Source organism: Pseudomonas sp. GM48 (genome assembly GCF_000282335.1).
In the GTDB taxonomy this organism is placed as follows: Bacteria; Pseudomonadota; Gammaproteobacteria; order Pseudomonadales; family Pseudomonadaceae; genus Aquipseudomonas.
Window position 1 is genome coordinate 1 of sequence record NZ_AKJM01000038.1, and the last position, 55,934, is coordinate 55,934.

General features: G+C 60.8%; 61 protein-coding genes (1 of these 61 running past the window's edge). 12 read left to right on the forward strand and 49 right to left on the reverse strand.

Going from position 1 to position 55,934, the window contains the following annotated elements; translation table 11 throughout:
• Positions 1-41 precede the first annotated feature (41 nt).
• From hyi to PMI28_RS23495, 7 genes are all read left to right on the forward strand, one after another.
• Entirely contained in the window at positions 42-824 is a 783-nt protein-coding gene (gene hyi, locus PMI28_RS23525; RefSeq protein WP_007983276.1) for a hydroxypyruvate isomerase, read from the forward strand.
• A gap of 212 nt (positions 825-1,036) precedes the next feature.
• Positions 1,037-1,930: a 2-hydroxy-3-oxopropionate reductase gene (locus PMI28_RS23520; protein WP_007983278.1), complete on the forward strand. Its 894-nt coding sequence runs from the start codon at positions 1,037-1,039 to the stop codon at positions 1,928-1,930.
• 161 nt (positions 1,931-2,091) lie between these two features.
• Entirely contained in the window at positions 2,092-3,372 is a 1,281-nt protein-coding gene (locus tag PMI28_RS23515) for a glycerate kinase type-2 family protein (RefSeq protein WP_007983280.1), read from the forward strand.
• Positions 3,362-4,777 (forward strand): pyruvate kinase, encoded by a 1,416-nt coding sequence (gene pyk / locus PMI28_RS23510; protein ID WP_007983282.1) that lies wholly within the window; start codon positions 3,362-3,364, stop codon positions 4,775-4,777. Before PMI28_RS23515 ends, pyk begins: the two co-directional genes overlap by 11 nt.
• A gap of 146 nt (positions 4,778-4,923) precedes the next feature.
• Positions 4,924-5,838 (forward strand): urea transporter, encoded by a 915-nt coding sequence (locus PMI28_RS23505; protein ID WP_007983285.1) that lies wholly within the window; start codon positions 4,924-4,926, stop codon positions 5,836-5,838.
• A gap of 21 nt (positions 5,839-5,859) precedes the next feature.
• On the forward strand, positions 5,860-6,684 hold the full coding sequence (locus tag PMI28_RS23500; protein WP_007983287.1) for an ion transporter: 825 nt from the start codon (positions 5,860-5,862) through the stop codon (positions 6,682-6,684).
• Between the two features lie 92 nt (positions 6,685-6,776).
• The gene (locus PMI28_RS23495; protein WP_007983289.1) at positions 6,777-7,775 is read left to right on the forward strand and encodes a sulfate ABC transporter substrate-binding protein; all 999 of its coding nucleotides are present in this window, start codon (positions 6,777-6,779) and stop codon (positions 7,773-7,775) included.
• A gap of 186 nt (positions 7,776-7,961) precedes the next feature.
• Here the strand turns inward: PMI28_RS23495 and PMI28_RS23490 are convergent, their stop codons facing one another.
• Complete coding sequence (locus PMI28_RS23490) at positions 7,962-8,405, reverse strand: hypothetical protein (RefSeq protein ID WP_007983291.1); 444 nt, start codon at positions 8,403-8,405, stop codon at positions 7,962-7,964.
• A 106-nt stretch (positions 8,406-8,511) separates the two neighbouring features.
• Positions 8,512-9,141, reverse strand: coding sequence for a hypothetical protein (locus PMI28_RS23485; protein WP_007983293.1), 630 nt, complete (start codon positions 9,139-9,141; stop codon positions 8,512-8,514).
• Positions 9,142-9,375: 234 nt separating this feature from the next.
• Between PMI28_RS23485 and PMI28_RS23480 the strand changes: the two genes are divergently transcribed.
• Positions 9,376-10,581: an MFS transporter gene (locus PMI28_RS23480; protein ID WP_007983295.1), complete on the forward strand. Its 1,206-nt coding sequence runs from the start codon at positions 9,376-9,378 to the stop codon at positions 10,579-10,581.
• A 90-nt stretch (positions 10,582-10,671) separates the two neighbouring features.
• Here PMI28_RS23480 and PMI28_RS23475 read toward each other — a convergent pair whose 3' ends face one another.
• Positions 10,672-11,076 (reverse strand): type II toxin-antitoxin system HicB family antitoxin, encoded by a 405-nt coding sequence (locus tag PMI28_RS23475; protein WP_007983297.1) that lies wholly within the window; start codon positions 11,074-11,076, stop codon positions 10,672-10,674.
• Positions 11,076-11,288, reverse strand: coding sequence for a type II toxin-antitoxin system HicA family toxin (locus tag PMI28_RS23470; RefSeq protein ID WP_007983300.1), 213 nt, complete (start codon positions 11,286-11,288; stop codon positions 11,076-11,078). The genes PMI28_RS23475 and PMI28_RS23470 overlap by 1 nt, the downstream gene beginning before the upstream one ends.
• 225 nt (positions 11,289-11,513) lie before the next feature.
• On the opposite strand from PMI28_RS23470, the gene PMI28_RS23465 reads away from it, so the two are divergent.
• Together PMI28_RS23465 and PMI28_RS23460 are read left to right on the forward strand one after the other, a co-directional pair.
• Positions 11,514-12,170: a peroxiredoxin-like family protein gene (locus tag PMI28_RS23465; RefSeq protein ID WP_007983302.1), complete on the forward strand. Its 657-nt coding sequence runs from the start codon at positions 11,514-11,516 to the stop codon at positions 12,168-12,170.
• Positions 12,171-12,355: 185 nt separating this feature from the next.
• The gene (locus tag PMI28_RS23460; protein WP_007983305.1) at positions 12,356-13,243 is read left to right on the forward strand and encodes a LysR family transcriptional regulator; all 888 of its coding nucleotides are present in this window, start codon (positions 12,356-12,358) and stop codon (positions 13,241-13,243) included.
• 111 nt (positions 13,244-13,354) lie between these two features.
• On the opposite strand, the gene phnN is transcribed toward PMI28_RS23460, so the two are convergent.
• The 11 genes from phnN to ccmA all read right to left on the reverse strand — a co-directional run bounded on the left by phnN (position 13,355) and on the right by ccmA (position 21,723).
• Complete coding sequence (phnN, locus tag PMI28_RS23455) at positions 13,355-13,906, reverse strand: phosphonate metabolism protein/1,5-bisphosphokinase (PRPP-forming) PhnN (RefSeq protein WP_007983306.1); 552 nt, start codon at positions 13,904-13,906, stop codon at positions 13,355-13,357.
• Positions 13,907-14,355: 449 nt separating this feature from the next.
• Positions 14,356-14,763 carry a hypothetical protein gene (locus tag PMI28_RS23450; protein WP_007983309.1) on the reverse strand — a complete coding sequence of 136 codons (408 nt, stop codon included), beginning with the start codon at positions 14,761-14,763 and terminating at the stop codon, positions 14,356-14,358.
• Positions 14,764-14,778: 15 nt separating this feature from the next.
• On the reverse strand, positions 14,779-15,981 hold the full coding sequence (gene ccmI / locus PMI28_RS23445) for a c-type cytochrome biogenesis protein CcmI (protein WP_007983311.1): 1,203 nt from the start codon (positions 15,979-15,981) through the stop codon (positions 14,779-14,781).
• A complete protein-coding gene (locus PMI28_RS23440) occupies positions 15,974-16,447 on the reverse strand; it encodes a cytochrome c-type biogenesis protein (protein WP_007983313.1) in 474 nt (157 codons plus the stop codon). Before PMI28_RS23440 ends, ccmI begins: the two co-directional genes overlap by 8 nt.
• Positions 16,444-16,980, reverse strand: coding sequence for a DsbE family thiol:disulfide interchange protein (locus PMI28_RS23435; RefSeq protein WP_007983315.1), 537 nt, complete (start codon positions 16,978-16,980; stop codon positions 16,444-16,446). Before PMI28_RS23435 ends, PMI28_RS23440 begins: the two co-directional genes overlap by 4 nt.
• Positions 16,977-18,965, reverse strand: coding sequence for a heme lyase CcmF/NrfE family subunit (locus PMI28_RS23430; RefSeq protein WP_007983317.1), 1,989 nt, complete (start codon positions 18,963-18,965; stop codon positions 16,977-16,979). The genes PMI28_RS23435 and PMI28_RS23430 overlap by 4 nt, the downstream gene beginning before the upstream one ends.
• 3 nt (positions 18,966-18,968) lie before the next feature.
• Positions 18,969-19,424 carry a cytochrome c maturation protein CcmE gene (gene ccmE, locus PMI28_RS23425; protein ID WP_007983319.1) on the reverse strand — a complete coding sequence of 152 codons (456 nt, stop codon included), beginning with the start codon at positions 19,422-19,424 and terminating at the stop codon, positions 18,969-18,971.
• On the reverse strand, positions 19,421-19,597 hold the full coding sequence (ccmD, locus tag PMI28_RS23420; RefSeq protein WP_007983322.1) for a heme exporter protein CcmD: 177 nt from the start codon (positions 19,595-19,597) through the stop codon (positions 19,421-19,423). Before ccmD ends, ccmE begins: the two co-directional genes overlap by 4 nt.
• On the reverse strand, positions 19,594-20,349 hold the full coding sequence (locus PMI28_RS23415) for a heme ABC transporter permease (RefSeq protein WP_007983324.1): 756 nt from the start codon (positions 20,347-20,349) through the stop codon (positions 19,594-19,596). The genes ccmD and PMI28_RS23415 overlap by 4 nt, the downstream gene beginning before the upstream one ends.
• Positions 20,350-20,422: 73 nt before the next feature.
• Positions 20,423-21,091, reverse strand: a complete 669-nt coding sequence (gene ccmB, locus PMI28_RS23410; RefSeq protein ID WP_007983326.1) for a heme exporter protein CcmB — start codon at positions 21,089-21,091, stop codon at positions 20,423-20,425.
• A complete protein-coding gene (gene ccmA / locus PMI28_RS23405; RefSeq protein WP_007983328.1) occupies positions 21,088-21,723 on the reverse strand; it encodes a cytochrome c biogenesis heme-transporting ATPase CcmA in 636 nt (211 codons plus the stop codon). Before ccmA ends, ccmB begins: the two co-directional genes overlap by 4 nt.
• 199 nt (positions 21,724-21,922) lie before the next feature.
• On the opposite strand from ccmA, the gene fliK reads away from it, so the two are divergent.
• Both fliK and PMI28_RS23395 read left to right on the forward strand, forming a co-directional pair.
• On the forward strand, positions 21,923-23,497 hold the full coding sequence (gene fliK, locus PMI28_RS23400; protein ID WP_007983330.1) for a flagellar hook-length control protein FliK: 1,575 nt from the start codon (positions 21,923-21,925) through the stop codon (positions 23,495-23,497).
• The gene (locus PMI28_RS23395) at positions 23,494-23,823 is read left to right on the forward strand and encodes an EscU/YscU/HrcU family type III secretion system export apparatus switch protein (protein WP_007983332.1); all 330 of its coding nucleotides are present in this window, start codon (positions 23,494-23,496) and stop codon (positions 23,821-23,823) included. Before fliK ends, PMI28_RS23395 begins: the two co-directional genes overlap by 4 nt.
• Positions 23,824-23,956: 133 nt before the next feature.
• Here PMI28_RS23395 and PMI28_RS23390 read toward each other — a convergent pair whose 3' ends face one another.
• From PMI28_RS23390 to PMI28_RS23225, 34 genes are all read right to left on the reverse strand, one after another.
• The gene (locus tag PMI28_RS23390; protein ID WP_007983335.1) at positions 23,957-24,349 is read right to left on the reverse strand and encodes a DUF2802 domain-containing protein; all 393 of its coding nucleotides are present in this window, start codon (positions 24,347-24,349) and stop codon (positions 23,957-23,959) included.
• A complete protein-coding gene (locus tag PMI28_RS23385; protein ID WP_007980742.1) occupies positions 24,350-24,835 on the reverse strand; it encodes a chemotaxis protein CheW in 486 nt (161 codons plus the stop codon).
• A 73-nt stretch (positions 24,836-24,908) separates the two neighbouring features.
• Positions 24,909-25,868, reverse strand: coding sequence for a CheW domain-containing protein (locus tag PMI28_RS23380; RefSeq protein ID WP_007983337.1), 960 nt, complete (start codon positions 25,866-25,868; stop codon positions 24,909-24,911).
• 126 nt (positions 25,869-25,994) lie between these two features.
• Complete coding sequence (locus PMI28_RS23375; protein ID WP_007983338.1) at positions 25,995-26,783, reverse strand: ParA family protein; 789 nt, start codon at positions 26,781-26,783, stop codon at positions 25,995-25,997.
• Positions 26,784-26,826: 43 nt separating this feature from the next.
• Positions 26,827-27,717, reverse strand: coding sequence for a flagellar motor protein MotD (motD, locus tag PMI28_RS23370; protein ID WP_007983341.1), 891 nt, complete (start codon positions 27,715-27,717; stop codon positions 26,827-26,829).
• Positions 27,718-27,732: 15 nt separating this feature from the next.
• A complete protein-coding gene (locus PMI28_RS23365) occupies positions 27,733-28,473 on the reverse strand; it encodes a flagellar motor protein (RefSeq protein ID WP_007983343.1) in 741 nt (246 codons plus the stop codon).
• Complete coding sequence (locus PMI28_RS23360) at positions 28,473-29,597, reverse strand: protein-glutamate methylesterase/protein-glutamine glutaminase (protein WP_007983346.1); 1,125 nt, start codon at positions 29,595-29,597, stop codon at positions 28,473-28,475. The genes PMI28_RS23365 and PMI28_RS23360 overlap by 1 nt, the downstream gene beginning before the upstream one ends.
• 48 nt (positions 29,598-29,645) lie before the next feature.
• Positions 29,646-31,922, reverse strand: coding sequence for a chemotaxis protein CheA (locus tag PMI28_RS23355; protein WP_007983348.1), 2,277 nt, complete (start codon positions 31,920-31,922; stop codon positions 29,646-29,648).
• Positions 31,923-31,969: 47 nt separating this feature from the next.
• On the reverse strand, positions 31,970-32,758 hold the full coding sequence (locus PMI28_RS23350) for a protein phosphatase CheZ (RefSeq protein WP_007983349.1): 789 nt from the start codon (positions 32,756-32,758) through the stop codon (positions 31,970-31,972).
• A gap of 21 nt (positions 32,759-32,779) precedes the next feature.
• Complete coding sequence (locus PMI28_RS23345) at positions 32,780-33,151, reverse strand: chemotaxis response regulator CheY (protein ID WP_003183998.1); 372 nt, start codon at positions 33,149-33,151, stop codon at positions 32,780-32,782.
• A 167-nt stretch (positions 33,152-33,318) separates the two neighbouring features.
• Positions 33,319-34,059: an RNA polymerase sigma factor FliA gene (gene fliA, locus PMI28_RS23340; RefSeq protein ID WP_007983352.1), complete on the reverse strand. Its 741-nt coding sequence runs from the start codon at positions 34,057-34,059 to the stop codon at positions 33,319-33,321.
• Complete coding sequence (gene fleN / locus PMI28_RS23335) at positions 34,056-34,886, reverse strand: flagellar synthesis regulator FleN (protein WP_007983353.1); 831 nt, start codon at positions 34,884-34,886, stop codon at positions 34,056-34,058. The genes fliA and fleN overlap by 4 nt, the downstream gene beginning before the upstream one ends.
• A 116-nt stretch (positions 34,887-35,002) precedes the next feature.
• On the reverse strand, positions 35,003-36,328 hold the full coding sequence (gene flhF, locus PMI28_RS23330; RefSeq protein WP_007983355.1) for a flagellar biosynthesis protein FlhF: 1,326 nt from the start codon (positions 36,326-36,328) through the stop codon (positions 35,003-35,005).
• An 11-nt stretch (positions 36,329-36,339) separates the two neighbouring features.
• A complete protein-coding gene (gene flhA / locus PMI28_RS23325) occupies positions 36,340-38,469 on the reverse strand; it encodes a flagellar biosynthesis protein FlhA (RefSeq protein ID WP_007983357.1) in 2,130 nt (709 codons plus the stop codon).
• A gap of 246 nt (positions 38,470-38,715) precedes the next feature.
• The gene (gene flhB / locus PMI28_RS23320; RefSeq protein ID WP_007983359.1) at positions 38,716-39,855 is read right to left on the reverse strand and encodes a flagellar biosynthesis protein FlhB; all 1,140 of its coding nucleotides are present in this window, start codon (positions 39,853-39,855) and stop codon (positions 38,716-38,718) included.
• A gap of 3 nt (positions 39,856-39,858) precedes the next feature.
• Complete coding sequence (fliR, locus tag PMI28_RS23315) at positions 39,859-40,641, reverse strand: flagellar biosynthetic protein FliR (RefSeq protein ID WP_007983361.1); 783 nt, start codon at positions 40,639-40,641, stop codon at positions 39,859-39,861.
• A 3-nt stretch (positions 40,642-40,644) separates the two neighbouring features.
• A complete protein-coding gene (gene fliQ / locus PMI28_RS23310) occupies positions 40,645-40,914 on the reverse strand; it encodes a flagellar biosynthesis protein FliQ (protein WP_007983364.1) in 270 nt (89 codons plus the stop codon).
• Positions 40,911-41,669 (reverse strand): flagellar type III secretion system pore protein FliP, encoded by a 759-nt coding sequence (fliP, locus tag PMI28_RS23305; protein ID WP_007983366.1) that lies wholly within the window; start codon positions 41,667-41,669, stop codon positions 40,911-40,913. Before fliP ends, fliQ begins: the two co-directional genes overlap by 4 nt.
• Positions 41,669-42,115 carry a flagellar biosynthetic protein FliO gene (gene fliO, locus PMI28_RS23300; protein WP_007983368.1) on the reverse strand — a complete coding sequence of 149 codons (447 nt, stop codon included), beginning with the start codon at positions 42,113-42,115 and terminating at the stop codon, positions 41,669-41,671. The genes fliP and fliO overlap by 1 nt, the downstream gene beginning before the upstream one ends.
• Entirely contained in the window at positions 42,116-42,562 is a 447-nt protein-coding gene (gene fliN / locus PMI28_RS23295) for a flagellar motor switch protein FliN (protein ID WP_007983370.1), read from the reverse strand. It abuts the gene before it with no gap.
• Between the two features lie 66 nt (positions 42,563-42,628).
• Complete coding sequence (gene fliM, locus PMI28_RS23290) at positions 42,629-43,597, reverse strand: flagellar motor switch protein FliM (RefSeq protein WP_007983373.1); 969 nt, start codon at positions 43,595-43,597, stop codon at positions 42,629-42,631.
• A 9-nt stretch (positions 43,598-43,606) separates the two neighbouring features.
• Complete coding sequence (gene fliL / locus PMI28_RS23285; protein WP_007983375.1) at positions 43,607-44,110, reverse strand: flagellar basal body-associated protein FliL; 504 nt, start codon at positions 44,108-44,110, stop codon at positions 43,607-43,609.
• 182 nt (positions 44,111-44,292) lie between these two features.
• Entirely contained in the window at positions 44,293-45,669 is a 1,377-nt protein-coding gene (locus tag PMI28_RS23280; protein ID WP_007983377.1) for a flagellar hook-length control protein FliK, read from the reverse strand.
• A 100-nt stretch (positions 45,670-45,769) separates the two neighbouring features.
• The gene (locus PMI28_RS23275) at positions 45,770-46,132 is read right to left on the reverse strand and encodes an Hpt domain-containing protein (protein WP_007983379.1); all 363 of its coding nucleotides are present in this window, start codon (positions 46,130-46,132) and stop codon (positions 45,770-45,772) included.
• 15 nt (positions 46,133-46,147) lie between these two features.
• A complete protein-coding gene (locus PMI28_RS23270) occupies positions 46,148-47,869 on the reverse strand; it encodes a fused response regulator/phosphatase (protein ID WP_007983381.1) in 1,722 nt (573 codons plus the stop codon).
• 5 nt (positions 47,870-47,874) lie between these two features.
• The gene (locus tag PMI28_RS23265) at positions 47,875-48,183 is read right to left on the reverse strand and encodes an STAS domain-containing protein (RefSeq protein WP_007983384.1); all 309 of its coding nucleotides are present in this window, start codon (positions 48,181-48,183) and stop codon (positions 47,875-47,877) included.
• Positions 48,184-48,395: 212 nt separating this feature from the next.
• Positions 48,396-48,845, reverse strand: coding sequence for a flagellar export protein FliJ (gene fliJ / locus PMI28_RS23260; RefSeq protein ID WP_007983386.1), 450 nt, complete (start codon positions 48,843-48,845; stop codon positions 48,396-48,398).
• 6 nt (positions 48,846-48,851) lie between these two features.
• Positions 48,852-50,210: a flagellar protein export ATPase FliI gene (fliI, locus tag PMI28_RS23255; RefSeq protein WP_007975340.1), complete on the reverse strand. Its 1,359-nt coding sequence runs from the start codon at positions 50,208-50,210 to the stop codon at positions 48,852-48,854.
• Complete coding sequence (gene fliH / locus PMI28_RS23250; protein ID WP_007983389.1) at positions 50,200-50,997, reverse strand: flagellar assembly protein FliH; 798 nt, start codon at positions 50,995-50,997, stop codon at positions 50,200-50,202. The genes fliI and fliH overlap by 11 nt, the downstream gene beginning before the upstream one ends.
• A gap of 4 nt (positions 50,998-51,001) precedes the next feature.
• The gene (gene fliG, locus PMI28_RS23245) at positions 51,002-52,021 is read right to left on the reverse strand and encodes a flagellar motor switch protein FliG (RefSeq protein WP_007983391.1); all 1,020 of its coding nucleotides are present in this window, start codon (positions 52,019-52,021) and stop codon (positions 51,002-51,004) included.
• Complete coding sequence (gene fliF / locus PMI28_RS23240) at positions 52,014-53,801, reverse strand: flagellar basal-body MS-ring/collar protein FliF (protein ID WP_007983393.1); 1,788 nt, start codon at positions 53,799-53,801, stop codon at positions 52,014-52,016. Before fliF ends, fliG begins: the two co-directional genes overlap by 8 nt.
• A gap of 16 nt (positions 53,802-53,817) precedes the next feature.
• The gene (gene fliE / locus PMI28_RS23235) at positions 53,818-54,144 is read right to left on the reverse strand and encodes a flagellar hook-basal body complex protein FliE (protein ID WP_007983394.1); all 327 of its coding nucleotides are present in this window, start codon (positions 54,142-54,144) and stop codon (positions 53,818-53,820) included.
• 239 nt (positions 54,145-54,383) lie between these two features.
• Positions 54,384-55,769, reverse strand: a complete 1,386-nt coding sequence (locus tag PMI28_RS23230) for a sigma-54-dependent transcriptional regulator (RefSeq protein ID WP_007983396.1) — start codon at positions 55,767-55,769, stop codon at positions 54,384-54,386.
• 5 nt (positions 55,770-55,774) lie between these two features.
• A protein-coding gene (locus tag PMI28_RS23225) for a sensor histidine kinase (RefSeq protein ID WP_007983398.1) crosses the window boundary here: on the reverse strand, positions 55,775-55,934 show its 3' end. Its footprint extends 1,037 nt past the window's final position; the window shows 160 of its 1,197 coding nt (coding positions 1,038-1,197); its start codon lies off the right edge, out of view — the gene reads right to left on this strand; the stop codon is at positions 55,775-55,777.

A 55,934-nucleotide genomic window follows, 5' to 3' on the forward strand; every position in this document is an offset into this window, starting at 1 on the left:
CCGCTCCCACAAGGGACCTCATACATATACGGGAGACCACCATGCCGCGTTTCGCAGCCAACCTGTCCATGCTGTTCACCGAACAGGACTTTCTCGCCCGTTTCGAAGCGGCCGCCAAGGCCGGCTTCAGTGGTGTCGAGTACCTGTTCCCGTACGACTTCAGCTCCGCCGAAATCAAGGCCCAGCTCGACGCCAACGGTCTGACTCAAGTGCTGTTCAACCTGCCGGCCGGTGACTGGGGCAAGGGCGAGCGCGGTATCGCGTGCCTGCCGGATCGGGTTGAGGAGTTCCGTGCCGGTGTCGATCTGGCCATCGCCTACGCGCAAGTGCTGGGCAACACCCAGGTCAACTGCCTGGCCGGTATTCGTCCGCAGGGCTTTGACGATGCCACCGTGGAGAAAACCTTCGTCGCCAACCTCAAGTACGCGGCCGACAAGCTGCAAGCGGCGGGTATCAAACTGGTGATGGAAGCGATCAACACCCGTGACATCCCGGGCTTCTACCTGAACAACACGGCGCAAGCCCTGTCGATTCGCGAGCAGGTCGGCAGCGCCAACCTGTTCCTGCAATACGACATCTACCACATGCAAATCATGGAAGGCGACCTGGCCCGCACCCTGCAATCGCACCTGGGCGAGATCAACCATGTGCAGCTCGCGGACAACCCGGGGCGCAACGAACCAGGTACCGGTGAAATCAACTACCGCTTCCTGTTCGAACACCTGGACCGCATCGGTTATCAGGGCTGGGTCGGTTGCGAATACAAGCCGTTGACCACCACTGAAGCGGGCCTGGGCTGGCTCAAGACCCATAACGCAATCTGAGTTTAAACCGGGCCTCTGTGGCGAGGGAGCTTGCTCCCGCTGGGGTGCGAAGCGCCCCCAACAGCCATTCAGTGTGGTGATTCAGGCAGAACCGGTTCTCAGGATCTACGACTGCTTCGCAGCCGAGCGGGAGCAAGCTCCCTCGCCACAGGGTGTGGTCGCTTCAGCTGCGTGCACATTAATTGGCAAGACAAAAACAAGAGGATTTTCTCATGGCTAAAATCGGATTTATCGGCACCGGCATCATGGGCCACCCAATGGCGGCGAACCTGCAGAAAGCCGGTCACAGCCTGTTCCTGTCGGCGCACCACGACCCTGCTCCTGCCGACCTGGTCGCCGCTGGCGCCATCGCTCTGGCGACCCCGAAAGAAGTCGCCCAGGAAGCTGAATTCATCATCGTCATGGTGCCGGATACCCCGCAGGTCGATGACGTACTGTTCCGCGCCGACGGCGTTGCTGCCGGTGTTGGCAAAGGCAAAGTGGTGATCGACATGAGTTCGATCTCGCCGACCGCCACCAAGGCTTTCGCGGCCAAAATCAACGAAAAAGGCGCGCAGTACCTCGACGCCCCGGTATCCGGTGGTGAAGTCGGCGCCAAGGCTGCGACCCTGAGCATCATGGTCGGCGGCGATGCCGACGCCTTCGAACGTGCCCTGCCGCTGTTCCAGGCCATGGGCAAGAACATCACCCTGGTCGGTGGCAACGGCGACGGTCAAACCGCCAAAGTGGCCAACCAGATCATCGTGGCCCTGAACATTCAGGCCGTGGCCGAAGCCCTGCTGTTCGCTTCGAAAAACGGTGCGGATCCGGCCAAGGTACGTGAAGCGCTGATGGGCGGTTTCGCTTCGTCGAAGATCCTCGAAGTGCACGGCGAGCGCATGATCAAAGGCACCTTCGATCCAGGCTTCCGCATCAGCCTGCACCAGAAGGACCTGAACCTGGCCCTGCAAGGCGCCAAGGAGCTGAACATCAACCTACCGAACACCGCTAACACCCAGCAAGTGTTCAGCACCTGCGCGGCCATCGGTGGCAGCAACTGGGATCACTCGGCGCTGATCAAGGGCCTGGAACACATGGCGAACTTCTCGATTCGCGACAAGAAGTAAGCCCTGCCCCACCCTGCATCAAACCTGTGGGAGCGGGCTTGCTCGCGAAAGCGGTCTGACATTCAACATTGATGTCGACTGACACTCCGCCTTCGCGAGCAAGCCCGCTCCCACAGTGACCCGAGTTGCCCTTCAAATAACAAGAATTCCGGGAGCCCGCCATGTCGGTCGATCCGCAACAATTGCTGCGCGAGCTGTTTGCCACAGCCATCGACGCGGCGCATCCGCAACAAGTCCTCGAAGCCCATCTGCCTGCCGACCGCAGCGGTCGCGTGATCGTCATCGGCGCTGGCAAAGCCGCAGCCGCCATGGCCCAGGTGGTCGAGCGCTGCTGGCAGGGCGAAGTCTCCGGCCTGGTGGTGACCCGTTACGGTCACGGCGCCCCTTGCGAAAAAATCGAAGTGGTCGAAGCCGCGCACCCGGTACCGGACGCCGCCGGCCTGGCCGTGGCCAAGCGTGTACTGGAACTGGTCAGCGACCTCAGCGAAAACGACCGTGTGATCTTCCTGCTCTCCGGCGGTGGCTCTGCCCTGCTGGCACTGCCGGCCGAAGGCATCACCCTGGCCGACAAGCAGTCGATCAACAAAGCCCTGCTCAAATCCGGCGCGACCATCGGCGAGATGAACTGCGTGCGCAAGCACCTCTCGGCGATCAAGGGCGGCCGCCTGGGCAAAGCCTGCTGGCCTGCCACGGTTTACACTTACGCGATTTCCGATGTACCGGGCGACCTCGCCACGGTCATCGCCTCCGGCCCTACCGTGGCCGACCCGAGTACCTCGGCCGAAGCCCTGGCGATCCTCAAACGTTACGCCATCGAGGTTCCGGCCTCGGTGCGCACCTGGCTGCAAAGCCCCGAATCGGAAACCGTCAAACCCGGCGACCCGAGCCTGGCCCGCAGTCATTTCCAGTTGATCGCCCGCCCGCAACAATCCCTTGAAGCGGCGGCGGTGAAATGCCGTCAGGCCGGGTTCAGTCCGCTGATCCTCGGTGACCTGGAAGGCGAATCCCGCGAAGTGGCGAAAGTCCACGCCGGTATCGCGCGACAAATCGTACTGCATGGCCAGCCACTGGCGGCGCCCTGCGTGATTCTCTCGGGTGGCGAAACCACCGTCACCGTGCGCGGCAACGGCCGCGGCGGGCGCAATGCCGAGTTCCTGCTGAGCCTGACCGACAGCCTCAAGGGCCTGCCCGGCGTCTACGCGCTGGCCGGCGACACCGATGGCATCGACGGTTCCGAAGACAACGCCGGCGCGATCATGACTCCGGACAGCTACGCCCGCGCCGCAGCAATGGGCCTGAGCGCCAGCGACGAGTTGGACAACAACAATGGCTACGGCTATTTCGAGGCTCTCGACGCTCTGATCGTTACCGAGCCGACCCGCACCAACGTCAACGACTTCCGCGCCATCCTGATCCTCGAGAGCACTAAACATGACGCCTGACAAAAAGGTCAAAATCCTCGCCACGCTCGGCCCGGCCATCGACGGGATCGACGACATCCGCGAACTGGTGCTGGCCGGGGTCAACATCTTCCGCCTGAACTTCAGCCATGGTGATCACGCCGACCACGCCCAGCGTTTTCAGTGGATTCGTGAAGTCGAGCGCCAGCTGAATTATCCATTGGGCATTCTGATGGACCTGCAAGGCCCGAAACTGCGGGTCGGCAAGTTCGCCGAAGGCAAGGTGCAACTGGTGCGCGGCCAGGCCTTGCGCCTGGACCTCGATGCCACGCCGGGCGATGAGCGCCGGGTCAACCTGCCGCACCCGGAAATCATCGCGGCCCTGGAGCCGGGCATGGACCTGCTGCTGGACGACGGCAAGTTGCGTCTGCGGGTCGTGACCAAGTACGCCGATGCCATCGACACCACCGTGCTCAATGGCGGCGAACTCTCGGACCGCAAAGGCGTGAACGTGCCGCAAGCGGTGCTCGACCTGAGCCCGCTGACCGCCAAGGATCGCCGCGACTTGACCTTCGGTCTGGAGCTGGGAGTGGATTGGGTGGCGCTGTCGTTCGTGCAACGTCCGGACGACATCCGCGAAGCCCGCACCTTGATCGGCGACAAAGCCTTCCTGATGGCCAAGATCGAGAAACCCTCGGCCGTTGAACAACTGCGCGAGATCGCCGAGCTGAGCGACGCGATCATGGTCGCCCGGGGTGACCTGGGTGTGGAAGTGCCAGCCGAAAGCGTGCCGCAGATTCAGAAGAACATCATCAGCACCTGCCGCCAGCTCGGCAAACCGGTGGTGGTGGCAACGCAGATGCTGGAGTCGATGCGCTTCTCGCCGGCGCCAACCCGCGCCGAGGTCACCGATGTCGCCAACGCCGTGGCCGAAGGGGCGGACGCGGTGATGCTGTCGGCGGAAACCGCGTCCGGCGAATACCCGCTCGAAGCCGTGCAGATGATGAGCAAGATCATCCGTCAGGTGGAAAACGGTCCGGACTATCAGACTCAACTCGATGTCAGCCGACCGAAAGCCGAGGCGACTGTTTCCGACGCGATCAGCTGCGCCATCCGCCGTATCAGCAACGTGCTGCCGGTGGCGGTGCTGGTGAACTACAGCGAGTCCGGCGCATCGAGCCTGCGTGCAGCGCGGGAGCGGCCGACGGTGCCGATCCTCAACCTGACACCGAACCTGCAAACCGCCCGTCGCCTGAGTGTGGCGTGGGGCGTGCACTCTGTGGTCAATGACCGCCTGCGACAGGTCGATGAAGTCTGCTCGACAGCGCTGGAGATCGCCCAGGCCCAGGGCATGGCACAGCGTGGCGACACATTATTGATCACCGCCGGTGTGCCCTTTGGGCAGCCGGGATCGACTAACTCTCTGCGTATCGAGACATTGATCTAGCGCTTGAACTGGCCTCTTCGCGAGCAAGCCCGCTCCCACAGTTGATCTGTGTGCACCACAGAATCAATGACTGAACAAAGATTCAATGTGGGAGCGGGCTTGCTCGCGAAGCAGGCAACTCGGTTTCATTGACTTTCAGAACTGCCATGCCTGCCAACCATTTCAACACCCACTGCCCCGACTGGGCCGAAGCATTGCTCAACGGCTTCAGCCAGATCTTCCTCCAGCGCAATCCGCTGTGCGGCCTGCTGTGCCTCCTGGCCATTTTATTCACTGCGCCCGCCTTGCTCGGTGGCGCATTGCTCGGCGGTGTCGCCGGGCTGCTCACCGCGCAACGCCGCAACTATGCCAAGGCTGATCGCCAGGCCGGGTTGTACAGCTACAACGGCGTCCTGCTCGGACTGTTGCTGAGCCTGTACTTCCCCTGGTCGGCGATGATGCCGCTACTGATTCTGGCCGCCGGTGGCCTGAGCGCGATGATCACTCAACAATGGCTCAAACGTGCCCGCGTCAGCCAATGCCTGCCCGCCTACACCGCACCCTTCGTCGGGCTGAGCTGGTTGCTGCTGTGCTTCGCCACGCCCTCTACAGAGGCGCATTTGATCGAAATCAACACGCTGAACATGCTCGCCGCACCGCTCAAAGGCATCGGCCAGGTGATGTTCCTCGGTCATCCGCTGGCCGGTGCGATGATTGCCGCCGGTTTGCTGATCGCCGATCGCCGCGCATTCTGCTGGGCGTTGTTGGCGTCTGTCGCGGGCATGGGCTGGAGCCTGCTGCACCACGACTTCTACACCGCATTGCTCGGCCTCGGTGGCTATAACGCCGTGCTGGCCGCCCTCGCCTTCAGCTCGCGGCGTCGCCAACCGTGGCTGCCGCTGGTTGGCATTGGCCTGGCGCTGTTGCTGACGCCGGTGTTTGCCGCCATCGGTCTGCCTACGCTGACTGCGCCGTTCATTCTTGCCTGCTGGCTGATCCGCTGCGTTGTGCAAATGCTCGGCAAAGCCACGGTCGAAAGCGCACCTTGCGCTCCCGGGGAGAATCAACCTAGGCTGCGTTGATTTGCGGCCAAGGCGATGTGCATGATCAGCAACGACACGTGGCGTAATCGCCTGTACGTGATTATTTTCCAGACCGACACAGTCGCCGGGCGACGTTTCGACACCACCCTGCTGCTGATCATCCTCGCCAGCCTGGTGGTGGTGATTCTCGACAGCATCGATGACGTCCACCAGAACTACGCCAGCCTGCTGGCGTACATCGAGTGGGGCTTCACGATCATTTTCCTCGGCGAGTACATCCTGCGCCTGTACTGCTCGCCCAAACCGCTGCACTACGCGTTCAGTTTCTATGGGCTGGTGGATCTGCTGGCCATCGTGCCCGGCATCCTCGCGCTGTACTACAGTGATGCCCAGTACCTGCTGATCATCCGGATCATCCGGATGCTGCGGATCTTCCGCGTGCTCAAGCTCGGTCCCTACCTCAAACAAGCCCATTACCTGCTCGATGCCTTGCGCGGCAGCAAGCAGAAAATCCTCGTGTTCCTGCTCAGCGTCTGCACTCTGGTCATCGTGTTCGGCACGTTGATGTACGTGGTCGAAGGTCCGCAACATGGCTTCACCAGTATTCCCAAGGGCATCTACTGGGCGATCGTCACCCTGACCACCGTCGGTTACGGCGACATCGTGCCCAAGACCGCCCTGGGCCAGGTCATCTCGTCGATGGTGATGATCACCGGTTACTCAATCATTGCCGTGCCCACCGGGATCTTCACCGCCGAACTGGCCACCGCCATGCGCGGTGGTCAGTTGCAGCACAATTGCCCGGTGTGTGCGAAAAACAGCCACGAACAGGAAGCGTCGTTCTGTTCCCGTTGTGGCAATGCGTTGTTCAAAAAGCTGGAATAAGTAAAGAGCTTTTTAATCTTTAAGGGACTATGCGAGCCCAGTTATAGTCGCCGGCAAATTGCCCCACTTTTAAATAGAACAAGGACTTCGCAGTGAAAAAACTCTTTGGCGCCTCTCTTCTCGCCGCTGGCCTGGCATTGACCAGCGTGGCTCATGCCGCACCAACCCTGCTCAACGTTTCCTACGACGTGATGCGCGATTTCTACAAGGACTACAACTCTGCGTTCCAGAAACACTGGCAAGCCGAGCACAACGAAAACATCACCCTGCAAATGTCCTTCGGCGGCTCCAGCAAACAGGCGCGCTCGGTGATCGACGGCCTGCCGGCGGATGTCATCACCATGAACATGGCCACCGACATCAACGCCCTGGCGGACAACGGCAAACTGGTGCCGGACAACTGGGTCACACGCCTGCCGAACAACAGTGCGCCGTTCACTTCGGCCACCGTGTTCATCGTGCGCAAGGGCAACCCGAAAGCCCTGAAAGACTGGCCGGACCTGCTCAAGGATGGCGTTCAGGTTATCGTGCCGAACCCGAAAACTTCCGGTAATGGTCGCTACACCTACCTCTCGGCCTGGGGCTACGTGCTGAAAAACGGCGGCGACGAAAACAAGGCCAAAGACTTCGTCGGCAAACTGTTCAAGCAAGCGCCGGTACTGGATACCGGTGGCCGAGCCGCCACCACCACCTTCATGACCAACCAGATCGGCGACGTATTGGTGACGTTCGAAAACGAAGCGGAAATGATCGCCCGCGAGTTCGGCCGTGATCAGTTCGAAGTCATCTACCCAAGCGTTTCCGCCGAAGCAGAGCCACCGGTGTCGGTGGTCGACAAAACCGTCGACAAGAAAGGCACCCGTGCGGCAGCCGAGGAATACCTGAAGTACCTGTGGTCACCGGAAGGTCAGGAGATTGCCGCAGCAAACTACCTGCGCCCGCGTGACCCGGCTGTTTTGGCCAAGTACACCGACCGCTTCCCGAAAGTGGACTTCCTGTCGGTCGAGAAGACCTTCGGCGACTGGCGCACCGTGCAGAAAACCCACTTCAATGATGGCGGGGTTTTCGACCAGATCTACAGCGGTAAGTGATCACTGAACGGCAATGAAAAAGGCGACCTGCACAGGTCGCCTTTTTTGTGGGTACAACACCAACCCACTGTAGGAGCGAGCTTGCTCGCGAAAAGACCAAGGACTCCGCTGGGCATCAGGCTTTACGCGTTATCGTTCACGACCTTCGCGAGCAAGCTCGCTCCCACAGGTTTTGTGCCTGCTGTTTCAGCTCAGGTTGCCGCAGAAAATAGCCTGATGACCATCGGCCGGGCTTTCACGCACCACCAAGGCGTAGCCACCGGCTCGAAGGGTCTCGACGGCGACCGGTGCGCTTTTCCAGAAACGCTGGTTTGACGCTTGCGAATAGAACCGGGCATTTGGACCGTCATTCATGTCATAGGCTGGTTTCGAACCCAGGTTCCCACAGCTTCCCGGATAGATGTAGGCCGTCAACCGACCCGGCAATGTGCTGCCGATGCTCTCGCCGCTGACCTCAACCCAGAACGTTGTTGCGTTATCACTGGGCATCATGACCAACCGGGCAATATTCCCGGGATTATTGGATGTAGCATTCAGGGGAACGCTGGTGACCTGACTGTCAGGCACTGTCGAGCACCCAGAGATCCAACCGACCGCTACCACTAACGCCAGCGAAGTTACGATTTTCATCGTGATACTCCCGCTTGCAAGGACACATTAAAGTGATCCCCCCTGTAGATTCTAGCTGCCGGGGCTGTGCGGGCTTTTCTTCAGATGGCCGGTTGCCACGTGCAGGCTACATCGGCGGCGTCACTCCATCCTTGCCCGCCGAAATGGATTGAGCAGTGAGCGTGCCGTCAGCGCCCTGCGTGACAAAGGTCACGATCTTCACGCCCACCTTCAACAGACTGCGATCGGCCGGCATCAGGTTGACGATGGGGACGTCTTCGGGCACCAGGATCTTCTGTTGGCCACCCTTGTAGTTGACGGTCAGCACCCGGCCATTGCTCACCACCAGGTCGCCGACGCTGCCGTTGGTCATGCTGCTGCCCTTGACCAGATCAAACGGCCGATGACCGTCGCCACTGCCGGCCAGTTCCGGCGGGAAAACATGGACCTCCAGGGCCTTGAGGGTGCCATCCTCCTGGGGAATGGCTGCGGAGCCGATGTAGCTGCCAGGCTTGATGTCTTCGATGTTGGCCAGGGTCACGGCTCGGACCTTGGTGTCCTGGGTCAGATTGATCACCACGTTTTCGCCGCTGTTGGCATGGACTTTCAGAACGTCCGGGCTGACGCCGGTGATCTCGCCGCGCACACCGATGCGCGTGCCCGGCGCATCCCCAGCCTGGGCCGGGCCCACAGCACACAAACCGATCAAAGTACCGGCGCAAACGCCGCGAAACAGGTAACGGAACATCGCATTCATGGAACGGCCTTCCGATGACGGGACGTGGAAAGAGAACATAAGCACGCTATCGAACAATATGTAAGTGAATGTATCATCCACCCTCGATGTTCTGACGCAAGGCACAACGGCGGACGACACACGCGTCCGTCAGTCATTCCGCAATGGAATGATTGCTATCACTCCAATCCCACTTCCGCCGTTTCCGCCAGCCCATTAGCCTGCGCGCATTCCTTTCCGTACAGCGAGACCGTTATGAACCCAGCGACCCAGGTGCCCCACCGCACCGCGACAATGACCCGAGGCATGGTGCTGCTGTTCGCCTTCTGCTGCGGCGCCATTGTTGCCAACATCTACTACGCCCAACCAATCATCGGCCTGATCGCCCCGGACATTGGCCTGACCAGCACCATGGCCAGCCTGATCGTTTCCCTGACTCAGATCGGCTATGCGCTGGGGCTGTTTTTCCTGGTGCCGCTGGGGGATTTGCTGGAAAACCGCCGGTTGATGATCATCACCACGGTGGTGGCGATTATTAGCCTGCTGGGTGCGGCGTTCACCGATCAGCCAAACGTGTTTTTGCTGATTTCGCTGTTGGTGGGGTTCAGTTCGGTTTCGGTGCAGATCCTGATTCCATTGGCTGCGCACCTGGCGCCGGAAGAAACTCGTGGCCGTGTGGTGGGCGGGATCATGGGTGGTTTGTTGCTGGGTATTCTGCTGGCCCGGCCGGTGTCCAGTGTGGTGGCCGACCACTTCGGCTGGCGGGCGATGTTTGTGATTGCCGCGGTGTTGATGGCGGCCATCAGCATCGTGCTGGCAGTGACCATTCCCAAGCGCGAGCCTGATCACAGTGCATCCTATGGCCAGTTGCTGGGCTCGCTGTGGACGCTGTTGCGCACACAACCGGTCCTGCGCCAGCGTGCGTTTTACCAGGGTTGCATGTTTGCCACCTTCAGCCTGTTCTGGACCGCCGTGCCGCTGGAACTGGCGCGCAATCACGGTTTGTCGCAAAGCGAGATCGCGATTTTCGCGCTGGTGGGGGCCATCGGTGCCATTGCCGCCCCCATCGCCGGACGCCTGGCCGATGCCGGTCACACCCGCATTGCGTCATTGCTGGCCCTGCTGTTCGCCAGCCTGAGCTTTCTGCCGGCGTTCATCCATCCGGCCTACAGCGTCATCGGCCTGGCCGTGACCGGCGTGGTACTCGACTTCTGCGTGCAGATGAACATGGTCCTCGGCCAGCGTGCGGTCTACGCCCTCGACGGCAAAAGCCGCAGCCGCCTGAACGCGCTGTACATGACCAGCATCTTCATCGGCGGCGCATTCGGCTCTTCGGTAGCCAGTGCGGTGTACGAACACGGCGGCTGGTTGTGGATCGTGATGGTCGGCAGCGCGTTTCCGTTGCTGGCGTTGTTGCGGTTCTTGAGTGTTTCACAGAAGGTCTCGCTGGCGACGGCGTAAGCCCTCAATAGCATCGCGAGCAGGCTCGCTCCTACAGGTTTTCCATTAACCCTGTTGAATCGAACTTGCTTGCGATGTGATTGGCCTCACTCATTGCCGAACCAGCTTTTCCATCGCCGCATCCGCCAGAAAGGAGGAGCGGCTTTTGACATTGTGCTCGCGCACATAGCGGTCAATGCGCTGGATCACATAGCCGGGTAACGTGACATTGACCTTCTCGGTCTTGCCCATGTACGGCGAAATGTCCAGTTCCAGCATGCCCCAACCCATGTCGGCGAATTCCGGATTGCCGCGGTGCAATGCCGCCGAAGTCGGCATCGGAATCGTATCGCCGTCTGCCGCCATCTCCTGCAGCATGATGTGGGCAATTTCGACAGCTGCGTTGTAGGCCTCTTCAAAGGTATCCCCGGCGGTCACCGCACCTGGAATATCGGGAATCTGGATACCGATGGCGGTGTTCTCATCGCCCCATTCGATACAAATTGGATATTGCATTATGGATCTCCTGCGTAACTGGCTGGCGGGCAATACAGCCCGGCTCGCCGCCTGATGCTCTTGACCGTCCCGATCGGTAAGTCCTTTTTGGGATGAGGAACGGGAATGGTGTACGGGTTGTAACGGTGCGTGAAGATATGATGACTGCCAGTGACCCGGTCCAGGGCCCAACCCGCTTCCACCAACTCCTTGATCAATAGCCTGCTCTGCACCACCAGCCTCCTTGCTTGGCAAAAACAAAAATAACCCTAGAGTTATCTTTACTCAAGCACAAAAATCCGCAGTGCGACGTCCGGTTGTTTTACAGAGTGTGAGATGAAGGCCCCGCCATTCCCCCCCAGCATGAATGCTATGCCACCCGCCTGCGTTCCGCGCTCCCCGCCCTGAGGTCAACATTGATCCCAGCCAAACCGGCTTCGTCCACGAGGATTACGATCATGTCCCTGCAAGCAAAACTCGATGCCTTCAAAGCCGACTTCAAGGCTGGTAAACCGCCCTACAACGCACCGGCTGATATCCACCCGGTCATGGAGCGCGCAACGGCCGAACTGATCGCCTCCGGCGCGGCGAACAAAGCCCTGAAAGTCGGCGACAAGGCACCGCTGTTCACCTTGAAAGATCCCGACGGTCATCCAGTGTCATCCGCTGAACTGCTGGCCAAAGGTCCATTGGTGCTGACGTTCTACCGAGGCGTGTGGTGCCCTTACTGCAATCTGGAACTGCAAGCCTTGCAGGCCTTCCTGCCGACATTGCAGGAGGCCGGTGCCAGCCTGGTGGCCATCTCTCCGCAGATTGCCGCCAACAGCCGCAAGTCGATGCGCACCAACGGCCTGCAATTCCCGATCCTCAGCGACCGCCATAACGATGTGGCCGACGCCTTCGGGCTGCGCTTCGCGTTGCCGGACTACCTGATCGAGTTGTATAAAAACCTGCGTAATGACCTGCCGACCTTCAACGATGATCCGTCCTGGACATTGCCGATGCCGGCGCGTTATGTGATCGGGCAAGATGGCGTGATCCGTTACGCCGAGGTCAACCCCGATTACACTCAGCGCCCAGAGCCTGAAGCGATGCTGGACGCGATTCGCGGCTAACCCGTTCGAGTGCCGCCTGGCTGGCGGCATGCCCTCACAAGGAGTTGCCATGAAATGTGGGAGCGGGCTTGCTCGCGAATGCGGACTGACATTCAACATCGATGTCGACTGAAACACCGCTTTCGCGAGCAAGCCCGCTCCCACAGTGGGTCACCGACAACATTCAGACTACACAAGGACCTTCGATGGACCGCCTCGGCGCAATGGAAACCTTCGTCTACGTGGTGGAAACCGGCTCGTTTTCCGCCGCGGCCCGGCGCCTGAATATCGGCCAGCCGGCCGTGTCGAAAACCATCGCGCAACTCGAATCGCGGTTGGCGGTGCGGCTTTTGCTGCGTTCGACCCGGGGCCTGACGCCCACCGAAGCCGGGCTGGCCTTTTTCGAACGGGCCAAGCGCGCCATCGAAGAAGCCGACGAGGCCGATAACGCCGCACGAGGTTCTGCCAGCGGGCTGAGTGGCAACCTGCGTATCTGTGCGGCGGTCACCTTCGGCCGGTTGCACATCGTTCCGCACCTGGGCCCCTTCCTGGAGCAAAACCCGGAGCTGAACATCGACCTGATGCTCGATGATCGCAACGTCAATCTGGTGGAAGAAGGCGTCGATATCGCCCTGCGCATGGGCATGCTGAGCGACTCGGGCCTGACCGCGCGCAAGATCGCCGAATGCCGGCGCATGGTACTGGGCACGCCGGCGTATTTCGCAAAACACGGCGAACCCACCTGCCCCGCCGACCTGTGCAAGCATCAGGCAATCGTCTACACCCTTGGCGGTGGCACCAGTTGGCAATTCAAAAAGGGGGGCGAGGAGCAATCGGTGATCGTCAACGGCCGAATCCGCGTCAACGCCGCTGAAGGCTTGCGTGAAGCCGTGCTCGCACATCAAGGGCTGACCATGGCCTCGCAATGGATGTTCGCGCCGGAACTGGCCGACGGCTCAGTCCGCGAGGCAATGAAGGACTGGACCTTGCCGAACCTCGATCTGTGGGCAGTGTTCCCCACCGGAAGAATGGCCAGCGCCAAGGCTCGGGCGTTTGTGGAGTATGTGCAGGGGTTGCTGGACAGGAAGGCCTGACAGGCAGCTCAATCAAGATCAAAAGATCACAGGCTGCGCCATTGCCTGCATTGGCCGCGTAAGAAGGTAATTGCTCATCGTCCGTTCCCGGCAATGTCAGGTAAATCGGTGTCACTCGTCAATGCAGACCAGCAAACGCTCGACCGTTTGCTCAAGTGGCCCGGAGTTGTCGAGCACGTGTACGGTCGGGTCGTCCACCAGCAGTTGCTCGCTGAATCGGGCATTGCGTGCCAACCGCTGATCGATCTCGATCAGCGATTCTCGCCCGCGCTCCAGCAAGCGATGGCGCAGTACCGTTTGATCCACAGTCAACAACAGCACCAACACGTCTGGATAGCGCAGGCGCGTGTTCTGCAAATGCCCCCGAGAGCCATTGACCAGCACGTCCTCGCCGGCGGCCAGCCAATCGTCGATTTCCCGCGGAATGCCATAGGACAATCCATTGGCGTGCCAGCTCAAGGCGAATGCCCCTTGAGCTTCCATATCGGCGAATTGTTGCTCACTGACGCCCAGCGCCGCCTCGCCCACGGCTTCGGCCGAGCGGGTAATGACCCGCCGCACGATACGGCAGCCGCGTTCGGCCAACCGCGCTCGCGCGGCATCCAGCAGGCTGTCCTTGCCCGAACCTGAAGGCCCGATGAGATAGATCAACCTGCCCGCCATCAAAACACCCTCTTCGCTTGCCGCCATACTTGCTGGACCACCGGCAGACCGTCCCGGCTGCGCTTACACCAGATCAGCCCGCAGGCCCGGCGAATGATCCATCACCTGCACCCGTTGCACCAGCAGGTTTTCCACCAGATCACGGTATAGGCTCAGGGTGTCCGGATGATACAGCTCGCAGCGCAGGTCAATCCGGCGTCGGAGTCTGTGGGTACATGGCTTGCCTGCGATGGCTATGGAGCAAAAAGCGGCATAAACACCGTAATCGATGTCCGGGATTACTTAACCAGTTCACCGTTACCGAAGAAACGGATATGTACACCCGTAAAAATCCACGCCGCCTGACACACCGCTTTCGCGGGCAAGCCCGCTCCCACAGGGTTCGGCAGTGCCCCGGCAATCACATTTCAGCAGGCACAAAAAAGCGACCCGAAGGTCGCCTTAGTGCGTTACTGCCCGAATTGCCGTCCCAGGCCACCCGGTACACCGTGAATGTCCGTCTCTTCCCACGGCCCGTTCGGACCAATCGACCGGCTCCAGCCGTTATCCCAGCGGTAATAGGTACGCTGGCGATAGAAAGTATTGGGCTGATCATCCAGCACATAGACCCCAAGCTTCGGGTCCCAATGGCTATTGCCCCCCGGTGGCGGCGCGAAGCTGGCAGACGTGCGTGGCAACGGCTTGGAGGGTTTGGCCGGGATGGTCGGCTTGCCCGGTGCAGGCGACGTCGATGGCGTGGGGCTGGGCTGCGACGGCGGGATCGGCGGCGGAGCCGTTTGCTCCGGTGGTCGCTGGACCGCACAAGCGCTTAACCCCAATACGACACTGAGCAGGGTGATGCGAGCGAATGCGGTCATGTTTGCGTTTTCCTGTTATTTGTCCGGGCTATCGATAGTCAGTGTTTGTGGCGCGGTGGTGCTGCTGGCCATGGGCTGGCTGCGACCGATCCATTCGCCGGCGGTGGGTTTGCCGGCACGGGAAATGCGCGCAACCAGTTGGACTTCAGGGAAGTTCGACAGTTTCAATTGCGGCATCATCGCGTCGGCATCACCCAGTTCAACGGTCACTGGCAAGTCGGCCACGGTCAGGCGTTTGGCTGCCAGCGGTGCCGGAGGACCGGAAGTGGCACGGGCGAAGATGAACACGCTGTCGCCAGGCTCGACCTTGGCCTTGAGCTCCGGCGCCAGATCGACACTGACCTTGAGCAATGCCGAGGCCTTGGCTGCCGGGGCCTTGGCAACCTGTCCACCACTGGCCAGCAGTTTCTCCGTGGCCCGGGTAATCCCGCCTTGCAACGCCTCGCGGGATTTGTCGTCCGCTGGCAACTGCGCCAACAGGCGATTCCAGTAATCGATGGCGTCCTGATAACGCTCGCCTTCAAACGCGGCAATGCCGAGCAGGCCGAGGCTGGTGACTTCTTTCGGATCGGCCTTGAGCGCTTCGTCGGTCAGGGCCTGGACTTTGTCCGACCACTTTTTGCCATCGGCAAAGTACAGGGCCTGGGCCCATTGACCGAGCAGCTCGGGCTGACGACCGGCCAGGTTCACCGTGCGTTCGAACATCTTCGCCGCGTCCGCCGGGCGGTCCTGAGCCATGTAGGTACGACCGAGGAAGTACATGCCTTCGGCGGATTCCGGCTGAGCGGCGACCACGCGCTCCAGGCGCCGGGTCATCTCTTCCATCGTCTTGGGTGCCTGGGAGAATTCGCGGGTCAGTTCGACCTTGTCGCTGGCACCGAAATGCAGATACAGGCCCAGGCCGATGACCGGCACCAGAATGGCCGCCAGCAACGGCAAGGGTTTACCCAGTCGCGACACCTGCGGCGCTTCGACACCCTCGGTATCCGCCAGCAACTCGCGGGCAGCTTCGGCGCGACCGGCGTCCATTTGCGCGGCATCGAGTACGCCCTCTTCCTGCTGAGTCTGCAACTCAGCCACGCGCTCCTGATAGAGCGCGACGTTCAGGGCAGTACGATCCTCTTCGCGCTGGGCACGACGACTGCGCAGAACGGGGATCAACAGAAAACTCAGGGCAACCAGAAGCAGCAGACCTGCAGCGAGCCAGAAATCAATCATTCTTGGTTTTATCCAACAGGTGGTCGAGGCGCGAACGCTCCTCGGGAGAAAGCTCATCCCGGGTGCCGGCGCGTTGCACGCGACGACGGCGAACGATCACCGCGATGATCACGACACCGCCCAGTAGCAGGCCGGCGGGGCCGAACCAGAGCAACGCCGTCTTGGCGTTCAGGGCGGGCTTGTAGCGGACGAAGTCACCGTAGCGGTCGACCATGAAGTCGATGATCTGCTGGTTGTCCTTGCCCTCGCCGATCATGCGAAAAATTTCTTTGCGCAGGTCGGCGGCAATCGGTGCGTTGGAATCGGCGATGTCCTGATTCTGGCACTTGGGGCAACGCAGCTCTTTGGTCAGTTCGCGAAAGCGCTCGCGATCACCTTCCTTGGCGAACTCGTAGGTGTCGATGGCCGCGTGGGCCACGCCCGCCAGGCTCAAGCCCAGGACAACGGCAGCAATCCAGCGCTTCATGGCTTGACCTCGTCGACCAGCGCCTGGTACTTGGCTGCCAGTTTTTCGCGCCAGACCTGCTCGTCGATCACGCCGACGAACTTGTCGCGGATGATCCCCTTGGCGTCGATGAAGAAGGTTTCCGGCGCGCCGTACACGCCGAGATTCAGGCCCAGTGAGCCTGCGTCGTCACGAATATCCAGTACATAAGGGTTGTGGAAGTCCGTCAGCCACTTCAAGGCATCGGCGTTGATGTCCTTGTAGTTGATGCCGTAGATCACCACGCCTTGCTGGGCCAGCTTGTTCAGCACCGGGTGCTCGACCCGGCAGGAAATGCACCAGGTTCCCCAGACATTGACCAACGCCGGTTTGCCGAGAATGTCCGCCTTGGTCAGGGTCTTGTCGCCCTGCACCGCCGGCAGGGAAAACTCCGGGAACGGCTTGTTGATCATGGCCGACGGCAGCTCGGCCGGATCCAGGTACAACCCACGGTAAAGGAATACAGCGACCACCAGAAAAATCGCCAGTGGCAACAACATCAACCAACGCTTCATGCAGTGGCTCCCGACATGCCCAGTGCTTCACGCACGCGGCTTTTTACCTTGACCCGATAACGTCGATCCAACGCCGCCAGCAAACCACCGAAGCCGGTCAGCAAACCACCGAACCAGATCCAGCGCACGAACGGTTTGACGTGTACGCGCACAGCCCAGGCGCCGTTGCCCAGCGGTTCACCGAGAGCGACGTAGAGGTCACGAGTGAAACCGGCGTCGATCCCGGCCTCGGTCATGACCGAGTTCTGCACGGTGTACAGGCGTTTTTCCGGATGCAGCACGCTGACTTCCTTGCCGTTGCGGATCACCCGCACGGTGCCCTTGTCGGACGTGAAGTTCGGGCCTTCGAAGTGCTTGGCACCTTCGAAGATGAAGTGGTAACCGGCCAGGTCCATGGACTCGCCCGGGGCCAGGCGCAGGTCACGCTCGGCACTGTTCTGGCTCGACAGCACGACACCCAGCGCACACACGGCAATGCCCAGGTGCGCAATCTGCATGCCCCAGTAGCTGCGGGTCAGGGTCGGCAGGCCCTTGATCAGGCCTTTGTGGCGGGTCTTGTCGAAGATGTCTCGCACACCGGCCAGCAACACCCAGGCGGCGAGCATGAAGGTCGCGAGCACCGCCCAGTTGAAATCGCCGTAGGCGACGCCGGCCACCACGGCCATGGCGGCGCTGCCGAGCAATACCGGAGTGAGCATGTTCAGCAGCCACTTCACCGGGGTGTCTTTCCAGCGCACGATCACACCGACCGCCATCACTACCATCAGCAACGCCATCAACGGAATGAACAGCGCGTTGAAGTACGGCGGGCCAACCGACAGCTTGGCCCCGGTCATGGCATCGAGAATCAGCGGATACAAGGTGCCGAGCAGGATCATCGACGCCGCCACCACCAGCACCAGGTTGTTGCCGAGCAGCAGGGTTTCCCGGGACCAGAGGTTGAAGCCCACCTGACTCTTGACCACCGGCGCTCGCAAGGCGAACAGCGTCAGCGAACCACCGACCACAAACAGCAGGAAAATCAGGATGAACACGCCACGTTCCGGGTCGGAGGCAAACGCGTGAACCGACGTCAGCACCCCGGAGCGCACGAGGAATGTCCCCAGCAGGCTCAACGAAAACGCAGCGATGGCCAGCAGCACGGTCCAGCTCTTGAACACGCCACGTTTTTCCGTGACCGCCAACGAGTGAATCAATGCAGTGCCCACCAGCCAAGGCATGAACGAAGCGTTTTCCACCGGATCCCAGAACCACCAGCCACCCCAGCCGAGCTCGTAGTACGCCCACCACGAACCGAGGGTGATGCCGATGCCGAGGAACGCCCAGGCGACGATGGTCCACGGACGCGACCAGCGCGCCCACGCGGCATCCAGGCGACCGCCCATCAGTGCGGCGATGGCGAAGGCGAAGGCCACCGAAAAACCGACATAGCCCATGTACAGCATCGGCGGGTGAACGATCAGGCCGATATCTTGCAGCAACGGGTTGAGGTCGGCACCGTCGCTCGGGACTTGCGGCAGGATGCGCTTGAACGGGTTGGACGTCATGATCAGGAACAACAGGAAACCGGTACTGATCATGCCCATCACCGCCAGCACGCGGGCCAGCATGACCTGCGGCAACTGCCGGGAGAATACCGACACTGCGAAGGTCCAGCCGCCGAGGATCAAGGCCCACAACAACAAGGAACCTTCGTGGGCACCCCACACGGCGCTGAACTTGTAGTACCACGGCAACGCGCTGTTGGAGTTGTTGGCCACATAGGCCACGGAGAAATCATCGACCATGAAGGCATAGGTCAGGCAGCCGAAGGCAAACACCAGAAAGGTGAATTGCCCCCACGCGGCCGGCTGGGCCAGGCTCATCCACAGGCGATCGCCGCGCCAGGCACCGAACAGCGGCACCACGGCCTGGGCCAGGGCGAAGCACAGGGCCAGAATCATCGCCAGGTGGCCAAGCTCGGGAATAAAAATGCCGGATGTCATGGATCAACCCTCCTTCGCGGGCGTTGGAGCCGATTGACCGCTGTCTTTCAACGCCTTGGTCACTTCCGGCGGCATGTACTTCTCATCGTGCTTGGCCAGCACTTCATCGGCCACCACCACGCCATCGGCATTGAGCTTGCCCAGGGCGACGATGCCCTGCCCTTCACGGAACAGGTCCGGCAGGATGCCGCGATAGGTGATGGTCACGGATTTATTAAAGTCGGTGACGACGAATTTCACATCCAGGGAGTCGCTGGAACGCTCCAGCGAGCCCTTCTCGACCATGCCACCGGCGCGGATGCGCGTGTCATGCGGGGCTTCGCCATTGGCGATCTGGGTCGGTGTGTAAAACAGATTGATGTTCTGCTGCAGGGCGCTCAGGGCCAGGCCGACGGCTGCGCCGACCCCGACCAGGATCGCGAGAATGATGGTAAGACGCTTTTTGCGCAGCGGATTCACTTGCCGTTCTCCCGGCGCAGACGACGCGCCTCTTGTTGCAGATACCGCTTGCGGGCCAGGATCGGCGCCGCCACGTTGAGGGCCAACACCGTCAGGCAGATGCCATAGGCTGACCAGACATACAGGCCATGATGACCCATGGCGATGAAGTCGCCGAATGAAGCAAAACTCATCGAGCGACCTCCAGGCTGTTTTCCACTTCGGCCTTGACCCAACTGGCCCGGGCTTCGCGCTTGAGCACTTCAAGACGCATGCGCAGCAGCAGGACCGCGCCGAAGAAACAGTAGAAACCCAACGCCGTCAGCAGCAATGGCAGCCACATTTCGGCAGGCATTGCCGGTTTTTCGGTGAGGGTGAAGGTCGCACCCTGGTGCAGGGTGTTCCACCACTCCACCGAGTACTTGATGATCGGGATGTTGATCACGCCGACAATCGCCAGCACCGCACAGGCCTTGGCCGCGCTGTCACGATTGCTGATGGCGTTGCCCAGTGCAATCAGGCCGAAATAAAGGAACAGCAGAATCAGCATAGACGTAAGGCGTGCATCCCAGACCCACCACGAGCCCCAGGTCGGCTTGCCCCAGATAGCGCCGGTGACCAGCGCCACCGCGGTCATCCACGCACCGATGGGCGCCGCACATTGAAGGGCGACGTCGGCCAGTTTCATTTTCCAGACGAGGCCGACGATACCGCACACGGCCAGCATCACGTAGATGGACTGCGCCAGCATGGCGGCCGGGACGTGGATATAGATGATGCGAAAGCTATTGCCTTGCTGGTAGTCCGGCGGCGCAAAGGCCAGGCCCCAGACCACGCCGACACCAATCAGCAGCAATGCCGCAATGCTCAGCCAGGGCAGCATTTTGCCGCTGATGCCATAAAACCATTTGGGCGAGCCGAGCTTGTGAAACCACGTCCAGTTCATACTGTTTCCATCACGGTTGCTCTTTGCTGTGAAGAGCCAGGGTCTTTACTGATCAAAAAATGACCAGACCTCATTATTCGCCGACGCTGATCTTCAGGCCAGCAGCTATTGCAAAAGGTGTCAGGGTTATCGCCAGGGCGGTCAGGCTGCCAAGCCACAGGAGATAACCGGTCGCCGGCATCCCCTGTAGGGCGGCCTGCAAGGCGCCACTGCCAAGGATCAACACCGGGATGTACAGCGGCAGAATCAGCAACGCCAGTAACAGGCCGCCACGTTTCAAACCGACCGTCAGCGCCGCGCCCACCGCACCGAGCAGGCTCAGTACCGGTGTACCGAGCAGCAACGAAAGCAGCAACACTGGCAGACAGGCGGCAGGCAAACCGAGCATCAACGCCAGCAAGGGTGCGAGCAAAACCAGTGCCAGGCCGGAAAAGGCCCAGTGTGCCAGCACCTTGGCCAAAACCAGAAGAGGCAGGGGGTGCGGCGAAAGGACCCACTGTTCAAGGGATCCGTCTTCGAAATCACTGCGGAAAAGCCCGTCCAGCGAGAGCAGAACCGATAAAAGCGCCGCCACCCAGACCAACCCCGGAGACAAGGTTTGCAACAATTGAGACTCGGGGCCGACCGCCAACGGGAACAGCGAAACGACGATGGCAAAGAACACCAGCGGATTGGCCAGTTCCGCCGGGCGACGGAACAGCAGACGAGCCTCGCGGGCGACCAACAGGCCGAAAACACTCATACGGCCCAGCTCCCCAGATCGATGTCGCGATAACCGGCTGGCATCCGGCTCAGCGTGTGGTGGGTGGTCAACACCACCATGCCGCCGCGTTCGCAGTGGCCGGCCAGGTGTTCTTCGAGTTGCGCCACGCCCTGCTTGTCGAGGGCGGTAAAGGGTTCATCGAGGATCCACAGCGGCGGGCTGTCCAGGTACAGCCGCGCCAGCGCGACGCGGCGCTGTTGACCGGCAGACAGGGTGTGACAAGGCACATCCTCGAATCCGCGCAGCCCGACCGCAGCCAGCGCCTGCCAGATCGCCTCATGGGTCGCCGGGTGATGCAAGGCACACAGCCAGCTCAGATTCTCTTCCGGTGTCAGCAAATCCTTGATCCCGGCGGCGTGGCCGATCCATAGCAGGTTGCGCGCCAGCTCGCCGCGTTGCTCGTTCAGCGGCTGGCCATTGAGCAACACCTGACCGGCGGTCGGGTGCATCAGCCCCGAGAGCAGGCGTAACAGGCTGGTCTTGCCGCTGCCGTTGGGGCCACTGATTTGCACCATTTCGCCACTGGCCAGTCTCAAATCGAGATTTTCGAAGAGCAGCCGAAGGTCTCGCTCACAGGCAAGGGCAACGGTTTGCAGGACAGGACTGGTCAAGGGTTCACGGGCCTTATACGGTTCAAGTCGGCTCTGGTGCGGCCGTTAAAGAGATGCAGCATAGATGCAATGACGTCTTGTTCTAGAGAGCTGCGTCAAACAATTGCAAAGTTTTCGCCATTTTTGGATACAACGGCGCGGCATTATACATGCCAAACCTTAGTCTAAAGAGTGCATTTTCCTCAGGTTGTGACCGCGTATGACAGGCGAAATGAACATCCTCCCGCTACCGCAAACCGTCCCGGCGACCTCGCGCCCGCAGGTGCTCAGCGGTGAGTTGCTCAAGTTGCTGACGCCGGTGGAGGGACTGATCAGCGTCGGTCAAACCGCCCAGGCCGAAGTGTTGTCGCTCAAGCAGGCGGATCAGACTTTCCAGATGCTGCTCAAGGTCACCCTCGACAGCGGCCGCCAGACCACGGTCCAGGCCACCAGTAATCAACCGCTGGCCCAGGGCACCACGCTGCTCGTCACCCAGCCCTCGGCCGGCAATCTGGCCGTGACGGTGCAACAGGCCATTGCCGCCAGCGTCGCCACCCTCACCCGCCTCGACATCGCGCAATTGCCGGTCGGCACCCTGCTGCAGGGCAAAGTGCTGACCTCGCAAGTGCTGCCACAGGTGCCCGGCCAGCCCATGGTGTTTCGCTCGATGGTGAGCCTGCTCAATACCGCGCTGAGCGGCAGCACCTTGAGCATCGACAGCCCGCAGCCATTGCGCATCGGCACCTTGCTGAGCGCGCAGGTGCAGGACGCCCAGACCGTAAAGTTCGTGCCGCTGAGCAGCCGTCAGGAACAACTGGCGGTGACCCGGCAACTGGTCGACCAGCAAAGTCGCCAGGGATCGCTGGATGGCTTGCTCAAGCTCCTGCAGAACCTTCCGCCCTCGGACCAGACATCCGTTGAATTGCGTAGCGCCGCGGCCAGGTTGCTCGCCGGCCTGCCGGATGTTCAGCAATTGAGTACCCCCAAGGGCCTGGCCCAGGCCCTGGTCAGCAGCGGTGTGTTTCTCGAAAGCAAACTGCTGTCCGGGCAAAACCCGACGCTCGCACCGGACATGAAAGGCGACCTGCTCAAACTGGTTGCGCAACTGACTCAGGGGTTACCGACCAACACCAGCTTCGGCGCGATCATCGCCGCCAATACCCTTGCGCAGGCCATGCCGAATTTTGTCCGCAATGCCCTGGGCATGCTCGGCCAGGTCAGTGCCAAGCCTTCGCCGACCGCTTTCCCGTTGCCTGAACGTCTGCTGCAAAGCGCTGAGGGTGAAAACGACCTTGAACACCTGCTACGCCTGGCCGCCGCTGCGGTTTCGCGCCTGCAAAGCCATCAGCTGTCGAGTCTGGAACAAACCGGCGTAACCGCCGACGGACGACTGATGAGCACCTGGCAACTGGAAATCCCGATGCGCAATATGCAGGACATCGTGCCATTGCAGGTCAAGTTCCAGCGCGAAGACGCGCCCGAAAAAGAACAATCGAAGGAGCGTCGCGAAGAACGCGAACCCAAGCAACAGCTGTGGCGTGTGGAACTGGCCTTCGCCATGGAGCCTTTGGGACCGCTGCAAATCCAGGCGCAATTGATCAAGGGCAGCCTCTCCAGCCAGCTCTGGGCCGAACGGCCCTATACCGCGAGCCTGATCGAAAGCAATCTGAGTGGGCTGCGTGACCGTTTACTGTCCGCCGGCCTGAACGTCGGCGACCTGGACTGCCACCTCGGCACACCGCCGCAAGGCCCGCAAACCCGCCTCGATCAACGCTGGGTCGACGAAAACGCATGAAAAACCCCAACGCTCCACGCCAGGCCATCGCCCTCAAATACGACGGCACCCACGCCCCCACCCTCACGGCCAAGGGCGACGAAGAGCTGGCGGAAGAAATCCTGAAAATCGCTCGCGACTGCGAAGTGCCGATCTACGAAAACGCCGAGCTGGTGAAACTGCTGGCACGCATGGAGCTGGGGGACAGCATTCCGCAGGAGCTATATCTGACGATCGCCGAGATCATTGCGTTTGCGTGGAATCTGAAGGGCAAGTTTCCGGCGGGACAGGATCCGGATGCGCTGATGGTCGAGAAGGACATTACCGAGCGCGGGGAAGACTACTGAGGATTCGAAGACGCCTTCGCGAGCAAGCCCGCTCCCACATTGGATCAACGTCGTACACAAAATTTGTGTGCGCAGAAGAGCAAATGTGGGAGCGGGCTTGCTCGCGAAAGCAATCTCAAAGGAACTGCAAAACTCAGTTCCTGTGCAACTTACTCATCAACTCCGCCTCAGCCTGGGTCAAACCGCAGGACTGGGTCAGTTCGTCGACGCTGGCGCCCATTCCGACCAGTCGTGCCGCCTGGGCGAACGACAGGCTGGAAGGGTCGCGCTGTTCCAGCTGAGCCAGTTTGTCCGGCAACGGCGCAACGATTGCGCGCAGTTCGTGCAGGTCTTCGCCCATGCGCACGTTGCCGTTCTGGTAGTCGTCGACCCGCTTGGCCAGGTCCTTGATGCGCTGATCACGCAGCGCATCACCCAGGGCCTGTTGTGCGGCGATCTGTTTTTGACCGCGAATGTACGCCAGGAACATTGCCAGCGTGCCTGCCCAAAACAGGAACAGGACAATGACCGCAACCTCGAGAATCAATCAGATACTCTCCAGTTCCGACCATTCTTCTTCGCTCATCATCTTGTCCAGCTCGACCAGGATGAGCAGTTCGTTGTTCTTGTTGCACACGCCTTGAATGAACTTGGCGGACTCTTCGTTACCAACGTTCGGCGCGGTTTCGATTTCCGACTGACGCAGGTAAACCACTTCGGCCACGCTGTCGACCATGATCCCGACCACTTGCTTGTCGGCTTCGATGATGACGATACGGGTGTTGTCGCTGATCTCGGCATTCATCAGGCCGAAGCGCTGACGGGTGTCGATCACGGTCACGACGTTGCCGCGCAGGTTGATGATGCCCAGCACGTAGCTCGGGGCACCCGGGACCGGGGCGATTTCGGTGTAACGCAGGACTTCCTGGACGCGCATCACGTTGATGCCATAGGTCTCGTTGTCCAGCTTGAAGGTGACCCATTGCAGGATCGGATCTTCGGAACCTTTTGCCGCCGTCGCCTTATCATTCATACCCTGACCCCTCAAGAAACCGCCCTAGCGGTGTGTATTCCGTGCAACGGCATCGAGTGCCGTCGCCTGTTGTTTATTTAACGTTTGTCGGTTTGTGGTTCGGCTTGATGCCCGACATGTGCTTTGCCCCGCCACTGGCGATCAACTCGGCCAATGAGGCGACGTCGAGCAAGGCGCACATGTGTTCAATCACCGTGCCGGCGAGCCACGGCCGCTGACCCCGGTGACTTCTCCATTTGATTTCATTCGGGTCCAGACGCAACGAACGGCTGACCTGATGCACCGCCAGGCCCCATTCGTAACCCTGGACCGAAATCACGTATTGCAGGCCCTGCCTGAAATCGTCGCGGTAACGGTCGGGCATGACCCAACGCGCGGTATCGAGCACCTTGAGGTTGCCGGCCTGGCTCGGCAGGATGCCAAGGAACCATTCCGGCTGACCGAACAACGGCGTCAGCTCGTGACCGGCCAGGGAGTAAATCGACCCCAGGCACACCAGCGGCACCGCCAGGGTCAAACCGGCAACATCGAACAGCAGGCATTCGAACGGTTCGGCAGCCCAGGACGGACGACCGTCGGACTCGACCGGGGGCGGCGTGTTGCTCGGTGGCAGGTGCACTTCGACGATTGGCAGCACCAGGGTCTGAGGCGCCTCGATAACCGGAGTCAGTAGCGCTGCAGGCTCTTCAATGGCTGGAACGACCAATGTTTGCAACAGCGGCGCAAGGGTCGATACCGATGCCAGAACGGCTTCCGGCGCTTCGACCACGGCTACGTGAGTCTTTGTCAGAGGCACGGTCGCCGGAGCGGCAACCACTGTGGTTTTCTGTGCATCCCGTGCCTGCTCTTCGAGTACGGCTGCCTGGAACTCGTCCAGCACGCCTTGCTCTTCGACAACCCTTACCGTTTCGACAACCTCGGCAAGCGCCTCGATCTCCGGCGCCATCTCCTCAGTTGCGTCTTGCAGCAAGCTGTCCAGATACGACTGCAACGCCAGTTGCGGGCGCGATGTTGTGTTCACCAGTCGATTCATGAGCGCTCACCTGTAGGAGCGAGCTTGCTCGCGAAAAACTGCCGCAGAACGCGGTCATCCAGACATCCCGAGTTATCGTTATCGTCCATCGCAAGCAAGCTCGCTCCTACAGGAAGTGGGCTCATGTCATGCCACCTGCGGAACAAGTTGTGCCGCCAACAGGTGCTTGAGCAATGCGCGATAAGCGAGAACACCACGGCTCTTACCGTCGAACTGCGATGGCGTCAGCCCGGCACGGCTGGCATCACGCAGTCGCGTGTCCACCGGGATGTAGCCCTGCCAGATTTCATCGGGGAATTTGTCGCGCAGGACACGCAAGGTCCCGAGGGATGCCTGGGTGCGCCGGTCAAACAGTGTCGGAACAATGCTGAATGGCAGCGCCTGTTTGCGTGAGCGGTTGATCATCGCCAGGGTGTTGACCATGCGCTCGAGGCCTTTGACTGCCAGGTGTTCAGTCTGCACCGGGATCACCAGTTGCTGACTCGCCGCCAAGGCATTGACCATCAGCACGCCAAGCAATGGCGGGCTGTCGATCACCGCGTAATCGAAGTCTTGCCATAGTTGCGCCAGGCTCTTGGCAATCACCAGGCCCAAGCCACTCTGCCCGGGCGACTGGCGCTCAAGAGTGGCCAGCGCGGTGCTGGACGGCAACAGGGAAATGCGTTCGTCGCTGGTCGACAGCAGCAGTTGACCCGGCAGGCCTTGCGGCACGTTGCCCTTGTGCAGGAACAGATCGTAGTTGCTGTGTTCCAGGCTGTCCGGATCGTAGCCGAAGTAGCTGGTCATGGAGCCGTGGGGGTCGAGATCGACCACGACCACGCGCTTGCCCGCCTCCGCCAGCAAGCCGGCTAAAGCGATGGAGGAAGTGGTTTTACCAACACCACCCTTTTGATTGGCGACTGCCCAGACTCTCATTCGGATTGTTCCTCCCGGCCGAACAGCTCGACCGAGAAATAGCTCAACGTGTTAATGCGGGTGACGGAGAATTGACGGCGCTCTCTCGTCCCGGCGACTTGACCGGGGTCGGTGCAGTTTGTGTGCCAGCACGCTTCAATGCGGCATCCGGTTGCGCATGGGCGGTTCCGGTGCCGGTCAGGCTGCGGCGAACATCGAGGTTGCGCGACACCACCAGCACCACGCGACGGTTGCGGGCGCGGCCTTCGGCGGTGGCATTGTTGGCCACCGGCTGAAACTCGCCGTAGCCCACCGACGCCAGGCGACCGGGATTCACCCCTTGCATCGCCAGCATGCGTACGATGCTGGCCGAACGGGCCGAGGACAGCTCCCAGTTGGTCGGGTACTGCGCGGTGCGGATCGGTTGATCGTCGGTGAAACCTTCGACATGAATCGGGTTGTCGAATGGCTTCAGGATCGCGGCGACCTTGTCGATGATGTTGAACGCGATGTCGCTGGGCATGGCATCGCCGCTGCCGAATAGCAGGCTGGAGTTGAGCTCGATCTCGACCCACAGTTCGTTGCCGCGCACAGTCATCTGATTGGAGCTGATCAGGTCACCGAACGCCGCGCTGATGTCATCGGCGATGCTTTTGAGCGGATCGCTGGCGCCGGCGACACCGGCATCGACCTGGTCACTGTCCTTGGCCAACGGCTTGGCCGGGGTCACGGACTTCGGCCGTTCGTCACCGATGGGGATCGGCTTGAGCGCGCGATCGGAATCGGTGAAGACGCCGATCAGCGCTTCGGAAATGACCTTGTACTTGCCTTCGTTGATCGACGAAATCGAGTACATCACCACGAAAAAGGCGAACAGCAAGGTGATGAAGTCCGCGTAGGACACCAGCCAACGTTCATGGTTTACATGCTCTTCATGCTGGCGACGACGTGCCATGATCCATGTCTCCCATCAATCCATGAAGCCCTGAAGCTTCAACTCAATGGAGCGAGGGTTTTCACCTTCGGCGATCGACAGGATCCCTTCCAGCAACATTTCTCGATAACGCGACTGGCGCAACGCGATGGATTTGAGTTTGGCCGCAATCGGCAGCAGCATGAGGTTGGCACTGGCCACGCCGTAGATAGTGGCGACGAAAGCCACGGCGATGCCGCTACCCAGTTGCGACGGATCACCCAGGTTGCCCATGACGTGAATCAGGCCCATCACCGCACCGATGATACCGATGGTCGGCGCATAGCCGCCCATGCTTTCGAAGACCTTGGCGGCTTCGATATCGCGGGCTTCCTGGGTGTAAAAATCCACTTCCAGAATGCTGCGGATCGCTTCCGGCTCGGCGCCATCCACCAGCAATTGCAGGCCTTTGCGCGCGTAGTTGTCGGGTTCGGCGTCGGCGATACCTTCAAGACCCAGCAGGCCTTCCTTGCGTGCCGTCAGGCTCCAGTTCACCACGCGGTCGATGCCACCGGCCAGATCGACACGGGGCGGAAACAGGATCCACGCGAGGATCTGCATGGCACGCTTGAAGGCGCTCATCGGCGATTGCAGTAGTGCGGCGCCAATAGTGCCACCGAGCACGATCAGCGCTGCCGGACCATTGGCCAGAGCGCCGAGGTGACCGCCTTCAAGGTAGTTGCCGCCAATGATGGCGACAAAGGCCATGATGATGCCGATCAGGCTTAGAACATCCATCAGATGCACGCCTCGACCAAGTGCTTGCCGATATCGTCGAGGCTGTACACCGCGTCGGCGAGCTCAGCTTTGACGATGGCCATCGGCATGCCGTAGATCACGCAACTGGCTTCGTCCTGCGCCCAGATCGAACTGCCGCCCTGCTTGAGCAGGCGCGCACCTTCACGACCGTCGGCCCCCATGCCGGTCAGGACGACCGCCAGAACTTTGTCACCGTAGGACTTGGCCGCCGAACCGAACGTGATATCCACGCACGGCTTGTAATTCAGACGTTCGTCGCCCGGGAGGATTTTCACCGCGCCGCGGCCGTCGATCATCATTTGCTTGCCACCCGGCGCCAGCAGCGCCAGGCCCGGACGCAGGATGTCGCCGTCCTCGGCTTCCTTGACGCTGATGCGGCAAAGCTTGTCCAGGCGCTCGGCGAAGGCCTTGGTGAAGGCCGCCGGCATGTGTTGGATCAGCACGATCGGCGCCGGGAAGCTGGCCGGCAATTGGGTCAACACTCGTTGCAGGGCAACGGGGCCGCCGGTGGAAGTACCGATGGCCACCAGTTTGTAGTTTTTGCGTTTCGGCGCGGGCGACGACGGGGTGGCCGCATGCGCACGCACAGGGATCGGTGCCGGACGCACGGACGCGCTGCCGCCAAAGCTGCCAGCGCTCGAAGACGCAGGTGCAGGGGTGGGCGCGGCGACAGGCGCCGGAGCGCTGTAGGTGCTGACCCGACGATTACTGCGCGAGATGCTCAGAATCTTCTCGCACAGCAGTTGCTTTACCTTCTCGGGGTTGCGCGAGATGTCTTCGAAATTCTTCGGCAGGAAGTCCACCGCGCCGGCATCCAGCGCATCGAGGGTGACCCGGGCACCTTCGTGGGTCAGCGAGGAGAACATCAAGACCGGGGTCGGGCAGCGCTGCATGATGTGCCGCACTGCCGTGATGCCGTCCATCATCGGCATCTCGTAGTCCATGGTGATCACGTCGGGCTTGAGGGCCAGCGCCTGATCAATCGCCTCTTTGCCGTTGGTCGCCGTGCCGACGACCTGGATATTCGAATCCGCTGAAAGAATTTCCGAGACGCGGCGGCGGAAAAACCCCGAATCGTCCACCACCAGGACTTTGACTGCCATAAACACTCCATTAGATGGAGCGAGGCCAGGCGCCCCGCTCCACCAGAATCAAATACGCCGTGTGGCGTAACGCTTGAGCATGCTCGGTACATCGAGAATCAGCGCAATGCGGCCGTCACCGGTGATGGTGGCGCCGGACATGCCCGGAGTTCCCTGGAGCATTTTGCCCAATGGCTTGATGACCACTTCTTCCTGGCCCACCAGTTGGTCGACGACAAAGCCGATCCGTTGCGTGCCCACCGAAAGGATCACCACGTGGCCTTCGCGCTGCTCTTCGTGAGCGGCGGAGCTGACCAGCCAGCGTTTGAGATAGAACAATGGCAGTGCCTTGTCCCGTACGATCACCACTTCCTGGCCGTCCACGACGTTGGTGGTCGACAGGTCGAGGTGGAAGATCTCGTTGACGTTCACCAGCGGGAACGCAAATGCCTGGTTGCCGAGCATGACCATCAGTGTCGGCATGATCGCCAGGGTCAGCGGCACCTTGATGACGATCTTCGAGCCCTGGCCCTTGGCCGAGTAGATATTGATCGAACCGTTGAGCTGGGAAATCTTGGTTTTCACCACGTCCATGCCCACGCCGCGACCCGATACGTCGGATATCTCGGTTTTGGTCGAGAATCCCGGGGCGAAGATCAGGTTGTAGCACTCGGTGTCGCTCAAGCGATCGGCCGCATCCTTGTCCATCACGCCGCGTTTTACCGCGATGGAACGCAGGACGTTCGGGTCCATGCCTTTGCCATCATCGGAGATCGACAGCAGGATGTGATCGCCTTCCTGCTCGGCCGCCAGGATCACCTTGCCGCCACGGGCCTTGCCCGAGGCTTCGCGTTCTTCCGGCGATTCGATGCCGTGGTCGACCGCGTTGCGCACCAAGTGCACCAGCGGGTCGGCCAGGGCCTCGACGAGGTTCTTGTCGAGGTCGGTTTCTTCGCCGACCAGTTCCAGGTTGATCTCTTTCTTGAGCTGGCGAGCCAGGTCGCGAACCAGGCGCGGGAAGCGCCCGAAAACTTTCTTGATCGGTTGCATCCGGGTTTTCATGACCGCGGTTTGCAGGTCGGCCGTAACCACGTCGAGGTTCGACACGGCCTTGGACATGGCTTCGTCGCCGCTGTTGAGCCCCAGGCGGACCAGGCGGTTACGAACCAGTACCAACTCGCCGACCATGTTCATGATTTCGTCGAGGCGCGCGGTATCGACACGCACGGTGGTCTCGGCTTCGCTCGCCGGCTTTTCCGCAGGTGGCGCGGCCGGGGCGCGGGCAGCAGCTGGTGCAGCAGCGGCCGCGGGAGCCGGCGTTTCGGCTTTTGGCTCCGGTGCCTTGGCCACAGGTTTCGGCGCCGCGACCTTGGCTGCCGGTGCCGCAACAGAAGCGTTGGAACCGTTGGCCACCGTCGCAGTGCCGACTTCGCTGAACTTGCCTTTACCGTGCAATTCGTCGAGCAGCGTTTCGAACTCGTGATCGGAAATCAGATCACTGCCGGCCGCCACTGCGGTGGGTGCGGCGGGTGCAGGCACGGAAGCAATGGCCGATTCCAGTGCCTCGACGGCAAAGTTGCCCTTGCCATGCAACTGATCGAGCAAAGCCTCGAATTCATCATCGGTAATGTCGGAGCTGTCGCCCGCCGCTTTCGGCGCTTGCGCAGGCGCAGGCGCCGGCACCACCGCGTCAATGGCGAACTGGCCTTTACCGTGCAACTGATCGAGCAATGACTCGAACTCGGCATCGGTGATTTCGTCGCTGGCAGCGGCATCGCTGGCAGGCGCTGGAGCAGCCGCCGAGGCAGCCGCCGGGGCCTCGGCCTGCGCCTTGACGGCGTTCAGCGAGTCCAGCAGTTGTTCGAATTCATTGTCGGTGATGTCGCCCGATTCGCTTTCAGCCACGGGCTCTTCAATCACTTCGGCGACAGGCGCGGATACGGCATCGTCTGCCGTTTGCGGCTCGGCCAGACGGGCCAGTGCCGCAAGCAATTCAGGTGTCGCAGCCGTGATCGGGCCGCGCTCGCGGACTTCGCTGAACATGCTGTTCACCGCGTCCAGCGCTTCGAGAACCACGTCCATCAATTCCGAGTCGACGCGCCGCTCACCCTTGCGCAGGATGTCGAACACGTTCTCGGCGATGTGGCAGCACTCCACCAGCTCGTTGAGCTGGAGGAAGCCGGCGCCCCCTTTTACAGTGTGAAAACCGCGAAAAATTGCATTGAGCAGATCCGCATCATCCGGACGGCTTTCCAGCTCGACCAGTTGCTCGGACAGTTGCTCTAGAATCTCGCCGGCCTCAACCAGGAAATCCTGAAGGATCTCTTCATCGGCGCCGAAGCTCATCAGGGGGGTGCTCCTAACAGGTCTAAAAACCTAAAATACCTAAAAGTCTAAAACCCTAGGCTGGATAGCAAATCGTCCACATCGTCCTGACCGGACACAACGTCTTCTCTTTTATCGGCATGAATCTGCGGACCTTCACCCTGAGAGAGATGTTTTTGTGGATCTTTTTCCGCAAGCATCGCTTCATGGTCATGTTCGATGCCCGCAAAGCGGTCCACCTGACTGGCCATCAGCACAAGCTTGAGCAGGTTGCTTTCAACTTCGGTGACCAACTGGGTCACACGCTTGATCACTTGCCCTGTGAGGTCCTGGTAATCCTGGGCGAGCAGGATGTCGTTCAGGTTGCCCGACACCGCACGATTGTCCGTGCCGCTGCGCGTCAGGAAGCCGTCGACCCGCCGGGCCAGCTCACGAAACTCTTCCGCGCCGACTTCGCGACGCATGAAGCGCCCCCAGTCCGTGCTCAAGGCCTGGGCTTCATCCGCCAGGCCATTGACCAGCGGCGTGGCACTTTCCACCAGATCCATGGTGCGGTTGGCCGCGGCCTCGGTCAGCTTGACCACATACCCCAGACGCTCGGTGGCATCGGTGATCTGCGACACCTCTTCGGCTTGCGGCATGTGCGGGTCAATCTGGAAATTGACGATCGCGCTATGCAGCTCGCGAGTGAGCTTGCCCACTTCCTGATACAGGCCGCGGTCACGGGTCTGGTTGAGCTCATGGATCAATTGCACGGCGTCGCCGAACTTGCCTTTTTCAAGGCTCGCGACCAATTCGACGGCGTGTTTTTTCAGGGTCGACTCAAAGTCGCCCAATGAAGTTTCGTTATTGCCCATAGCTCCCCCGTGGCGCACTCATCAACCGATGCGTTCGAAAATCTTCTCGATTTTTTCTTTCAACGCCTGGGCCGTGAAGGGTTTGACCACATAGCCGTTAACGCCGGCCTGGGCCGCCTCGATGATCTGCTCACGCTTGGCTTCAGCGGTCACCATCAGCACCGGCAGGTGCTTGAGCTTTTCATCGGCACGCACGTGGCGCAGCAGATCGATACCGGTCATGCCAGGCATGTTCCAGTCCGTTACCAGAAAGTCGATGCTTCCGCTGTTGAGCACCGGAATGGCGGTAGTGCCATCGTCGGCCTCGACGGTGTTGGTGAACCCAAGGTCACGCAGCAGGTTCTTGATGATCCGCCGCATCGTTGAGAAGTCATCAACGATGAGGATTTTCATGTTCTTGTCCAATTCGACCTCCAAGCAGTCTTAAACGCGCCCAGCACCTGGACGCGCCATTTCAATCAATCCGGCAAAGCACTCAATGACTGTCTGGAGCACAACAGATCGGGACCGGAGCAGTTCAACACCACACCAGCCTCTTTCGCAGTGTCCCCACACTGCCTTCAGCGCGCTCGCCACTCCCCCAAACGCCCCCGCAAACGGGCCGCGCACTGGCTGTGTAACTGGCTGACCCGAGATTCGCTGACCCCCAGGACCTCACCGATTTCCTTGAGGTTCAACTCTTCGTCGTAGTACAGCGCCAACACCAGTCGCTCGCGCTCCGGCAAATTGGCAATCGCATCCGCCAGCGCAGCCTGGAAGCGTTCATCTTCCAGGTCGCGTGACGGCTCGAGATGAGCACTCGCGCCATCCTCGTGCAGCCCTTCGTGTTCGCCGTCCTGCAACAGATCGTCAAAACTGAATAACCGGCTGCCCAGGGTGTCGTTCAAAATCCCGTAGTAATCGTCGAGACTCAATTGGAGTTCGGCCGCAACTTCGTGATCTTTAGCGTCACGGCCGGTTTTCGCTTCAATCGAGCGAATGGCGTCGCTGACCATGCGCGTATTGCGGTGAACCGAACGTGGTGCCCAGTCCCCCTTGCGCACTTCATCGAGCATGGCGCCGCGGATTCGAATGCCCGCGTACGTCTCGAAACTGGCGCCTTTGCCGGCGTCATATTTGGTTGACACTTCAAGCAGGCCGATCATCCCGGCCTGGATCAGGTCTTCGACCTGGACACTGGCCGGCAAGCGCGCCAGCAAGTGGTAGGCAATGCGTTTAACCAGCGGTGCGTAACGCTCGATCAGCTCGTACTGCGCATCACGCGCCGATGTTTTGTAGAGGTTGTAACTGCTGGCCGTCATATCACAGGTCCTGCTGTCTGTTGCACGAGGCGCTCGACGAAAAACTCCAGGTGCCCGCGCGGGTTGGCAGGCAGCGGCCAGGTATCGACTTTCTGTGCGATGGCCTTGAACGCCAGCGAGCACTTGGAACGCGGGAACGCCTCGTAGACAGCGCGCTGCTTCTGCACGGCCTTGCGTACGCTTTCGTCGTAGGGCACCGCGCCGACGTATTGCAGGGCGACGTCGAGGAAGCGATCCGTGACTTTGGTCAACTTGGCGAACAGGTTGCGCCCTTCCTGCGGGCTCTGGGCCATGTTGGCCAGGACGCGGAAGCGGTTCATGCCGTAGTCGCGATTGAGCAACTTGATCAAGGCGTAGGCATCGGTAATCGAGGTCGGTTCGTCGCACACCACCAGCAGCACTTCCTGGGCTGCGCGAACGAAACTGACTACCGAGTCACCAATACCCGCAGCGGTGTCGATCACCAATACGTCGAGGTTATCGCCGATATCGCTGAAGGCCTGGATCAGGCCGGCGTGTTGCGCCGGGCTCAGATGCACCATGCTCTGAGTGCCGGATGCGGCCGGAACGATACGGATGCCGCCTGGCCCCTGCAGCAGTACATCGCGCAGTTCGCAGCGGCCCTCGATCACGTCGGCCAGGGTACGTTTGGGTGTCAGGCCCAGCAGAACGTCGACGTTCGCCAACCCCAGGTCGGCGTCCAGCAACATGACGCGCCGGCCAAGCTCAGCCAAAGCCAGGGACAAGTTCACTGACACGTTAGTTTTCCCGACGCCACCTTTGCCGCCGGTCACCGCGATCACCTGTACGGGATGCATGCTGCCCATGTTATTTCTTTACCTTGTCTTGCATAGACGGAGGCCACATTACTGGCTGCGCGTTCGCAAACGGAACAATGCATGGCAGACCATCGATGTAGGTACAAAAACTGTTCATTAATACCTCAGCCAACCTGCTTGGTCGGGCTGTGGTAGATGTCAGCGAACATGTCAGCCATGGCTTCTTCGCTGGGTTCTTCCTGCATTTGCACACTCACGGCGCGACTGACCAACTGGTGACGACGCGGCAGATGCAAATCATCCGGAATCCGCGGGCCATCGGTCAGGTAGGCCACCGGCAGCTCATGACTGATGGCCAGGCTCAACACCTCGCCCAGGCTTGCCGTTTCATCCAGTTTAGTCAGAATGCAGCCAGCGAGCCCACAACGCTTGTAACTGTGGTACGCGGCCGTTAGAACCTGTTTCTGGCTGGTGGTTGCCAGGACCAGATAATTTTTCGAGCGAATGCCACGACCGGCCAGGCTTTCGAGCTGCATGCGCAGTGCCGGATCGCTGGCCTGCAGGCCAGCGGTATCGATCAGCACCACACGCTTGCGCAGCAACGGCTCCAGCGCCTGCACCAGGGACTGGCCCGGATCGACGTGGGTCACCGACACATTGAGAATGCGCCCCAGGGTCTTGAGCTGCTCCTGGGCACCGATGCGAAAGCTGTCCATGCTCACCAGCGCAATGTTCTGCGCGCCGTACTTGAGCACATAACGGGCAGCCAGCTTGGCCAGGGTGGTGGTCTTGCCCATGCCGGCCGGGCCGACCATGGCAATCACACCGCCCTCTTCCAGCGGCTCGACTTCCGGCGTAACGATCATGCGCGCCAGGTGCGCCAGCAACATTCGCCAAGCCTGACGAGGCTCTTCGATTTCGGTAATCAGCGCCAGCAGATCGCGCGACAGCGGGCCAGACAGGCCAATGCGTTGCAGGCGGCGCCAGAGATTGGCCTGGTCCGGACGACTGCCTTGCAGCTGATTCCAGGCCAGGGAGCCCAGCTGAACTTCCATGAGTTCGCGCAGGCTGTTGAGTTCGAAACGCATCGAGTCGAACGCTCGCGGGTCCACGCCTGTGGAGGCTGGTGCCGCCGGTGCAGGGCGACGAGGTTCGGCGTACGTCGGCTCGATCAACGGTTCGGCGGCGGTCAGCGGCAGGCCGGCGAACAACTGACGGTTGGTGCTCTTGTCGCTCTCGCCATCGCTACGCAGGCTCAATTCGGCCTGGGCGGTGACGATCCGCGACTGAGTCTTGCGCAGCTCGTCTTCGAGCTCCATGTTCGGAACCCGAGGCGCCAGCGCCGACAACTTGTAATCCAGCGCAGCCGTCAGCTCGACACCACCGGCGATCCGGCGGTTGCCAATGATGGCGGCATCGGCGCCCAGCTCATCACGAACCAGCTTCATGGCCTGACGCATATCGGCGGCGAAAAAACGCTTAACTTGCATAAACCACTACCTCAGCCGTTGGGCCCTACTGTCGCAACGATGGTCACTTGCTTGTTGTCAGGAATTTCCTGGTAAGCCAACACGTGCAAACCCGGGACTGCGAGCCGGCCAAATCGCGAGAGCATCGCGCGAACCGGACCGGCCACCAGCAGAATCACCGGCTGACCCTGCATCTCCTGGCGCTGCGCCGCGTCGATCAACGAGCGTTGCAACTTCTCAGCCATGCTTGGCTCCAGCAGAACGCCCTCTTCCGAGCCTTGTCCTGCCTTTTGCAGACTATTGAGCAATATCTGTTCCAACCTTGGCTCCAGCGTGATTACTGGCAGCTCCGACTCAGTGCCTACAATGCTTTGCACGATTGCACGGGATACGCCAACACGCACGGCAGCCACCAACGCGGCGGTATCTTGACTCTTGGCAGCATTGTTGGCGATGGCCTCGGCAATGCTGCGGATATCGCGCACGGGGACTTGTTCGGCCAACAGCGCTTGCAGCACCTTGAGCAACTGCGACAGCGAAACCACGCCCGGCACCAGCTCCTCGGCCAGTTTCGGCGAGCTTTTGGCCAGCAATTGCATGAGTTGCTGCACTTCTTCGTGACCGATCAGTTCACTGGAATGCTTGTAAAGTATCTGGTTCAAATGCGTGGCCACTACTGTACTGGCATCGACCACCGTATAACCGAGCGATTGCGCCTGCGCGCGCTGGCTGATTTCGATCCAGACCGCCTCCAGACCGAAAGCCGGATCTTTGGCGGTAATACCGTTGAGCGAACCGTAGACCTGTCCCGGGTTGATCGCCAGTTCGCGATCCGGGTAAATCTCCGCCTCGGCCAGTATCACCCCCATGAGGGTCAGGCGATAGGCACTCGGTGCCAGGTCGAGGTTGTCGCGGATATGCACCGTCGGCATCAGGAAGCCCAGGTCCTGGGAGAGCTTCTTGCGCACCCCCTTGATCCGCGCCAGCAACTGGCCGCCCTGGTTGCGGTCCACCAACGGAATCAAGCGATAACCCACCTCCAGGCCGATCATGTCGATTGGCGTCACGTCATCCCAGCCGAGCTCCTTGGTTTCCTGGGCGCGGGCCGGCGACGGCAGCAGTTCCTGCTGGCGCTTGACCTCTTGCAGGGCCTGTACCTTGGCGACGTTGTGCTTTTTCCAGAACAGATAGGCGCCACCGGCCGCCAGGGCCGCCATGCTCAGGAACGAGAAGTGTGGCATGCCGGGCACCAGGCCCATGACCGCCATCAAGCCTGCCGCCACAGCCAGTGCCTTGGGGGAGGCGAACATCTGGCGATTGATTTGCTTGCCCATGTCTTCCGAACCGGAAGCACGAGTCACCATGATCGCTGCGGCTGTCGATAACAACAGTGATGGCAATTGCGCCACCAAACCGTCACCGATGGTCAACAGCGCATACACCTTGCCGGCGTCGGCGAAGTTCATGTTGTGCTGGAAGATACCGACCGCCATGCCGCCAATCAGGTTGATGAACAGGATCAACAGGCCGGCGATGGCGTCACCCCGGACGAATTTGCTCGCACCGTCCATGGAACCGTAGAACTCGGCTTCCTGCGCAACTTCCGAACGGCGGGCCTTGGCCTGGGCCTGATCGATCAGGCCGGCGTTGAGGTCGGCGTCGATCGCCATTTGCTTGCCGGGCATCGCATCGAGGGTGAAACGCGCGCTCACCTCGGAAATCCGCCCCGCACCCTTGGTCACCACGACGAAGTTGATGATCATCAAGATCGCGAAGACCACGATACCGACCACGTAGTTACCGCCGATCACCACCTCGCCGAACGCCTGGATCACTTTACCGGCAGCGGCGTGACCATCCTGGCCGTGAAGCATGACCACCCGAGTGGAGGCCACGTTCAATGCCAGGCGCAACAGCGTCGCCACCAGCAAAATGGTCGGGAACACCGCAAAATCCAGCGGCCGCAAAGCGTAGACACAGACCAGCAGCACGACGATGGACAGCGCGATGTTGAAGGTGAAGAACACGTCCAGCAGGAACGGCGGCACCGGCAACATCATCATCGCCAGCATGACCAGCAGCAACAGCGGCACGCCCAGATTGCCCCGACTGAGGTCGGCAATATTGCTGCGGGCACTGTTGATTAACTGAGAGCGATCCACCGGTTTTCCCCGTTCCTTTAAAGCAAACTTTTGACGCCTGAAGCAGGCGCAGAGCGGCTACTGCAAGAAGCTTTCCAACTTTTGCGGGGTTTGAAATAGAGGGGCTTATCAACGAAATGAGCGCGCGAACCATCCGTAGCAGCTGCCGAGCCCGCGAGGCTGCGTTCGGCTGCGCAGCAGTCGTCAGTTCCCGGCGAGGACTGCGTCCTCGAACGCAGCCTCGCGGGCTCGGCAGCTGCTACAAACTCAGGAATCGCGGCGTAGATCCGGCGGAATCGGCAGGTCATCCTTGAGCGGATCCGGTCGTTTACCCTTGCCCGCCCGGTACTGTCGAATCTGATAAACGTAAGCCAGTACCTGCGCGACTGCCAGATAGAGTCCGCCGGGAATTTCCTGCTCAAGTTCGGTGGAGTAGTAGATCGAGCGCGCCAGCGCCGGCGACTCCAGCAGCAATATCTCGTTGGCCACTGCGATCTCACGGATCTTCAAGGCCAGGAAGTCACTACCCTTGGCCAGCAACACCGGCGCATTACCCTTCTCCGGGTCGTACTTGAGGGCCACGGCGTAGTGGGTCGGGTTGGTGATGACCACGTCGGCCTCGGGAATCGCGGCCATCATTCGCCGCTGGGACATCTCGCGCTGCAGCTGTCGAATCCGCTGCTTGACCTCCGGCCGCCCGTCTTGATCCTTATGCTCGTCACGCACTTCCTGCTTGGTCATCAGCAGTTTCTTGTGGCTTTCCCAGAGCTGCACCGGCACGTCCACCACAGCGATGAGGATCAGCCCGCACGCCATCCACAAGGTGCTCCAGCCCACCACTTGCAGGCTGTGAATGATCGCCATGTCCAGGGGCTCATGGGCGATGCGCAGCAGGTCATCGATGTCCGACGACAATACCGCCAGTGCCACGAACAGAATGATGATGAACTTGGCCAGGGCCTTGAGCAGTTCGACCAGCGATTTGGTGGAGAACATACGCTTGAGGCCGGGGCCGGGATTCAAGCGGCTGAACTTGGGCGCCATGGAGCTCGCCGCGAACAGCCAGCCGCCCAGGGAAATCGGACCGATGATGGCGGCCAGCACCAACGTGATCATCACTGGCTGGATCGACCACAGGGCAATTTGCCCCGAACGCATCAGGTAGGTGGCCATGGAGCGCTGATCCAGAATCACTTCCCGCGGCAGCGAAAAGTTGATGCGCATCAGCTCCATCATGTCCTGCGCCATGGCGCCGCCAAAAATCAGCAACGCCGAGGCACCGACCAGCATGATCGCCAGGGTGTTGAGCTCCTTGGACCGCGCTATCTCACCCTTTTCACGGGAGTCCTGCTTGCGCTTCTCCGTGGGGTCTTCTGTTTTGTCCTGACCGCTTTCGCTCTCAGCCATGACTCAGCTCGCCCGTGCCATTTCGCGCAAAAACTGCAAGGCCTCGGAGGCCAGCGGTTGATACTGATTGAGAATGTCCGCCAGCCCGACCCAGACGATGAACAGGCCAAGCACCAGGATCAGCGGGAAGCCGACAGAGAAAATATTGAGTTGCGGCGCCGCCCGGGTCATGACGCCAAACGCGATGTTGACCACCAGCAACGCGGTGATTGCCGGCAGCACCAGCAGTAACGCCGAGCCAAGTACCCAACCGAGCTTGCCAGCCAGTTCCCAGTAGTGATTAACCATCAAGCCGCCACCCACCGGCAATGTGGTGAAACTCTCGGTAAGGATCTCGAACACCACCAGATGACCGTTCATGGACAGGAACAGCAGCGTCACCAGCATGGTGAAAAACTGCCCGATCACCGCCGTCGATACGCCGTTGGCCGGGTCGATCATGGAGGCGAAGCCCATGCCCATCTGGATGGCAACGATTTGCCCGGCTACCACAAAGGCCTGGAAGAACAGCTGCAAGGCGAAGCCCATCACCGCGCCGATGAGGATTTGCTCGGCAATCAGCAACAGCCCACTCAAATCCAGCGCATTCACCGGGGGCATCGGCGGCAGGCCCGGTGCGATGACCACGGTAATGGCCAAGGCGAAATACAGGCGGATGCGCCGGGGCAACAGGGTCGTGCCAAACACCGGCATGACCATCAGCAAGGAGCCGACGCGAAACAGCGGCAACATGAACGTCGCCACCCAGGTGCTGATCTGCGTATCGGTCAGCGCAAGCAGTGACATGGTTTAGCCGATGACCTGAGGAATACTGCCGTACAGCTGCAGGATGTAATCCATGAAGGTCTGCACCATCCATGGACCGCCGACGATCAGCGTCACCAGCATCACCAGCAGGCGTGGCAGGAAGCTCAGGGTCTGTTCGTTGATCTGGGTGGCAGCCTGGAACATCGCCACCAGCAGGCCCACCAGCAAACTCGGAATCACCAGGATCGCCACCATCATGGTGGTCAGCCACAGCGCTTCGCGAAAGATGTCGACCGCGACTTCTGGCGTCATGGCGAGACACCGCCGAAGCTGCTGGCCAGCGTGCCGATGATCAGCGCCCAGCCATCCACCAGCACGAACAACATGATCTTGAACGGCAGGGAAATGATCAGCGGCGAGAGCATCATCATACCCATCGCCATCAGTACACTGGCCACGACCAAGTCGATGATCAGGAACGGAATGAAGATCATGAAGCCGATCTGGAACGCCGTTTTCAGCTCGGAGGTCACAAAGGCCGGCACCAGGATGGTCAGTGGTGCCTGATCCGGCGTCGCGATGTCAGTACGCTTGGACAGGCGCATGAACAGCTCCAGATCGCTGGTGCGGGTCTGGGCCAGCATGAAGTTCTTGATCGGCACCTGCGCCTTGGCGACCGCATCCTGGGCCGTCAGCTTTTCCGCCAGATACGGCTGCAGGGCATCCTGGTTCACCCGGTCGAACACCGGCGCCATGATGAACAGGGTCAGGAATAGCGCCATGCCGGTGAGGATCTGGTTCGATGGCGTCTGTTGCAGGCCCAGTGCCTGGCGCAGGATCGAGAAGACAATGATGATCCGGGTGAAACTGGTCATCAGCATGACAAACGCCGGGATAAAACTCAGCGCGGTCATGATCAGCAGGATTTGCAGGCTGACCGAATATTCCTGCGCACCCTGCGCATTGGTGCCTAGGGTGATCGCCGGGATCGACAGCGGATCGGCGCCGAATGCCAGCGGCGCAGCCAGCATCAGGGTCAGCGTCAAGACGATGCGTAGCGCACCCATTACTTCTTATCCTTCTGATCTTTACCCAGCATTTCCAGCAGGCGCTGTGCAAACTCCGGTGTCGGTTTCTCGGTACTCGGCACTTGCACCGGCTCCTTGAGGACGTGCAGCGCAGTAATGCTGCCAGGACTCAGGCCCAACAGGATCTGCTCGTTGCCAACCTGCACCAGCATCAGACGGTCGCGAGGCCCCAGCGCGCGGGAGCCGACAATCTCGATCACCTGCCCTTTGCCAGCCGGACCGGCCTGCTGGACCCGACGCAGCAGCCAGGCGAGAAGGAAGATCAGCCCCAGTACCAGCAGCAAGCCGAACACCAGTTGCGTCAGTTGGCCAGCCACGCCACTGCTCACCGCAGGCACAGCGGCCGTGGCAACCGGTTCGGCCGCCAGCACACTGATCGGCATGGCCAGCGCTGCCCCCAGCAAAGCCCCCAGAACCTTTTTCACTCAGCGCAGCTTCTTGATGCGTTCGCTTGGGCTGATCACGTCCGTCAGGCGGATGCCGAACTTCTCGTTGACCACCACCACTTCGCCGTGGGCGATGAGCGTGCCATTGACCAGCACGTCCAGCGGCTCACCGGCCAGGCGATCAAGCTCGATCACCGAACCCTGGTTCAGTTGCAGCAAGTTGCGGATGTTGATGTCAGTGCTGCCCACTTCCATGGAAATCGACACCGGGATGTCGAGGATCACGTCCAGGTTCGGGCCTTCGAGGCTGACCGGATCGTTGTTTCTCGGCACGCTGCCGAACTCTTCCATTGGCAGGCGGTTGGACGCGGAACTGCCGGAATCGGCTGCCAGCAGGGCGTCGATGTCGGCTTGCCCGGCATCACCGGTTTCTTCCAGGGCCGCGGCCCACTCATCGGCCAGAGCCTGGTCGTCTTGCGTGTTCATATTGTCAGTGTCCTCGGCGAGCAAAAGTTCAGAATTCGGTTAATCGCGAATGGGTACGAGCGCCGGTCAACGGCGCTCGATCGGCTCGATCACTTGCAACGCCAGGTTGCCCTTGTGCGAGCCCATCTTGACCTTGAAGGCCGGCACGCCGTTGGCGCGCATGATCATTTCTTCCGGCATCTCGACCGGGATCACATCCCCCGGCTGCATGTGCAGGATGTCGCGCAGGCGCAGCTGACGACGAGCCACCGTCGCACCGATCGGCACGTCGACGTCCAGCACGTCCTGGCGCAAGGCGTTGACCCAGCGCTCGTCCTGGTCGTCGAGGTCCGACTGGAAGCCGGCGTCGAGCATTTCGCGCACCGGCTCGATCATCGAGTACGGCATGGTCACGTGCAGATCGCCGCCACCGCCATCGAGCTCGATGTGGAAGGTCGACACCACAATGGCTTCGCTCGGACCGACGATGTTGGCCATGGCCGGGTTCACTTCCGAGTTGATGTACTCGAAGTTGACTTCCATGATCGCCTGCCAGGCTTCCTTCAAATCGACGAACGCCTGCTCCAGCACCATGCGCACAACACGCAGCTCGGTCGGCGTGAATTCACGCCCCTCGATCTTTGCGTGCCGGCCGTCACCGCCGAAGAAGTTGTCCACCAGCTTGAACACCAGCTTGGCGTCGAGAATGAACAGCGCGGTGCCGCGCAAGGGTTTGATCTTGACCAGGTTGAGACTGGTCGGCACGTACAGCGAGTGCACGTATTCGCCGAACTTCATCACCTGCACGCCGCCGACCGCCACGTCTGCCGAGCGACGCAGCATGTTGAACATGCTGATGCGGGTATAGCGGGCGAAACGCTCGTTGATCATTTCCAGGGTCGGCATGCGTCCACGGACGATGCGATCCTGGCTGGTCAGGTCGTAGCTTTTGACGCTGCCGGGTTCGGCAGCGTTTTCGGTCTGTACCAGACCGTCATCGACGCCATGCAGCAGCGCGTCGATCTCATCCTGGGACAGCAGGTCCTGCACGGCCATGTCGTGTTCCTACTGCAGTACGAAATTAGTGAAAAGCAACTGTTCGATCACCACTTTGCCAAGCTCTTTCTGCGCCACTTCCTGCACGCTGGCGGTGGCCTTCTGCCGTAGCATTTCCTGACCGACCGGCGACGCGAGGGTCGCAAAGTCCTGCCCGGAGAACAGCATGACCAGGTTATTGCGGATGACCGGCATATGGACCTTGAGTGCATCCAGATCCGCCTGGTTACGGGCGAGCATGGTGATGCTTACTTGCATGTAGCGCTGGCGACCGTTCTGGTTGAAATTGGCCACGAAAGCCGGCGCCATCGACTCGAAAATCGCTGGCTGCTTGCCGACGGGAGCGGTTTGCGCCACGTCGGCGGCAGGCTTGCTCTGAGCGCTGTGCATGAAGTACCAGGTCGCCCCCACGGACACACCAATCGCCAGCAGCAGGGCCACCACGATCACGATAATCAGCTTGAGTTTGCCTTTGGTTGCGGGGTCTTTTACTGCTGCGTCGCTCTTCGCCATGCCAATAATCCGTCACTATTCGGGTTTTCACAGTCGCACGGCAAGGCAAGAGCAAGTGTTATGCCATGTAGGAGCGAGCCTGCTCGCGAAGAATTCAAGAGCGCCGCGTTTAGCCAATAAACACGCGCTATCGTTAACGATCATCGCGAGCAAGCTCGCTCCTACAGGGGGTTTGCGTTTGATCAGGCGTAGTAATCGACCGCGCTGGAGCCGATCACGCTGGTGGTATTGGCAGCCACCTCAGCAATGCCCGGAGCCATGTCGTCATCCATTGAATCGAGGCGACCGCCGCTGGTGCTGGTCCGCCCGCTTTGACTTTGCCGGGCTTGTTCCTGACCTTGCTGCGAACCACGGGACTGGTCCGAAACGTTGACATCGACCTGCCCCATGCCCTGCTGCGCAAACATGTCGCGCAAGCGATGCACCTGGCCGTCCAGCGCCTCACGGACCCCCGGATGCGCACTCATGAACGTGACCTGAGTCTGCTGGTCGGGAACCATGTTCACCCGAATGTCCAGACGCCCAAGCTCAGCGGGCTGCAACTGGATGTCCGCGGCCTTGAGATTGGCACTGGACAGGTACATGACCCGGTTCACCACCTCTTCGGTCCAGCCGCTCTGGTGCATGGCGATCGGCTGGTTCACCGGCAAGGCATTGGCGGTCTTCGGTGTGGCCGCCTGGGTCAGCGCTGCCAGGCGGTTGGCGAAATCATCGACACGGGTGTCGCTGCTGGCGGATTTGAGGTCCTTCAGACCGTCATCGATCAACCCGCTGAACGCCTTGTCGTCGCCCTGGCTGGTGCTGTTCTTGTCAGACTGAACATCCAGCATGGCCGCCATGCCGGCGGTAAAGTTTTGCGCCGATGTCAGCTCACCGTCAGCCTGGGCTTGCGCCTGTGTCGGAGCAGCCTTGGGCTGCGCCTGACTGGTGGCCGATACGTGACCGCTCTGCTCCATCGCCAGGCGCACTGCCGGCAATGCATCGAGAGGATCGGTCGAGGGATCGAAATCGCCATCGGTCATGGCCAGTGCCGGCGCAGCTGTAGCTGTCGCTGTAGTCGACGCCGTAGCAGCTGCGGCAACCGGCGCTTCAACGGCAGGCTGCACGGTGTCGGCAACGACGGGGGCTACCGGTGCCGGCACTACAGGCTGAAGGACTTGCTGCAAAGAAGGATCAAGAGCCGGATCGAGCGGCGCGGCATCCACGACCGGAGTCTGATCGGCGTCTGACGCTTTATCGTCGGCGGACTTGTCGTCAGCCTGCACCGGCGCGTCGGCAGGCAAGGATTTGCCGCCATCGGCAACCACCGGTTCCCCGGCGGCAGATTTGTCGTCGCCAGCGTCTGTTTTTCCGGCGACATCAGCGGTTTTGTCGCGACCCGGCTTGCCCGAGGCATCCGCCAACGCACCGGGCTTGTTCTGGGCCTGATTGGCATAGACATGCGCGAAGCTTGCGGCCTTGTCCCCGGGCTCAGCGACCAGCGCCGGAGGATTGGCGGAGGCGGCCTGAGTCTTGGCCTGCCTGGAGGCCTGAAGCAGAATATTGGGGGTAACGGGCATGAAACGGTCTCCGCTGCACGGGGCTCGTAAGTACAGTTGGAAGAATTAACTGCAAAGGTCGAGCCAGTTTCACTCGAAGGAGATCAAACGCAGCGAATACTCAGATTTTCGCCGGGCAACGCTGTCGTTCAGCTTCGTATTGAGGCCGGATACCGGCGAACTCGCGGTCGATTTCACGGACCAGTTCCTGAACGGCGGCCCATGGCAAATCTTTGGCCTGCTGTTCAAGTTGATGGCATAGCTCGGCCAGCCTGAGTGCGCCCATGTTGCTGCAGCTGCCTTTGAAGCTATGGGCGGTTTCAACGAGTAGTGCGGCACTGTCAGCCGTTCTCACAGCCGCTCTCAGGACTTTCAGGCGCTCTTCGGAGTCCGCAAGAAAGACATCCAGCAGTTCCGGATAGCCGTCTTCCATCACTTCGCGCAATGCACTCAGCACGTCGCGATCCACATGTTTGTCGTCCACTTGCTCACTCCCTGATCAAGAATGCGCGGAGTATGCCTGAGCGTCCCAGATAAACTCCACGCGTGCACTTCGACCATCGTCGGTCCAGCGGGCATTACGCCCCAACTGGCGGATCAGACTGACCCCACGTCCCGACAGGCGGATGTCATCCACCGGCCTTGCCATCACCCGCTGGACATCAAAACCCTTGCCGCTGTCTTCGATGTGAATCTTCAGGCAACCGCCGTCGTCTGTTGGTGTCACCTGAAAATGCAACCGAACATAGCCTTCCTGCAGCTCGTCCAGCCGGGTATTGCGCTCTTCATAATACCGCGCAAACCCCGAGGCATCGCGCTTGAGGTTCGAATCCAGCCCCAGTACGCCATGCTCCAGCGCATTGGAATAGAGTTCCGCCAGCACACTGTAGAGCGCTCCGCTTTGCGCCCGAAGGCCATGGACCTCAAGCAACAATTGCAACAGATAGGGTAATGGATTGAATCGCTTGAGCGTGGCGGCGCGAAACTCGAAACTCACCGACCAGTCCAGCGGACAGGACTGGCCGCTGTCGGAGTAGACCAACGCCGGCGCAGTGATCTGTGCCGGCTCCAGCAGGCTGATCTCGACCATGCTGACATCGTCGCGGGCTTCTCCGCCGAAATGACGCAGCGCTTGCTTGATCTCTTCGAACAACGCATCCGGATGGCGATTGGCGGCAAACACCTGCTGCAATCGCCGCACGCCAAACAACTGATCATTGGCGTCGCAGGTGTCGATCACGCCATCGGACAGGAGAAACACCCGATCCCCGAGCGCCATGGGAAACACCTCGGTACGCTCATCGAAGGATTCCGGGCTCAGCACCCCCAAAGGCAGGTGCCGCGCCGGCAGAGGGGTGCGCTCGCCACTGGCAATGCGGTGCAGGTAACCGTCCGGCATTCCGCCGTTCCAGACTTCCACTGAACGACGCTGAAAACTCAGGCACAACATCGTGGCACAACAGAACATGTCCACCGGCAGGATGCGCTTGAGCTTGGCATTCATCTCGCGCAGGGTTTCTGCCAGGCCGTAGCCCTTGGTGGTCATCCCGTAGAAGACTTCGGCCAAGGGCATGGCGCCCACCGCCGCCGGCAAGCCGTGGCCGGTAAAGTCGCCCAGCAACACATGCATGTCTCCGGCCGGCGTGAACGCGGCCAGCAACAGGTCGCCGTTGAACAGCGCATAGGGCGATTGCAGATAACGGATATTCGGAGCGGCATTCAGGCAGCCCGAGTGCGCCACCTTGTCGAAAACAGCCTTGGCCACGCGCTGCTCGTTGAGCAGGTAGTCGTGATGCCTGGCGATCTGGTCACGCTGTTGCAGCACGGTATCTTGCAAGCGTCGCAAGCGATCCATTGCCTTGATCTTGGCAGCGAGAATCACCTGGTTATAGGGTTTCGCCAGAAAGTCGTCACCGCCGACCTCCAGACAACGGGCCAGGGCTTCACTCTCGGACAACGAAGTGAGGAAGATGATCGGCACCAGGGTTTCCCCGGCCAGGGCCTTGATTTGCCGGGCCGCCTCGAAGCCGTCCATGACCGGCATCATCGCATCCATCAACACCAGGTGCGGTCGTTGCTGGCGAAACGCGTCGACCGCTTCGATGCCGTTGGCCGCCGTCAGCACTTCGTGCCCCTGGCGGCGCAGGATGCTCGACAACAGCATGCGATCGGCGGCGCTGTCCTCGGCAATCAGGATCGTCAGCGGCTCCTGTGGCTGCATGGTAATCAACTGATGTCGAACAGCTTGTCGAAGTTGGAAATGGCGAGGATTTTGCGCACGTCGGTACTGCTGTTGATGACGCGCACATCGGAATCATCGCCACCGGCGTGATCGCGTAGCAACAGCAGCATGCCCAGGGCCGAGCTGTCGAGGTAGGTGGCGTCTTTCAAATCGACGACTATCGAACTCGGCAACTTGCCGTTGGGGCGCTCATAAGACTCACGAAATTCCTGATGCTTGGCGTAATCGAATCGTCCTTTGACCGATATCGTCAGCTTTTGTCCATCGGGTGAGACTTCTGTAACAACTGGCATGTCATGGCTTCCTTGTCATTGGTAAACCTGCTTGTACAAGGTTTAGCAGTTGGTAGTGGTTGGGGCAAGGCTGGAAATATGTGGAGTCAGCGAGATCGCTTTCGCGGGCAAGCCACGCTCCCACAGGATTTGCGCCATTTCAAAGTTGGCGAAAAACCTGTGGGAGCGTGGCTTGCCCGCGATGAATGATAACGCCGTCCACCTGATTCAATTCAATACTGATCCTGCCGCGGTAAGCGCTGAGATAATTCGTCCAACAACTTTTGCTCACGCTTGTCTTCAAGCGCCCGCGCTTCATCGGCATAGCGCTGAACCAGCTTACGCAAACCTTCGACCCGGGCAAACGCCTGCTGCCAGGTTTCCCGAGCCTTGTTCAGATTGTTCTGATGCCAGGCCAGGCTTTGCCGCTGCTGGTCGATGGCCGTGCCCAATTGCGCGAGAAAGCCCTGATAACCCAGCAGCCACTGGCCCGAGACGCCGCCACTGCCGCGTACGATCCATTGTTCCTGATAGTCGAGACGGAAGGCTTCGAGGTCGGCGAGTTTACTTTCCGCCAGGCGAACCTGTCCTTGAAAATGTCCCAGGCGCTGGACTGCGGTTTTCTCGGCCTTTTCAGCCATTTCCACCACAGGCGCCAGCCTTCCTGCCCGACTCTGGGCCATGACCGCTTAACCGCCTGCCGCGGGCGCGAAGATCGAGGCGAGATACGCTTCGCTTTCGCCCAGGCTGATGCTGTCGTTGAGGCCCTGGCGCAGGTACTTGACCAATTGCGGCTGCAGGGAAATCGCCAGATCGGTCTCACGGTCGCCGCCGGCGACATAGGCGCCAACACTGATCAGGTCGCGGCTTTGCTGGTAACGCGACCACAGTTGCTTGAAGTACTGTGCACGGGTCATATGTTCCGGCGATACCACCGCCGGCATGACCCGGCTGATGGACGCCTCGATATCAATGGCCGGGTAATGCCCTTCCTCGGCCAGGCGCCGGGACAACACGATGTGTCCGTCGAGCACGCCCCGCGCCGAGTCGGCAATCGGGTCCTGCTGGTCATCGCCTTCGGACAACACGGTGTAGAACGCCGTGATCGAGCCACCGCCCTTCTCCGCGTTGCCGGCCCGCTCCACCAGTTTCGGCAGCTTGGCGAACACCGATGGCGGATAGCCCTTGGTCGCCGGCGGCTCGCCGATGGCCAGGGCAATTTCCCGCTGGGCCTGGGCGAAACGGGTCAGGGAGTCCATGAGCAGCAGGACATTCTTGCCCTTGTCGCGGAAATACTCGGCAATGCGCGTGCAATACATCGCGGCACGCAGACGCATCAGGGGCGCATCGTCCGCCGGGGACGCCACCACCACCGAACGCTTGAGCCCTTCTTCGCCGAGAATATGCTCGATGAATTCCTTGACCTCACGACCCCGCTCACCGATCAGCCCGACGACGATGATGTCGGCCTCGGTGAAGCGCGTCATCATCCCCAGCAACACCGATTTACCGACACCGGTACCGGCAAACAGGCCGAGCCGCTGACCACGACCGACCGTCAACATGCCGTTGATGCAGCGGATACCGACGTCCAGCGGCTCGCTGATCGGCTCACGCTTGAGCGGGTTGATGGTCGGGCCATCCATCGGCACCCAGTCCTCGGCCTTCATCCCGCCCTTGCCGTCCAGTGCGCGACCGGCACCGTCGAGTACCCGCCCGAGCATGCTCATGCCCATGGGCAGGCGACCGGTATCCGCCAGGGGTACCACTCGGGCGCCGGGTGCGATACCGGCAACACTGCCGACTGGCATCAGAAAGACTTTGCTGCCAGAGAAACCCATGACCTCGGCTTCCACCTGCACCGGGTGATAGCTATCGTCATTGATGACCATGCAACGGCTGCCCATGGCGGCGCGCAGGCCCTCGGCTTCGAGGGTCAGGCCGACCATGCGTAGCAGGCGGCCCTCAAGGATCGGTGCGCCCTCCAGTCCCGTGGCCTCGGCGTAGCTGCCCAGGCGTTTGGCGAAACTGGTGCGTTCAAGGCGCATCAGGCGCATCCGGTTCTGGCGCGGCAGCCGGTTTGCTGTCGGTCGGCAACTCCAGGCTCAGGTCCGGCGCGGCCGGGTGCAAGGACTGCTCGTGCAACTGATCGAACAGCTTGTCCATCACCCGCGCAACGCGGGTTTCGACTGTGGCGTCGATGCGACTGTGTTCTGTTTCGACCCGGCAACCGCCGGGCAACAACGATTCGTCCTCGACGATGCGCCAGGTTTCTTCATGGCGTTCGCGAAGGGCTTTGACTTGTTCGAAATCCTGCGGATGGATGTACAGCCGCACATTACCCACGCCCAAAGGCAAGAGCTTGAGGGCTTCACGCATGACGTGTTCGATCTGCGTCGAATCGATGGCCAGTTCGCGCTGGATCACCTGTCTGGTGATGTGTTGCACGAGGTCGACCAGGGATTTTTCGATCTCGGTATCCTGCTCGGCGATGGGCTCGAACAGGTGCGCCATCAGTTGCTCCAGACCGGCGATCTTGGCAGCCAGCGCTACTTCGGCTTCCTGGCGAACCTTGAGCGTGGTGCTGTGGAAACCTTCCTTCTCGCCCACCGCGAAGCCTTCGTTGTAGGCTTCCTGACGAATGCTTTCGAGCTCTTCGAGGGTCAGCGGCTGGACTTCCTCCAGCGGCACTTCCTCCATCTCCGGCGGTTCGGGTTCCGGCTCAGGTTCCGGCTCGGGTTCCGGGGGATCGAAACTGGGCAGCGCCCAGGACTCGAAGCCACCGACATCCCTGGCCCGGATCAGGTCAGTGGGTGCATCATCATTCTTGACCATGGCGTTAGATCATTTCCTCGCCGCCCTTGCCGCCGAGAACGATTTCTCCGGCTTCGGCCATACGGCGGGCGATGGTGAGGATTTCCTTCTGCGCGGTCTCCACGTCGCTGACGCGCACCGGGCCTTTGGCTTCCAGGTCGTCGCGCAACAGTTCGGCCGCACGTTTGGACATGTTCTTGAAGATCTTCTCCTTGACGCCTTCGTCCGAGCCCTTGAGGGCCAGCACCAGCACATCGGAAGACACCTCGCGGAGCAGCGCCTGAATCCCGCGGTCGTCGACGTCGGCCAGGTTGTTGAAGACGAACATGAGGTCTTCGATCTGACCGGACAGGTCTTCGTCGACTTCGCGAATCGAATCCATCAGTTGACCTTCGATCGAGCTGTCGAGGAAGTTCATGATGTCGGCCGCACGCTTGATGCCACCCAGGGTGGTGCGCGAGGCATTCGAATTGCCGGAGAACTGTTTCTCGAGAATCTGGTTGAGTTCTTTCAGGGCCGCTGGCTGTACGGTGTTCAGCGAGGAGACCCGCAGGATGATGTCCAGTCGAACCTTGTGGTCGAAATTGCCAAGGACTTCACCGGCCTGGTCCGGATCGAGATACGCCACCACGATTGCCTGGATCTGCGGGTGCTCATAACGGATCACATCGGCGACGGCACGCGGCTCCATCCACTTCAGGCTGTCGAGGCCGCTGGTGTTGCCACCGAGCAGGATGCGGTCGATCAGGCCATTGGCCTTGTCTTCGCCCAGGGCCTGGGTGAGCATTTTGCGCACATAGTCGTCGGAGCCGACGCCCAGGCTGGTCTGGTCGCCGACGATATCGACGAACTCGCTCATCACCTGCTCGACCTGCTCGCGGTGCACATTCCCCATCTGGGCCATGGCCACACCCACGCGCTGAACCTCTTTCGGGCCCATGTGGCGCAGCACCTGGGCCGCGTCGGTGGAGCCCAGGGACAGCAACAGGATTGCGGCCTTGTCGACCTTGGACAGTTTGGCGGCAACGGCTCGGTTATCACTCATCTGCGTTAATCCACTCTTTCACGACCTGGGCCACACGACCCGGATCTTCTGCCACCAGACTCTTGATTGCGTTCAACTGAGCGTCATAGCCTTCGCTCGGGCTCGGCAGCAGAATGCTGGTCGGGCCACCGAGGCTGACACGGTCGTTGGCCAACTCGCCATCCAGACCGCCCATGCCGCCCAACTCGACGTCGCTACCGATACCAGCCAACTGTTTGCCTTTGCCGCCGCCGGTGATGTTGTTGAGCACCGGACGCAGCACGCCGAACACCAGCACCAGGATGAACAGCACACCCAGCACTTGCTTGACGATGTCCCAGAACCACGGCTGGGAGTAGAACGGAATATCGGCAATCACCTCACCGCGCTCGGCGGAGAACGGCATGTTGATTACGCTGACACTGTCACCACGGCTGGCATCGAAGCCGACCGCGTCCTGAACCAGACGAGTGAAACGCGCCAATTCATCTGCGCTCCACGGCGCACGGGTGGTTTCGCCATTGGCCGGGTTGATCTTGACCTGATCGTCGACCACCACCGACACCGACAGGCGATTCAATCGCCCCTGTTGCTGCTTGGTATGGCTGATGGAACGGTCGAGTTCGAAGTTTTTGGTGGATTGTTGACGCTTGTCCGCCGGGTACGGTGCGAGCATTGGCTGACCGGTGGCCGGGTCCATGATTTGCTGGCCGTTGGCATCGATCAGCGGCTGGCCTGGCTGCACCATGCCGGCCGACGCGGTGGCGCCGCCAGTGGTTTGCGGCGCGGAGGCCGGCGATGGCGGCTGGTTGCTCAAGGCACCCGGCACACCTTGCGGTCCGTTGCTGGCGGTACGCTGTTCGTTGACCGACTGTTCGCTGCGCAGGGCAGGCTGGTCCGGATTGAACTGCTCGGAAGTCGACTCGACGGCGCTGAAGTCCACGTCGGCCGAGACTTCGGCCTTGTAACGATCGTTGCCCAATACCGGCTGCAGGATGTTGTGCACACGCTGGGTGAGCATGCTTTCCATGCGACGGCTGTAGTCGAACTGCTTGCCGGCCATGGTCAGTTCGGAGTTTTCCGCCTGATCCGAGAGCAGGTTGCCCTTCTGGTCGACGACGGTGATCTGCGACTTGCTCAGCTCGGGAACGCTGGTCGCCACCAGGTTGATGATCGCCACGACCTGGCCTGGTTCGAGGGAGCGACCGGAATAGAGCTCAACCAGGACCGAAGCGCTAGGCTTGCGCTCGTCGCGCACGAAGACCGAACTTTTCGGGATCGCCAGGTGCACACGGGCACCCTTGACGTTGTTCAGGCTGGAAATGGTGCGGGCCAGTTCGCCTTCGAGGCCGCGACGATAACGGGTCGCTTCCATGAACTGACTGGTGCCCAGCCCCTGTTCCTTGTCGAGGATTTCAAAACCGATGTTGCCATCGCTGGGAGTGACACCAGCAGCCGCGAGCTTGAGACGCGCACGGGACAGGTCATCGGCCTTGACCAGCAAGGCACCGGAATTGGGTTCGACGGTGTACGGAATATCGGCGGAGGCCAGGGTCTCCATGACCTGCTTGGCGTCCATGCCGGCAAGGCTGCCGTACAGAGGCCGGTAGTCCGGCTGTTGAGACCACAACACCACGGCAAAACCAATCGCCACGCTCGCAGCCAGGCCGACCAACAGGCCCACCTGACGCAACATGGTCATCTCGGAGAGGTTTTCCAGGAAGGACAACCCGAACAGCGGCGGCTTGCCGTCTATCGAAGTTGCCTTGGCCGGAACGTTATCGGCGACTGCTTCTGCCATGACTCAATCTCGTCCTTTAAACCGGCATCTGCATGATGTCTTGGTAAGCCTGAACCAGCTTGTTGCGCACTTGGGTCAACGCCTGGAATGACACGCTGGCCTTCTGCGAGGAAATCATCACGTCGGTCAGGTCGACGCCGCTTTTGCCGATTTCGAAGGCACTGGCCAACTGATTGGAAGCCTGTTGGGTGTCGTTCACTTTATTGACGGCCTGACCGAGCATGTCGGAAAAGCTGCTACCCGCCACTTCAGGGACGGCAGCCGACTTCGGCGCAGACATGGCGTCCATTTGCATGGCACGCATATCCAGCATCAACCGATTGAATTCAATACCTTGGCTCATGGTTTCTCTCTTTGACGACCCGCAATTTTTTGACACTCACTCGGCGGGTATTGAGGTGTTAGCAACAAGGGTGCCAGCTCCGTGACTGCTCTAAACAAAAGCCAATACCACCGCAAACAAATGTGGGAGCGGGCTTGCTCGCGAAAGCTGTAGACCAGTCAGCATCTCTGTTGAATGGAAAACCGTATTCGCGAGCAAGCCCGCTCCCACATTTAGATCAATATTGATTCCGTCAACTTTCAGGTGGAGAACAAGTAGGCTTCCACATCCATGCCGGCATCGCGCATCTGCGCCAGCTTGTAGCGCAAGGTCCGCGGGCTGATACCCAGGCGCTCGGCCGCCTCTTTGCGGCGACCGCGCTCGGTGCGCAGGGTATCGATAATCATCTGGAACTCATGGCGACGCAGATCATCACCCAGCGCACCGGCCGACTCGGACTCGACCTCCACAGGACGCACCGAAGCCTGCGCCAATGCCGGCAATGGTGCGCAAGTCACCGACCCGGCCAGGCAGAAATCCTGCGGCTGGATCAAGCCACCTTGCTGCAGAATCAGCGCACGCTGAATCGCGTTGTCCAGCTCGCGCACGTTACCCGGCCACGGATAACCGATCAGGCACGCCTGGGCCTCTGGCGACAATCTGGCCGCCGCATGCTTCATTTTATTGACGTGCCTGGCCAGCAGACGCTCGGCCAGCGGCAGGATGTCGGCGGTGCGTTCGCGCAACGGACGCCAGGCCAGGGGAAACACCGACAGGCGATAATAGAGATCCTCGCGGAAGCGCCCCGCCGCCACCTCCCCCGCCAAGTCGCGATTGGTGGTTGCGACCACACGAATATCCAGCGCGATCGGTTTGCGCGCCCCGACCCTTTCAACCTCGCGCTCTTGCAACACGCGCAGCAATTTGGCCTGAAGCCCCAGGGGCATTTCGGAAATTTCGTCGAGCAGGAGGGTGCCGCCGTCGGCCTGCTCGAACTTGCCGGCTTGCGCGGCAATGGCGCCGGTGAAGGAACCCTTCTCGTGACCGAACAACGTCGCTTCGAGCATGTTGTCCGGAATCGCCGCGCAGTTGATCGCAATGAACGGCTGGCTGGCGCGATGAGAATGCTGATGGATGTAACGCGCCAGCACTTCCTTGCCCGTGCCCGACTCGCCTGATATCAACACCGTGGAATCGCTACGTGCAACCCGTGCCGCCAACTCGAGCAACTGTGCGCTCGCCGGCTCGAACGCCACCGGCCCTTCACCCTCGGTCAGGCCCAGACTGCCCAAGGCATGACGCCCCACCAGATCGAGCAACGCCTTGGGCTCGAATGGTTTGACCAGGTAATCCGCAGCGCCCTGGCGCATCGCATCGACCGCACGTTCGACCGCACCGTGAGCTGTCATCAACAACACCGGCAATTGCGGCTGCCGCGCTCGCAACATGCCCAGCAACTGGTGGCCGTCCATACCAGGCATGTTGACGTCACTGACCACCAGGCTGAAGGCCTCGCCGCCGACGGCAGCCAACGCCTCCTCCGCCGACCCCACCGCCTTGTAATCATGCCCCGCGAGCATTAGCGTATCGGCCAGCGCTTCGCGCAACGCACGGTCATCCTCGACCAGCAGAACCTTGATACCCATCTGTGTCACTCCGCTCCTTGAGCGTTGCTGAACAACGGCAGGATCACCTGCGCACAAGTGCCGCGACCGAGCCGCGAACGCAGCTGTAATTCTCCTTGATGAGCACGCGCCACCGCCTTGACCACGGTCAGGCCAAGACCTGTGCCGGTGGCCTTGGTGGTAAAA

What these genes read in the sequence shown, in the direction of transcription:
- hyi (WP_007983276.1), top strand. Translation starts at nt 42, where the DNA reads ATGCCGCGTTTCGCAGCCAACCTGTCCATGCTGTTCACCGAACAGGAC.
- motD (WP_007983341.1), bottom strand. Translation starts at nt 27,717, where the DNA reads ATGGCACGTCGTCGCCAGCATGAAGAGCATGTAAACCATGAACGTTGG.
- PMI28_RS23440 (WP_007983313.1), bottom strand. Translation starts at nt 16,447, where the DNA reads ATGAAGCGCTGGATTGCTGCCGTTGTCCTGGGCTTGAGCCTGGCGGGC.
- PMI28_RS23395 (WP_007983332.1), top strand. Translation starts at nt 23,494, where the DNA reads ATGAAAAACCCCAACGCTCCACGCCAGGCCATCGCCCTCAAATACGAC.
- PMI28_RS23350 (WP_007983349.1), bottom strand. Translation starts at nt 32,758, where the DNA reads ATGGGCAATAACGAAACTTCATTGGGCGACTTTGAGTCGACCCTGAAA.
- PMI28_RS23480 (WP_007983295.1), top strand. Translation starts at nt 9,376, where the DNA reads ATGAACCCAGCGACCCAGGTGCCCCACCGCACCGCGACAATGACCCGA.
- PMI28_RS23270 (WP_007983381.1), bottom strand. Translation starts at nt 47,869, where the DNA reads ATGCAGCCACAGGAGCCGCTGACGATCCTGATTGCCGAGGACAGCGCC.
- fliJ (WP_007983386.1), bottom strand. Translation starts at nt 48,845, where the DNA reads ATGGCCCAGAGTCGGGCAGGAAGGCTGGCGCCTGTGGTGGAAATGGCT.
- fleN (WP_007983353.1), bottom strand. Translation starts at nt 34,886, where the DNA reads ATGGGCAGCATGCATCCCGTACAGGTGATCGCGGTGACCGGCGGCAAA.
- PMI28_RS23430 (WP_007983317.1), bottom strand. Translation starts at nt 18,965, where the DNA reads ATGACATCCGGCATTTTTATTCCCGAGCTTGGCCACCTGGCGATGATT.
- fliI (WP_007975340.1), bottom strand. Translation starts at nt 50,210, where the DNA reads ATGCGCCTTGAACGCACCAGTTTCGCCAAACGCCTGGGCAGCTACGCC.
- fliR (WP_007983361.1), bottom strand. Translation starts at nt 40,641, where the DNA reads ATGTCACTGCTTGCGCTGACCGATACGCAGATCAGCACCTGGGTGGCG.
- fliN (WP_007983370.1), bottom strand. Translation starts at nt 42,562, where the DNA reads ATGAACACGCAAGACGACCAGGCTCTGGCCGATGAGTGGGCCGCGGCC.
- PMI28_RS23450 (WP_007983309.1), bottom strand. Translation starts at nt 14,763, where the DNA reads ATGACCGCATTCGCTCGCATCACCCTGCTCAGTGTCGTATTGGGGTTA.
- PMI28_RS23520 (WP_007983278.1), top strand. Translation starts at nt 1,037, where the DNA reads ATGGCTAAAATCGGATTTATCGGCACCGGCATCATGGGCCACCCAATG.
- fliF (WP_007983393.1), bottom strand. Translation starts at nt 53,801, where the DNA reads ATGGCAGAAGCAGTCGCCGATAACGTTCCGGCCAAGGCAACTTCGATA.
- fliH (WP_007983389.1), bottom strand. Translation starts at nt 50,997, where the DNA reads ATGGTCAAGAATGATGATGCACCCACTGACCTGATCCGGGCCAGGGAT.
- fliE (WP_007983394.1), bottom strand. Translation starts at nt 54,144, where the DNA reads ATGAGCCAAGGTATTGAATTCAATCGGTTGATGCTGGATATGCGTGCC.
- PMI28_RS23515 (WP_007983280.1), top strand. Translation starts at nt 2,092, where the DNA reads ATGTCGGTCGATCCGCAACAATTGCTGCGCGAGCTGTTTGCCACAGCC.
- ccmB (WP_007983326.1), bottom strand. Translation starts at nt 21,091, where the DNA reads ATGAGTGTTTTCGGCCTGTTGGTCGCCCGCGAGGCTCGTCTGCTGTTC.
- PMI28_RS23345 (WP_003183998.1), bottom strand. Translation starts at nt 33,151, where the DNA reads ATGAAAATCCTCATCGTTGATGACTTCTCAACGATGCGGCGGATCATC.
- fliM (WP_007983373.1), bottom strand. Translation starts at nt 43,597, where the DNA reads ATGGCCGTGCAGGACCTGCTGTCCCAGGATGAGATCGACGCGCTGCTG.
- fliL (WP_007983375.1), bottom strand. Translation starts at nt 44,110, where the DNA reads ATGGCGAAGAGCGACGCAGCAGTAAAAGACCCCGCAACCAAAGGCAAA.
- fliK (WP_007983330.1), top strand. Translation starts at nt 21,923, where the DNA reads ATGACAGGCGAAATGAACATCCTCCCGCTACCGCAAACCGTCCCGGCG.
- fliP (WP_007983366.1), bottom strand. Translation starts at nt 41,669, where the DNA reads ATGGGTGCGCTACGCATCGTCTTGACGCTGACCCTGATGCTGGCTGCG.
- PMI28_RS23485 (WP_007983293.1), bottom strand. Translation starts at nt 9,141, where the DNA reads ATGAATGCGATGTTCCGTTACCTGTTTCGCGGCGTTTGCGCCGGTACT.
- fliA (WP_007983352.1), bottom strand. Translation starts at nt 34,059, where the DNA reads ATGACGGCCAGCAGTTACAACCTCTACAAAACATCGGCGCGTGATGCG.
- PMI28_RS23365 (WP_007983343.1), bottom strand. Translation starts at nt 28,473, where the DNA reads ATGGATGTTCTAAGCCTGATCGGCATCATCATGGCCTTTGTCGCCATC.
- phnN (WP_007983306.1), bottom strand. Translation starts at nt 13,906, where the DNA reads ATGGCGGGCAGGTTGATCTATCTCATCGGGCCTTCAGGTTCGGGCAAG.
- fliQ (WP_007983364.1), bottom strand. Translation starts at nt 40,914, where the DNA reads ATGACGCCAGAAGTCGCGGTCGACATCTTTCGCGAAGCGCTGTGGCTG.
- PMI28_RS23265 (WP_007983384.1), bottom strand. Translation starts at nt 48,183, where the DNA reads ATGCCAGTTGTTACAGAAGTCTCACCCGATGGACAAAAGCTGACGATA.
- PMI28_RS23475 (WP_007983297.1), bottom strand. Translation starts at nt 11,076, where the DNA reads ATGCAATATCCAATTTGTATCGAATGGGGCGATGAGAACACCGCCATC.
- PMI28_RS23355 (WP_007983348.1), bottom strand. Translation starts at nt 31,922, where the DNA reads ATGAGCTTCGGCGCCGATGAAGAGATCCTTCAGGATTTCCTGGTTGAG.
- ccmD (WP_007983322.1), bottom strand. Translation starts at nt 19,597, where the DNA reads ATGAGTTTTGCTTCATTCGGCGACTTCATCGCCATGGGTCATCATGGC.
- PMI28_RS23380 (WP_007983337.1), bottom strand. Translation starts at nt 25,868, where the DNA reads ATGAATCGACTGGTGAACACAACATCGCGCCCGCAACTGGCGTTGCAG.
- fliG (WP_007983391.1), bottom strand. Translation starts at nt 52,021, where the DNA reads ATGAGTGATAACCGAGCCGTTGCCGCCAAACTGTCCAAGGTCGACAAG.
- PMI28_RS23385 (WP_007980742.1), bottom strand. Translation starts at nt 24,835, where the DNA reads ATGAATGATAAGGCGACGGCGGCAAAAGGTTCCGAAGATCCGATCCTG.
- flhB (WP_007983359.1), bottom strand. Translation starts at nt 39,855, where the DNA reads ATGGCTGAGAGCGAAAGCGGTCAGGACAAAACAGAAGACCCCACGGAG.
- PMI28_RS23490 (WP_007983291.1), bottom strand. Translation starts at nt 8,405, where the DNA reads ATGAAAATCGTAACTTCGCTGGCGTTAGTGGTAGCGGTCGGTTGGATC.
- PMI28_RS23280 (WP_007983377.1), bottom strand. Translation starts at nt 45,669, where the DNA reads ATGCCCGTTACCCCCAATATTCTGCTTCAGGCCTCCAGGCAGGCCAAG.
- PMI28_RS23230 (WP_007983396.1), bottom strand. Translation starts at nt 55,769, where the DNA reads ATGGGTATCAAGGTTCTGCTGGTCGAGGATGACCGTGCGTTGCGCGAA.
- PMI28_RS23375 (WP_007983338.1), bottom strand. Translation starts at nt 26,783, where the DNA reads ATGAGAGTCTGGGCAGTCGCCAATCAAAAGGGTGGTGTTGGTAAAACC.
- PMI28_RS23360 (WP_007983346.1), bottom strand. Translation starts at nt 29,597, where the DNA reads ATGGCAGTCAAAGTCCTGGTGGTGGACGATTCGGGGTTTTTCCGCCGC.
- pyk (WP_007983282.1), top strand. Translation starts at nt 3,362, where the DNA reads ATGACGCCTGACAAAAAGGTCAAAATCCTCGCCACGCTCGGCCCGGCC.
- PMI28_RS23465 (WP_007983302.1), top strand. Translation starts at nt 11,514, where the DNA reads ATGTCCCTGCAAGCAAAACTCGATGCCTTCAAAGCCGACTTCAAGGCT.
- PMI28_RS23505 (WP_007983285.1), top strand. Translation starts at nt 4,924, where the DNA reads ATGCCTGCCAACCATTTCAACACCCACTGCCCCGACTGGGCCGAAGCA.
- ccmI (WP_007983311.1), bottom strand. Translation starts at nt 15,981, where the DNA reads ATGATTGATTTCTGGCTCGCTGCAGGTCTGCTGCTTCTGGTTGCCCTG.
- PMI28_RS23435 (WP_007983315.1), bottom strand. Translation starts at nt 16,980, where the DNA reads ATGAAGCGTTGGTTGATGTTGTTGCCACTGGCGATTTTTCTGGTGGTC.
- PMI28_RS23415 (WP_007983324.1), bottom strand. Translation starts at nt 20,349, where the DNA reads ATGAACTGGACGTGGTTTCACAAGCTCGGCTCGCCCAAATGGTTTTAT.
- flhF (WP_007983355.1), bottom strand. Translation starts at nt 36,328, where the DNA reads ATGCAAGTTAAGCGTTTTTTCGCCGCCGATATGCGTCAGGCCATGAAG.
- PMI28_RS23500 (WP_007983287.1), top strand. Translation starts at nt 5,860, where the DNA reads ATGATCAGCAACGACACGTGGCGTAATCGCCTGTACGTGATTATTTTC.
- PMI28_RS23460 (WP_007983305.1), top strand. Translation starts at nt 12,356, where the DNA reads ATGGACCGCCTCGGCGCAATGGAAACCTTCGTCTACGTGGTGGAAACC.